A 55,724-nucleotide genomic window follows, 5' to 3' on the forward strand; every position below is an offset into this window, starting at 1 on the left:
ATCGTCGGCTTAGAGCGTGAACTTGAAGGTAAAGTTGCTGGCGATAAATTTACTGCAACAGTTGCACCTGCAGACGCATACGGTGAATACAATGATGACCTGGTTCAGCGTGTTCCGGCCGATGTTTTTCATGGTGTCGATCAACTTGAAGCGGGCATGCGTTTTCTGGCAGAGACAGATCAAGGTCAGATCCCTGTTGAAATTACAGAAGTTGATGGCGATGAAGTCGTTGTCGATGGTAACCACATGCTGGCTGGTCAAACACTGACGTTTGATGTTGAGGTGGTCTCGGTTCGCGCTGCGACAGATGAAGAAGTTGCTCATGGGCATATTCATCAAGGCGGCGATAGTTGTGGACATGATCACGGTGAAGAAGGTAGCTGTGACGGAAATGGCGGGTGTGGCTGCCATTAATTGTCCTGATTCGTTTCACTGAATCTAAATGGAAACACCTGCCGTTTTGTGCAGGTGTTTTTTTATGGTCTGAGGGATATATGAAGAAACCTTTTGCGATTGCAATCCATGGCGGTGCCGGCTCGATTTCACGTTCTCAAATGACGGATGAAATACAGCGAGCTGTAGAGCGGGCGTTAGATCAAGCTGTTTCTCAGGGACATCAATTATTAGCTCAGGGCGCAAGTGCTGTTGATGCGGTTGTCTGTGCTGTCAGAATTCTTGAGGACTCTCCTCACTTTAATGCGGGCAAAGGCTCTGTCCTGACGACAAAAGAGATGGTCGAAATGGATGCGGCAGTGATGTGTGGTGAAGCTCGACAAGCTGGCGCTGTTGCCGGAGTGCGTCATATCAAAAATCCAGTGAGACTTGCCAGAGATGTGATGCAGCAGAGTGAGCATGTGATGTTCATGGGTGAAGGGGCGGAAGAATTCGCAGCAAAGCTTGGCTATGACTACACCGAACAGGATTACTTTTTTACTGACAGACGTTATGAACAACTGTTAGCTATGAAAACTGAAGGGCGTGTCGCGCTGTCTGAGTCCAGTTATCCTGATGATCATAAATTCGGTACCGTTGGCGCGGTTGCACTGGATCAGAGTGGCAACCTTGCTGCTGCAACGAGTACCGGTGGTATCACCAATAAACGGTATGGACGCATCGGAGATTCTCCGATTATCGGTGCTGGAACTTATGCAGAAAACCACAATGTCGCCATCTCTGCGACCGGCATGGGAGAAGCCTTTATTCGTTGTTGTGTTGCCAGTGATATTGCTGCGCGAATGCGTTACTTACAGGAAGATGTACATACTGCTTGCACTGCGGTTATCCAAGGCGAGGTTAAAACGTTAGGTGGGGAAGGCGGCGTGATTGCAATTGACCAATCCGGGGAGATTCATTTCGGCATGAACTGTACGGGTATGTATCGGAGTTGTATCGATATTCATGGCAGAAAGCAGGTTAAAATATACGCAGATTAGGTGTGGGAAGGTCTTTTACGCAAACGATTTCTTTTTGATTCTAAAATCGAACAAAGAGCTTTTTTTTATGAATTTTTTATGCTTAAAAAATGACTGCATCATCCAACATTCGGTGGTAGAATCCATTTTTAACCAGCAATCAGATTTGGAAAGATGGGAAATAACGTTGTCGTACTAGGCACCCAATGGGGTGATGAAGGTAAAGGGAAAATTGTTGATCTGCTTACTGAAGATGCAAAGTATGTTGTCCGTTATCAGGGCGGCCACAATGCAGGTCATACTCTGGTCATTGATGGTGAGAAAACCGTTCTTCACTTGATTCCATCCGGTATTCTCCGCGAACACGTAAAATGCATTATCGGAAATGGTGTTGTACTTTCACCAGATGCACTTTTAAAAGAAATGGGAGAGCTTGAAGCTCGAGGCATTCCAGTTCGTCAACGTCTTTCTATTTCTGAAGCTTGTCCACTCATTTTGCCCTACCATATTGCACTGGATCAGGCTCGCGAATCAGCTCGTGGCACGAAAGCTATCGGTACAACCGGACGTGGTATCGGTCCTGCTTATGAAGATAAAGTTGCACGTCGCGGTTTACGTGTCGGAGACTTGTTCGATCGCACCACTTTTGCAGCCAAACTACAGGAAGTCATGGCGTATCATAACTTCCAGTTGGTCAACTTCTATAAAGTTGAACCCGTGAGTTACGATGAAGTTCTGGAACAGGTCATGGGTTATGCTGACGTATTAACATCAATGGTTATTGATGTGACTGATTTACTGGATACAGCGCGTAAGCGCGGTGACAAAATCATGTTTGAAGGGGCGCAGGGAACCCTTCTGGATATCGACCACGGGACTTATCCATATGTAACCTCATCCAATACGACCGCAGGCGGTGTTGCTGCCGGTTCTGGTTTCGGTCCTTGTCATCTCGGATATATTCTTGGTATTGCCAAAGCGTATTGTACACGCGTTGGTGCCGGTCCTTTTCCGACCGAGTTGAATGACGAGACGGGTGAGTATCTGGGAACCAAAGGACAGGAATTTGGTGCAACAACCGGACGTAAGCGTCGTTGTGGATGGTTTGATGTTGTTGCGATGCGCCGCGCAATTCAAATCAACTCGATTACCGGCTTCTGTATGACGAAGCTAGATGTCTTAGATGGTTTAAAAGAGATCAAAATCTGTACTGGTTACCAAATGAAAGATGGTTCGATCGCTGAAGTTTCTCCAATGGCGGCTGATGCTTACGATCACGTGACACCAATTTATGAAACAATGCCAGGTTGGTCTGAAAGTACATTCGGTGTCAAAAAGCTTGAAGATTTGCCTCAGGCTGCATTGAACTACGTTCAGCGCATCGAAGAATTAACCGGTGTACCTGTCGATCTAATTTCAACCGGCCCGGACCGGAATGAAACGATTATCAAAGTTCATCCGTTCAGTGTTGCATAATACTCAATACGACTTCATTATCAGAGCCGGTCTTTAACGACCGGCTTTTTGCTTTTTTAGAGATTGTTATGTACAGTTGCATTGTACAAAAAATCGACAGCAACTTTCTCCTAAAGTCATTTGTTCGTCTGCCGATACGGTATTTAAGCCCTAGTCAAAGTGGGTGATATTGTTAAGCGATCGTTCAAAAAAGAGTATGTATATGAGGCTACTAAGCGTAGCAGCTTCGTTGTTAATGATGATGTTGAGCGTTTCAGTCAATGCTACTGTCGCTGATGTCGGGCCACCAGTCCAAATTTATTCCGAAGCTGAGTTAATTCAACTGATCGAACAGAATAAGCATCTGGAGCGAGTGAAAGCTGATAAGTGTCAGCTGGTTGAAGATATCATTGCCCGAGCTACGCGGATCAATTTACCATCGTATGAATTCTTGTATGGTGATATGTTGGCATGGGGCGTGTGTGTCGATCAGGACGCTGAACTGGGTTTGTATTATATGGAAGCCGCAGCCAGTCAGGGATTGCCGGCAGCGCTTGAGCAACTCGGTCGCTATTACGCTGAAGGTGTACTTGTTCAGCAAAATCGTGAGCGCGCAATTGTGTATCTGAGAGAAGCCTCCGCTATGGGCAATTTGAAAGCCCGTGTGAAATTGGCTGAATTATTACTCCGGGATTATGGCAGCCCGCTTGATTATGAAGACGCTTATCGATGGCTATATCATTCCGTTACAGCTGATACGCGTATGCACAAACGTATTGCGATGTTACGTCAGGGACTTGAACAGCGTATGCCAGAGAATATTATTGCCCGGGCGAAAATGAGAGAAACGCTTTGGTAGCACTATATCGTGATGCGTTCATTTCTGTTAAAATTTATTGAAAACTTCCTTAGTTTAACCACCTGATTTTTGAAGAAATCACAACTTCCCGCTAATATATCTTCAATAAGCTATATTCATGCTTTCTGAATCGTCATTTAAAAATGGTTGATTCAGGCAGTATTTTAAGAGATTACCTTCTTCCTTAGGACGACTTATGTCTGACACTACTCAAAACGATCCGTTTGCTGATCGTGAAGCAAATAATTATGACAACCCAATTCCCAGTCGCGAATTTATTTTGGAATTTCTCGCTCAGGCGAATGTTCCGATGAATCGCAATGACCTGTTCGAAGTGTTACAACTTTCAGGAGAAGAACAATACGAAGGGTTAAGAAGACGTTTGAGAGCCATGGAAAGGGATGGACAACTGGTCTTCACGCGCCGCCAGTGCTATGCACTGCCGGAAAAACTGGAAATGATTAAAGGGTATGTCATCGGTCATAAAGATGGATATGGCTGGGTCAGACCGGAGGGCGTCCGGGGGAGAGATGAGGATATTATACTGCCACATCATCAGATGAGAACGCTGATTCATGGGGACTATGTGCTGATTCAACCGAATGGCACGGATAAAAGAGGTCGAAAAGAAGGTCGTTTGGTCAGGATATTAGAAGAAAGAAACGGCCAGATTGTGGGGCGATTCTTCTTTGAACATGGGTATTCTTACGTCGTACCGGATGACTCCCGGATCAGTCATGATATCTTGATTCCCGATGAAGCTCGCGCCAGCGCTCGAATGGGCAATGTCGTTGTTATCGAGATTACAGATCGAGGCAGCCGCTCTCGTGGCATGATGGGGAAGGTGAGTGATGTACTTGGTGAAAGTATGGCGCCCGGTATGGAGACTCAGATTGCGATTCGAACCCATCAGATTCCTCATGAGTGGCCGGAAGCGGTCGAACAACAAGTGAAGCAGTTTAGTGAAGACGTCCCAGAAGAAGCGAAACAGGGGCGGGTAGATTTGAGAACGTTGCCACTGGTTACGATTGATGGTGAAGATGCCCGAGACTTTGATGATGCTGTCTATTGTGAGGCCAAAAAAGGCGGTGGTTGGCGTCTCTGGGTTGCGATTGCCGATGTGAGTTATTATGTCAGAACCGATTCTGCCCTTGATAAAGAAGCGATCAATCGTGGTAATTCGGTCTACTTTCCATCTCAGGTTGTGCCGATGTTACCGGAGGTTTTGTCAAACGGGCTCTGCTCTCTGAATCCACAGGTTGATCGGTTATGTATGGTTTGTGAGATGACCATCTCGGCAACAGGGAAACTCTCAAGCTATAAACATTACGAAGCGGTTATGAACTCTCATGCGCGACTGACCTATAACAAAGTTGCCGCGATTTTAGCGGGTGAAGAGGAACTTCGTGAGCGTTATGAACCGTTAGTCCCTCATCTGGAAGAGTTATACCGGATGTATCAGGTTCTGAAAAGTGAGAGAGAGAACCGAGGCGCAATCGAATTTGAAACGGTAGAAACGAAGTTTATCTTTAATGCTGAGCGGAAAATTGAGCGGATTGAACCGTTAGTCCGTAATGACGCTCATAAAATCATCGAAGAGTGCATGATTCTGGCGAATATTGCATCGGCTTCTTTGGTTGAAAAAATGAAAGAACCTGCCTTATTCCGAATTCATGAAACTCCGGGAGAAGAGCGCTTGGTAGGATTTCGCGATTTTCTCGGCGAATTGGGACTGAATTTGACAGGTGGATTAGAACCTACTCCGACAGATTATGCCACTTTAATGAAACAAGTCGCGAATCGCCCCGATCATGAACTGATCCAAACCATGTTACTCCGCTCGATGAAGCAAGCCGTGTATAATGCAGACAACGGTGGTCACTTTGGGTTAGCGTTGAAACGTTACGCGCACTTTACTTCCCCGATCCGCCGTTATCCTGATTTGTTATTGCATCGTGCAATTAAATATCTTATTGCCAAAGAGAAGGGACAAAATCAGGATCGTTGGACGCCAACAGGGGGATATCATTATTCATTCGATGATATGAACTATTATGGTGAACAGTGTTCAATGACAGAGCGCCGCGCAGATGATGCAACACGAGAAGTATCCGACTGGCTGAAATGTGAATATATGCAAGATCATGTCGGTGAGGTGTTGGATGGTGTGATTGCTAATGTCACTGGGTTTGGATTTTTTGTTCGTTTGACTGAGTTACATATTGATGGTCTGGTGCATATTTCCAGCTTGGCAAATGATTACTATCAGTATGACCCGATTGGTCAACGCCTGATTGGTGAAAGTTTCGGATTGATTTACCGACTAGGCGATGCTGTCAAAGTTAAAGTTCAGGCCGTGAATCTGGATGAACGTCATATTGACTTTGAATTAGTCGAGACAAGTCGTAAGCTACGCGGTGAAGGGAAAACAGCCAAGAAACGCGAAGCAGAAGCAAAACAAGGGAAAAAAGGGGCACCCCGACGTCGAGGAAAAGCGATACCGAGTACTGAACCGGTGAAAAATCCTAATAATGAAAATGATCGGAATAAAACGGTCAAAAAGAAAAGCAAGACTGAGAACGTCCGTAAGAAAAAATCGCGTCTTCGTCAATCAAAATCAGCCAAGACTGACAAATGATAGGTAACAAATGAGTAATGAATTTATATATGGCATTCATGCTGTGAGTGCTGTGTTGGAGAAAACCCCGGATCGATTGGTCGAAGTTTTTGTGTTGAAAGATCGACAAGACCGTCGTTTGCTTCCTGTGTTGAATGAGTTGCAAAGGCTCGGTATTTCAATTCAACAGATGAGCCGTCAAGCGTTAGATAAAAAATCCCAAGGTGCGAGTCACCAAGGGATGATGGCAAAAGTGAAACCTGCCAAAACCTTGAATGAACATGATCTGGATACGCTTTTAAACGCAGTAGAACACCCGCTATTACTTGTTTTGGATGGTGTCACCGATCCACATAATCTTGGGGCGTGTCTTAGAAACGCAGATGCCGCTGGCGTGACAGCCGTGATTGTCCCCAAAGATAAATCTGCGCCATTGAATGCAACCGTGAGTAAAGTCGCCTGTGGTGCCGCTGAAAGTGTACCTTTAGTCCGAGTGACTAATCTGGCCAGAACAATGAAGGCTTTACAAGAGCAAGGGATCTGGTTTGTTGGGACTGCTGGAGAAGCAACTCAAGATATCTTCCAGTCTAAACTGACGGGTCCGTTAGCCATCGTTATGGGCGCGGAAGGCGATGGGATGCGTCGTCTGACCAGAGAAACCTGTGATGCATTGATTAAAATTCCGATGTCGGGAAGTGTTTCTAGTTTAAACGTATCCGTCGCAACTGGAGTCTGTCTTTTTGAAGCGGTGAGACAACGTTTATCACGCTAAGTCTCTTAGAATGACAATCGGGCTCTGAATGAGATAACTGAGCCCGATTTTATTTTGATTGTTTTTCCATCGAACCTTGCATGTGACCATTCTATCTGTATAATACCCGCCACTGGTTAAGCCAGTTGTGAACCAATGAGCAGCAAGGAGCTGATACATCTTTTGGGATTTATCAGGTAATGTATACTTAGCTTATGTTCGTAGTTAATATAAATTTGCTTAATAAAGTTGATCTAAATTAGCTGACAATGTTCCCAATTAGGGAGCTACGGTTTCACATGAATCAATCGACATTCTCTCACAAATAAGTGGGCATGAGTGGCGATATTGTTTGTGTAATTTTTTGAATTTGGAGCTCTGTCTCATGCAGAACCAACGTATCCGAATCCGCCTCAAAGCTTTCGATTACAAATTAATCGACGCTTCTACTGCGGAAATCGTTGAAACAGCAAAGCGTACCGGCGCACAGGTTCGTGGTCCTATCCCACTGCCTACTCGTAAAGAGCGTTTCACTGTTCTTATCTCTCCACACGTCAACAAAGATGCTCGTGATCAGTACGAAATTCGTACTCACAAACGTCTCATCGACATCGTTGAGCCAACAGACAAAACTGTTGACGCTCTGATGCGTCTCGATCTAGCTGCTGGCGTTGATGTTCAAATCAGCCTAGGTTAAGGGGAGATTAGAAGAATGATTGGTCTAGTCGGACGTAAAGTGGGTATGACCCGCGTATTTACCGAAGAAGGCGTTTCTATCCCAGTTACAGTTGTTGAGGTTGAAGCGAACCGTGTTTCTCAAGTTAAAACACTTGATAGTGACGGTTACACTGCAATCCAAGTAACTTCTGGTGCGAAAAAAGCCAACCGTGTATCTAAGCCAGAAGCTGGTCACTTCGCGAAAGCGGGTGTTGATGCTGGCCGCGGTCTTTGGGAATTCCGTTTAGAAAACGGAGAAGAGTTTTCAGTCGGTTCAGAATTGACTGTTGAACTTTTCAATGAAATAAAAAAAGTAGACGTTACTGGTACATCTAAGGGTAAAGGTTTCCAAGGTGCTGTGAAGCGCTGGAACTTCCGTACTCAAGATATGACTCACGGTAACTCATTGTCGCATCGTGCTCCTGGTTCTATCGGTCAATGTCAGACTCCAGGTCGTGTATTCAAGGGCAAGAAAATGGCTGGTCACATGGGAGCTGAGCGTGTAACGACTCAAAACCTAGAGATCGTACGTGTCGACGCTGAGCGCAACCTGCTTCTGATTAAAGGTGCAGTCCCTGGTGCTATCGGTGGTGACGTGATCGTTAAACCAGCTGTTAAAGCATAACGTCTAGGAGTAAGTAATGGAATTGATGGTTAAAGGTGCTGACGCACTAACTGTTTCCGAAACTACTTTCGGACGTGAGTTCAACGAATCTCTTGTACATCAAGTAGTTGTTGCATATGCAGCAGGTGCTCGTCAAGGTACTCGTGCTCAAAAAACACGTTCAGAAGTTTCTGGCGGCGGCGCTAAACCATGGCGTCAAAAAGGTACTGGCCGTGCTCGTGCTGGTACAATCCGTAGCCCAATCTGGCGTACAGGTGGTGTTACTTTTGCTGCGAAGCCACAAGATCACAGTCAAAAAGTAAACAAAAAAATGTACCGCGGTGCTATGAAGAGCATTCTTTCTGAGCTGGTTCGTCAAGAGCGTCTGATCGTTGTTGATGATTTCTCAGTTGAAGCTCCAAAAACTAAAGAACTGGTAGCTAAGCTTAACGAACTTGAGCTTAACGATGTACTTATCGTTACTGGTGAAGTAGACGAGAATCTGTTCTTAGCTGCTCGTAACCTTTATAAAGTTGGCGTACGTGACGCAGCGGGTGTCGATCCTGTTAGCTTGATCGCGTTTGACAAGGTTCTTATGACTGCTTCTGCGGTTAAGCAAGTTGAGGAGATGCTGGCATGATTAGCGAAGAGCGTCTACTAAAAGTTCTGCGTGCTCCGCACATCTCTGAAAAAGCAACAATGGTTGCTGAGAAAGCAAACACTGTTGTTTTCAAAGTAGCGAAAGATGCAACGAAAAAAGAGATTAAAGCAGCCGTAGAAAAGCTATTTGAAGTTGAAGTTGAATCTGTAAATACCCTGATTACTAAGGGTAAGACCAAACGTCAAGGTATGCGCCAAGGTCGTCGTAGCGACTTGAAAAAAGCGTATGTAACTTTGAAAGAAGGTCAGGATCTTGACTTTGTTGGCGGCGCGGAATAACAGGAGTAGTTGAAAAATGGCTATTGTTAAATGTAAGCCGACTTCGGCTGGTCGCCGTCACGTCGTTAAAGTTGTGAACAATGACCTGCATAAAGGTAAACCTTATGCGCCACTTTTAGAAAAAAATTCTAAAAACGGTGGTCGTAACAACAACGGTCGTATCACAGTACGTCATATCGGTGGTGGTCATAAGCAACACTATCGTTTGATTGATTTCAAACGTACTAAAGATGGCATTCCGGCAAAAGTTGAGCGTCTGGAATATGATCCAAACCGTAGTGCAAACATCGCTTTGGTTCTTTATGCAGATGGTGAACGTCGTTACATCATCGCACCAAAAGGTTTGCAAGCTGGTGATGTAATCCAGTCTGGTGTAGATGCGCCAATTAAAGCAGGTAACACTCTGCCGATGCGCAACATCCCAGTTGGTTCAACAGTTCACTGTGTTGAATTGAAACCAGGAAAAGGTGCACAACTTGCACGTTCTGCTGGCGCTTATGCACAAATCGTTGCTCGTGACGGTGCATATGCAACAATTCGTCTGCGTTCTGGCGAAATGCGTCGAGTTCCTTCTGAAGGTCGTGCAACTATCGGCGAAGTCGGTAACTCTGAACACATGCTTCGTGAACTTGGTAAAGCAGGTGCTACACGCTGGCGTGGTGTTCGTCCGACTGTTCGTGGTGTTGTGATGAACCCGGTTGATCACCCACACGGTGGTGGTGAAGGTCGCACATCTGGTGGTCGTCACCCTGTATCTCCTTGGGGTATGCCTACTAAGGGCTTCAAAACCCGTAAAAACAAACGCACCGACAAGTACATTGTACGTCGTCGTAACAAGTAATCTATTTAAGAGGATAAGCCATGCCACGTTCTCTCAAGAAAGGTCCATTTATTGACCTACACTTGCTGAAGAAGGTAGAGAAAGCGGTGGAAAGCGGAGACAAAAAGCCTATTAAGACTTGGTCCCGTCGTTCAATGATCATTCCATCAATGATTGGTTTGACCATCGCTGTCCATAATGGTCGTCAGCACGTCCCGGTTTTCGTAACTGATGAAATGATCGGTCACAAACTGGGTGAATTTGCACCAACACGTACTTATCGCGGTCATGCTGCAGATAAGAAAGCGAAGAAGAAGTAAGGAGTAGATGATGGAAGCTGTTGCTAAACATAACTTTGCTCGTATTTCTCCACAGAAAGCTCGCTTAGTTGCAGATTTGATCCGTGGTAAGTCTGTCGATCAGGCTCTGGAAATTCTGACTTTCAGCAACAAAAAAGCTGCTGACTTAGTTAAGAAGGTTCTTGAGTCAGCTATCGCAAACGCGGAGCATAACGAAGGTGCAGATATTGACGATCTAAACGTCGCCAAAATCTTCGTAGATGAGGGTCCTGTCATGAAGCGTATTATGCCTCGTGCCAAAGGCCGTGCGGACCGTATCTTGAAGCGTTCAAGCCACATTACTGTGGTTGTCGCAGATCGCTAAGAGACTAGGAGAGTAAGCAAATGGGTCAGAAAGTACATCCAAATGGTATTCGTCTAGGCATCGTTAAGCCTTGGAATGCTACATGGTTTGCTAACACCAAAGAGTTCGCTGACAACCTAGACGGCGACTTCAAGGTACGTCAATTCCTCAAGAAGGAATTGTCAAAAGCGTCTCTATCACGCATTGTTATCGAGCGTCCTGCGAAAAGTATCCGTGTGACTATCCACACGGCTCGACCAGGTGTTGTTATCGGTAAGAAAGGTGAAGACGTTGAAAAACTTCGTACTGCGGTAGCGAAAATTGCAGGTGTACCAGCGCAAATCAATATCGCTGAAGTACGTAAGCCTGAGCTAGACGGCCAATTAGTGGCTGATAGCATCGCGTCTCAACTAGAGCGTCGTGTTATGTTCCGTCGCGCGATGAAGCGTGCAGTACAAAACGCAATGCGTCTAGGTGCTAAGGGTATCAAAGTAGAAGTAAGCGGTCGTTTAGGCGGCGCTGAAATCGCACGTTCTGAGTGGTATCGTGAAGGTCGTGTACCTCTACACACTCTTCGTGCAGACATTGAGTACGCAACTTCTTCGGCTCACACTCAGTATGGTGTGATTGGCGTTAAAGTCTGGGTCTTCAAAGGAGAAATCCTAGGTGGAATGCCAGCTGCAAATGCAAATACCGCTGAGCCTAAAGGTGATAAGCCTAAGAAACAGCGTAAAGGCCGTAAGTAAGGAGTCGACAGATGCTACAACCTAAACGTACAAAGTTCCGTAAGGTTCATACTGGTCGCAACCGTGGTCTAGCTAAAGGTACTGATGTTTCTTTCGGTACATTTGGTTTGAAAGCTGTCGGCCGTGGTCGTTTGACTGCTCGTCAGATCGAAGCGGCTCGTCGTGCGATGACACGTCACGTTAAGCGTCAAGGTAAAATCTGGATTCGTGTATTCCCAGATAAGCCTATCACAGAAAAACCACTTGAAGTTCGTCAAGGTAAGGGTAAAGGTAACGTTGAGTACTGGGTAGCCCAAATCCAACCTGGTAAGGTTATGTACGAAATGGATGGTGTACCTGAAGAATTGGCACGTGAAGCTTTTGCGCTTGCAGCTGCAAAACTTCCGTTCAAGACTACTTTCGTAACTAAGCAGGTGATGTGATGAAAGCACAAGATCTACGCGAAAAGAACGCTGAAGAGCTGAATGCTGAGCTATTGAATTTGCTACGTGAACAGTTCAACTTGCGTATGCAAGCAGCGACTGGTCAACTACAGCAGACTCATACTCTGAAAGCTGTACGCCGTGATATCGCACGTGTGAAAACTGTTTTGACTGAGAAGGCAGGCGCATAATGAGCGACAAAATTCGTACTCAACTTGGTCGTGTTGTTAGCGACAAGATGGATAAGTCTATCGTTGTTGTTATCGAACGTTTCGTAAAACATCCAATTTACGGTAAGTTTGTTAAACGCACGACTAAAATTCACGCACATGACGAAAACAACGAGTGTGGCCAAGGCGATACCGTTGAAATTTGTGAGTGCCGTCCATTGTCTAAGACTAAGTCTTGGACTTTGGTGAAAGTGGTAGAAAAAGCAAAAGTTTAACTTTTGTTTTTCAATCAAGAAACGGCTCCAATTATTTTTGGAGCCGTTTGTTTTTTGACTACCCAATCTGAAAAAAGGGTGTTACAATTCGCCTCCCTTTTTAAAGGCAGCCCGACCCGAGAGGGTCTAGTTTTAATATTTAGCGGAGCACTAACATGATCCAAATGCAAAGTATGCTGGACGCAGCTGATAACTCAGGCGCTCGCAGCGTAATGTGTATTAAGGTTCTGGGTGGCTCTCACCGTCGTTACGCACATATCGGCGACATCATCAAAGTTACCGTCAAAGAAGCAATTCCACGCGGTAAAGTAAAAAAGGGTGATGTCCTGAAGGCGGTGGTAGTTCGCACCCGTAAAGGCGTACGTCGTCCAGACGGTTCTGTCATTCGCTTCGACCGTAACGCTTGTGTATTGTTGAATAACAATACTGAGCAACCAGTCGGTACACGTATCTTTGGTCCAGTGACTCGTGAGCTTCGTAATGCGAAGTTTATGAAGATTGTTTCACTGGCTCCAGAAGTATTGTAAGGGAGCACTGAGATGGCAGCTAAAATCCGTCGTAATGACGAAATCGTTGTTCTTGCCGGTAAAGACAAAGGCAAGAAAGGTAAAGTAACTAAGGTTCTTGGAACTGGTAAAGTTATTGTTGAAGGCATCAACCTTGTGAAAAAACACCAGAAGCCTGTACCGGCTATGGGTGTTCAAGGTGGAATCGTTGAACAAGAAGCAGCAATCGAAGCTTCTAACGTTGCAATCTTCAATGCAGCTACTGGTAAAGCGGACCGTGTCGGTTTCCGTTTTGAAGACGGCAAGAAAGTCCGTTTCTTCAAATCTAACGGTGAAACCATTTCTAACTAATAGACGTAATTTGGAGTTCTACTATGGCGAAACTGCATGATTACTACAAGTCGTCTGTAGTCGCTGAACTGGCCAAACAGTTCGGTTACACAAGCGTCATGCAAGTCCCTAGGATTGATAAAATCACCCTAAATATGGGCGTTGGTGAAGCTATCAACGATAAGAAACTGCTTGAGAATGCAGCATCTGACATGGCGGCCATTTCTGGTCAAAAGCCTCTTGTCACAAAAGCTCGCAAATCTGTTGCAGGTTTCAAAATCCGTGAAGGCTACCCAATTGGTTGTAAAGTAACCTTGCGTGGCGAACGTATGTGGGATTTTTTGGAGCGTTTGATTTCTATCGCTCTACCACGTGTACGTGACTTCCGTGGTGTTAGCGCGAAATCTTTTGATGGTCGCGGTAACTACAGCATGGGCGTTCGCGAGCAAATCATCTTCCCGGAAATCGACTACGATAAAGTCGACCGTGTTCGTGGTCTTGATGTAACAATCACGACTAGTGCGTCCACTGATGAGGAAGGCCGTGCTCTGCTGGCTGCCTTTAACTTCCCATTCCGCAAGTAAGGTGAAGGGTTACTGTTATGGCTAAACAATCAATGAAAGCACGTGAAGTAAAACGTGCAAAGCTTGTCGCTCAGTATGCTGAAAAGCGTGCTGCGTTAAAAGCTACTATCAGCGACGTAAACGTATCTGAAGAAGAACGTTGGGATGCTGTTCTGAAACTTCAAACACTTCCTCGTGATTCAAGTGCATCACGTCAGCGTAACCGTTGTAACCAAACTGGTCGTCCACATGGTTACCTACGTAAGTTCGGTTTAAGCCGTATTAAAGTTCGTGAAGCTTGCATGAAAGGCGAGATTCCTGGACTTCGTAAGGCTAGCTGGTAATTGCCACTTAATCATTTGGAGTAAAGTTTATGAGCATGCAAGATCCGATTTCGGATATGCTGACCCGTATTCGTAACGGTCAGGCAGCAAACAAAGTTGCTGTAAAAATGCCTTCTTCAAAGCTGAAAGTTGCAATTGCTGCACTTCTGAAAGCTGAAGGTTATGTCGAAGATTTCGCTGTTGAAGGCGATGTAAAACCTGAACTGGAAGTTACGCTGAAATATTTTCAAGCGAAACCAGTTATCGAGCAAATCAAACGTGTTTCACGTCCTGGCCTGCGCGTCTATAAAAGAAAAGACGAGCTGCCATCTGTGATGGGCGGTTTGGGTGTTGCTGTTGTATCCACTTCCAAGGGTCTGATGTCAGACCGTGCTGCCCGTAAAGCAGGTCTTGGTGGTGAAATCATTTGCTACGTAGCTTAATTATAGGAGTAGGATATGTCTCGTGTTGCTAAAGCACCTGTCGCTATTCCAGCTGGCGTAGAGGTGAAATTAAACGGCCAAGAGATCACTGTGAAAGGTGCAAAGGGTGAACTAACTCGCGTGTTGAATAACGCAGTTGTGATTGCTCAAGAAGAAAGTAACCTGACTTTCGGACCTCGTGAAGGTGTTGCGAATGCTTGGGCACAGGCAGGTACTGCTCGTGCACTAGTGAACAACATGGTTGTCGGTGTGACGGAAGGCTTTACGAAGAAGCTTGTACTAAAAGGTGTTGGTTACCGTGCCTCAATGAAAGGCAATGCTGTAGCTCTGACACTGGGCTTCTCTCACCCTGTTGAACATGAATTGCCAGCAGGAATTAAAGCGGAGTGTCCAAGCCAAACTGAAATTACTATCACCGGTTGTGATAAACAACTTGTGGGTCAAGTTACGGCTGATATTCGTGCTTACCGTGAGCCTGAACCTTACAAAGGTAAGGGTGTTCGTTACGCAGATGAAAATGTGCGTACTAAAGAAGCTAAGAAGAAGTAAGGTAACACTATGGATAAGAAAGCATCTCGCATCCGTCGTGCCACTCGTGCACGTCGTAAGATTGCAGAACTGGGTGCCACTCGCCTAGTTGTACACCGTACTCCTCGTCACGTGTACGCGCAGGTTATCGCATCTAATGGCTCTGAGGTTATCGCTGCAGCTTCTACTGTAGAAAAAGCGATCCGTGAGCAATTGAAATTCACTGGAAACATCGAAGCAGCACAAGCGGTAGGTAAAGCTATTGCTGAACGCGCTCTGGAAAAAGGCGTGTCAGAAGTTGCTTTTGATCGTTCCGGTTTCCAATACCACGGTCGAGTAGCAGCGCTAGCAGAATCTGCTCGCGAAGCTGGTCTGAAATTCTAAGGTAGGGTTGGAAGATGGCTAAAGATTTACAACAAGCGAGTGATTTGCAAGAAAAATTAATCGCTGTTAACCGTGTTTCTAAAACGGTTAAAGGTGGTCGGATCATGAGCTTTACTGCACTAACAGTTGTTGGTGATGGTAATGGTCGCGTAGGTTTCGGTTACGGCAAAGCCCGTGAAGTACCTGCTGCGATTCAAAAAGCAATGGAAAAAGCGCGTCGTAACATGATTACAATCGCGCTGAACGAAGGCACACTTTTCCACCCGGTAAAAGGTCGCCACTCGGGCTCTAAAGTTTATATGCAGCAAGCTGCTGAAGGTACGGGTGTTATCGCCGGTGGTGCGATGCGTGCTGTACTTGAAGTTGCAGGTGTACATAACGTTTTGTCAAAAGCGTATGGCTCAACAAACCCAATCAACATCGTTCGTGCAACGATTGATGCTTTGGGTAGCATGAAGTCACCAGAAATGGTTGCAGCTAAACGTGGTCTAACTGTTGAATCGATTTCGGAGTAAGCACCATGGCAACTATTAAAGTAACTCAAACTAAAAGCTCAATTGGTCGCCTACCAAAGCATAAAGCTACTTTGCGTGGTCTAGGCCTTCGTCGTATCAACCACACTGTTGAACTTGAAGATACACCATGTATACGTGGTATGATCAATAAAGTTCAATACATGGTTAAAGTTGAGGAGTAATCAGAATGCGTTTGAATACTCTATCTCCGGCTGCGGGTTCTAAGCCTTCTAAGAAGCGTTTAGGTCGTGGTATCGGATCTGGCCTGGGTAAAACAGGTGGTCGTGGCCACAAAGGTCAAAAATCACGCTCTGGCGGTAAAGTTCGTGCAGGTTTTGAAGGCGGACAAATGCCTTTGAAACAACGCTTGCCAAAATTCGGCTTCACTTCTCGTAAGAGTTTAGTGTCTGCTGAAGTTCGTCTAAGTGAATTAGCGAAAGTAACAAGCGAAGTTGTTGACCTGAACAGCCTGAAGGCAGCAAATGTTGTGACTAAAAACATTGAGAATGTAAAAATCGTTCTTTCTGGTGAGATCAACAAAGTTGTTACAGTGAAAGGTTTACGCGTAACTAAAGGCGCTAAAGCTGCAATCGAAGCTGCAGGCGGAAAAATCGAGGAATAATCTCGAAACGAGGTACAGATGGCTAAGAAACCAGGACAAGATCTTCGTAGTACTCAGAGCGGCTTAAGTGAATTGAAGTCGCGCTTGTTATTCGTATTAGGTGCGCTTCTCGTATTCCGAGCTGGCTCTTTTGTGCCGATTCCTGGTATTGACGCAGCTGTACTAGCCGATTTGTTCGAACAGCAAAAAGGGACCATCGTAGAAATGTTTAACATGTTCTCCGGTGGTGCTCTTTCGCGTGCATCTATATTAGCGCTGGGAATCATGCCATATATTTCGGCATCGATTGTTGTCCAGTTGCTAACTGTAGTTCATCCCGCGTTAGCTGAACTCAAGAAAGAGGGTGAAGCAGGGCGTCGTAAGATTAGCCAATATACGCGTTACGGCACGCTTGTACTTGCAACATTCCAAGCTCTTGGGATTGCGACAGGACTACCAAACATGGTCTCTAATCTGGTCGTTATCGATCAAACCATGTTTACGTTCATCGCAACAGTGAGTCTAGTAACCGGTACCATGTTCTTAATGTGGTTAGGTGAACAGATTACTGAGCGGGGTATTGGTAATGGTATTTCATTACTGATATTTGCAGGTATTGTTGCTGGTCTGCCTAAGGCAATCGGACAAACGATTGAGCAAGCGCGTCAAGGTGAATTGCATGTGCTTCTTCTCCTGTTGATTGCGGTAATCTCTTTTGCTGTGATTTATTTTGTTGTCTTTATGGAGCGTGGTCAGCGTCGTATCGTTGTTAACTACGCAAAACGTCAACAAGGTCGCAAAGTCTTCGCAGCACAGAGTACCCATTTGCCATTGAAAATTAATATGGCAGGGGTAATTCCAGCAATCTTTGCATCAAGTATTATTTTGTTCCCAGGGACATTAGCACAATGGTTTGGTAATAGTGGTGGTGAAGGTTCAGCGTTTAGCTGGCTGACGAAAGTGTCTCTGGCACTGAGCCCTGGTCAACCGTTGTATGTAATACTTTATGCAGTTGCAATTATCTTTTTCTGTTTCTTTTATACTGCGTTGGTATTCAACCCACGTGAAACAGCAGATAATTTGAAGAAGTCTGGTGCGTTCGTACCCGGTATCCGCCCAGGTGAGCAGACTGCCAGATATATTGATAAAGTAATGACGCGTCTAACCTTAGCTGGTGCGTTATACATTACCTTTATCTGTCTGATCCCTCAGTTCATGATGGTCGCTTGGAATGTACGTTTCTATTTTGGCGGCACCTCACTACTGATTGTAGTTGTGGTTATTATGGACTTTATGGCACAGGTACAGACTCATATGATGTCAAGTCAATATGATTCTGTGTTGAAAAAAGCAAATCTGAAAGGCTACGGCCGTTAATTCAGATTTCTCTCACGGAGTTTAGCAATGAAAGTTCGTGCTTCCGTTAAAAAGATCTGCCGTAACTGCAAAGTTATCAAGCGTAACGGTGTTGTTCGCGTGATTTGCAGTGAGCCAAAGCATAAGCAACGCCAAGGCTAATTAGCAGAATTTTTTACTTGAAAAAACAAGGTCGGTCGAGTATATTCCTCGGCCTACCTTTTGCGTGCAAAAGAAGTAGTATCCCGCAACGTATCCTCTACGGGCTCTGTTGCGGATAATTCTTTGATGAAAGTACTAGGAGTGAATAGTGGCCCGTATAGCTGGCATTAACATTCCTGATCATAAACATGCTGTTATTGCATTAACTGCAATCTACGGCATCGGTAAGACTCGTTCACAAGCTATCTTGGCTGAACTGAGCATTGCTGAAAGTGTTAAGATCAGTGAACTAACTGAAGAGCAGATCGATCAACTGCGTGATGGTGTAGCTAAGTACACTGTAGAAGGTGATCTACGTCGTGAAGTATCAATGAACATCAAGCGTCTTATGGACCTTGGTTGTTATCGTGGTCTTCGTCATCGTCGCAGTCTACCTCTACGTGGACAGCGTACTAAAACCAACGCTCGCACCCGTAAGGGTCCGCGTAAGCCGATCAAGAAATAATCGGGAAGGTAGAGTACAATGGCTAAACAACCAACTCGCGCACGTAAGCGCGTACGCAAGCAAGTCGCAGATGGCGTGGCGCATATCCATGCATCTTTTAACAACACAATCGTAACCATTACTGATCGTCAAGGTAATGCTCTAGCTTGGGCAACAGCTGGCGGTTCTGGTTTCCGTGGTTCTCGTAAGTCTACTCCGTTCGCTGCACAGGTTGCTGCCGAGCGTTGTGCTGAAATGGCTAAAGAATATGGCCTTAAGAATCTGGAAGTTATGGTGAAGGGTCCAGGTCCAGGTCGTGAATCAACAGTTCGCGCACTGAACGCTGCTGGTTTTCGTATCACAAACATTGTTGATGCGACACCAATCCCTCATAACGGTTGTCGTCCACCTAAGAAACGTCGCGTTTAACGTTTCGAGGAAGATTGGAGAAAGATCATGGCAAGATATTTGGGTCCTAAGCTGAAGCTTAGCCGCCGCGAGGGTACCGACTTATTCCTTAAGTCAGGTATTCGTGCGATAGATACCAAGTGTAAAATAGATAACGCACCAGGTGTACACGGCGCTCGTCGCGGTCGTCTATCTGATTATGGCGTTCAGCTTCGTGAGAAGCAAAAAGTACGTCGTATGTACGGCGTTCTTGAAAAACAATTCCGTAACTACTATAAAGAAGCAGCCCGTTTAAAAGGCAACACTGGTGAAAACCTACTTCAGCTTCTTGAAGGTCGTTTGGATAATGTTGTTTACCGTATGGGCTTTGGGGCAACTCGCTCAGAAGCTCGTCAGCTAGTTAGTCACAAAGCTATTCTGGTTAACGGTAAAGTAGTAAACATTCCTTCTTTCAATGTTACGGCAGACGACGTTGTTGCAGTGCGTGAGAAAGCTAAAAAGCAATCTCGTATCACGGCAGCTATAGAAGTTGCAGAACAACGCGAAAAACCAACTTGGATTGAAGTGGATGGCAGCAAAATGGAAGGTACGTTCAAGCGTTTGCCAGAACGTTCAGATCTATCAGCTGACATCAACGAACAATTGATCGTCGAGCTTTACTCTAAGTAAGGTTTAAATTAAAGAGAGGACACAATGCAGGGTTCTGTAACAGAATTTCTTAAGCCACGTCTTGTTGATATCGAACAAATCAGCACGACACACGCAAAAGTAACTCTTGAGCCGTTAGAGCGTGGTTTCGGCCATACTCTGGGTAATGCACTTCGCCGTATTCTTCTTTCGTCTATGCCAGGTTGTGCCGTGACTGAAGTTGAAATTGAAGGCGTACTACACGAGTACAGCACCAAAGAAGGTGTTCAAGAGGATATCCTAGAGATCCTTCTGAACCTGAAGGGTTTAGCTGTTCGCGTTGCCGAAGGCAAAGATGAAGTGTTCATTACACTGAACAAATCAGGCTCGGGCCCTGTTGTTGCAGGTGACATCACTCATGATGGTGATGTTGAGATCGTAAACCCTGAGCACGTTATTTGTCATCTTAATGATGACAATGCTGAGGTCGCAATGCGCATCAAGGTTCAACGTGGTCGTGGTTATGTTCCGGCTTCTGCTCGTATCCATACAGATGAAGATGATCGTCCAATTGGTCGCCTACTTGTTGATGCTACCTACAGCCCGGTGGATAAAATCGCCTATACTGTAGAAGCAGCACGTGTAGAACAGCGTACTGACTTAGACAAGCTTGTCATCGATATGGAAACAAATGGCACAATCGAACCAGAGGAAGCTATCCGCCGTGCAGCAACAATACTTGCTGAACAGTTGGATGCATTCGTAGATCTACGTGATGTACGAGTTCCTGAGGAGAAAGAAGAGAAGCCTGAATTCGATCCGATCCTATTGCGTCCTGTAGACGATCTTGAACTAACAGTTCGCTCTGCTAACTGTTTGAAAGCAGAAGCGATTCACTACATCGGTGATCTAGTACAGCGTACTGAGGTAGAATTACTTAAAACACCTAACCTCGGTAAGAAATCTTTGACAGAGATTAAAGACGTGCTTGCATCACGTGGTCTTTCTCTGGGTATGCGCCTAGAAAACTGGCCGCCAGCATCTATCGCTGAAGATTAATCGATACAAGTTAGAAGGATTTGGTCATGCGCCATCGTAAGAGTGGTCGTCAACTCAACCGCAACAGCAGTCATCGCAAAGCGATGTTTAGCAACATGGCTAGCTCTTTGGTACGTCATGAAGTTATCAAGACTACTTTGCCTAAAGCTAAAGAGCTACGTCGCGTAGTTGAGCCTTTGATTACACTAGCTAAGACTGACAGTGTTGCTAATCGTCGTCTAGCATTTGCTCGAACTCGTGATAACGAAGTCGTTGCAAAATTATTTAACGAACTAGGTCCACGTTTCGCTGCTCGTCAAGGTGGCTACACTCGTATTCTAAAGTGTGGTTTCCGTGCAGGTGACAAAGCTCCAATGGCATACATTGAGCTGGTTGATCGCCCAGAAGCTGCTGAAGCTGCTGAGTAATCAGTTCGTCATTTAGGAAAGCCGAGCATATGCTCGGCTTTTTTATTATCCTTGAATGACTGCTTAGATAGTGGGAATTCTTTTTCTAATCATTACATCTCCCCTTGAATTACTGCTGCCATAACTGAGTGAGCGAGCTCATTAATCCTTCACTTGCGCCCCGAGTATTGAGATATTTTAAGATAAGAGGGACGAATTTTGACACCATATCCGGACTCAACCCCAGCTGTTTGAAAGAGCTGATGACCGCAGTCATATCATTTATATCTGATAAGCCATTCTTTATTCCGGTTTGATTTAGACTTGATAGATTTTCCATTCCGGGAATGAGTTGATTCAATTCAGTATTATTCTGATCGGACAATCGATTTTGAGCCAGTGACAATAATGCACCAACCCCGCCGGTTGCTTGCTGACCGGAGACCGGAAGCTGTGCTGCTACCTGTGAAATCAGTGTTGAACTGCTTCCTGTCAGTCCAAGCGTTTTGCCGATTGTGCTACTAAGCTCTTCGGTATGATTGCCGAGTTTGAAAAAAGCGTAACTTGGGGATGTCAGTGTGGTACTTAACATCAGCGTCCACACCAGAGTGCGTGTTGTTGTCATGAATGGTATTTCCATTATTGTGAGCTGATGATTCAGTTTAGATAAAAAAAGCGGTGCTGAGCACCGCTTGATGTTAATTCTTTGCTAATTTATTGATAGCTGATTCGCTTACAGAATGTCGAGTAATTCGACTTCAAAGACCAACGCTGCGTATGGTGGGATCGCCGCACCAGCACCACGCTCACCATAAGCAAGATCTTGAGGAATATAAAGTTTCCACTTTGAACCGACAGGCATGATTTGTAGTGCTTCTACCCAACCTTTAATCACACCCGTTACTGGGAATTCGACTGGCTGACCACGAGTTACAGAGCTATCGAATACCGAACCATCGGTTAGTTGACCATGATAATGAACACGAACAGTCTTATCAGAAGTCGGTACTTCACCTGTACCCTCTGTCACGATTTCATACTGAAGACCTGATTCTAAAACAGTCACTTCAGGACGGAGTGCGTTATCTTTCAGGAACGCTTCGCCATCAGCGGCAGCAACTTTCGCTGCAGATTCACGCGTTTCTTGAGCTTTGGCATGAACGGCTTGCAATGCCTGATTAATATCGTCGATTTCAATTGCTGGCATGTCACCAGTTAATGCTGTCGCAATACCAGCAGCGAGCGCATCAACACTGAGTCCTTCTAAACCGCTACCAGCAAGCTGTTGGCCCATTTGCAAACCAATACCGTAGCTTGCCTTCTGTTCGTTTGTTTCAAGTTGTACGTCAGACATAAACTGTCACTCTTTTGCGTTAAAACGCTAGAGAATAACAGTTATTAGTAGATGATGAAATGAAGAACGGGGAGAATATTTCATTGCATAGTTTGATGTGACATATCTTCAAACTTAAGTGAAATTTTTTCAAGATTGTGTCAACATTTTAGTTATAGCAGTGATTCCCCTATACTCATTAAGCGCGAGTTTTTATACTAGCTGGAATAAGCATGGGAGATGTTAATTCGTGAATCGCCGACAGGAAAAAAAGGTGCAAGGTGGCTATCTTGCTGTTGTTCAGAGCAAATGGTCAGCTATGAATTTTCAGCAGTCATTTCAGTCCGTTGTCAGACCGTGTCGTGGTCTATGGTGTGAATTACCGAAATTGCATCAACGTTTACTGATGGTTTTGGTGCCAGTGGTCATGCTTCTCGTTTTGACGCCTTGGCCGAAAGAGGAGCCCGTTGCATCTGAACAGACGATTGTGGAGCAGTCAGCTGGCGAGCAGCGTGTTGCACTGGCGCTTGATCCCGATAGCCTGAAGGAACCCACTGAACCTGTCGCATCCCCGAAAGCGGCGAAACCGGCTTCAGAACCTCGTACAACGACATGGGTTAACTATACGGTAAAAAATGGTGACACGCTTTCTAAGGTGTTCCGTACCAACGATTTATCATTGGCTGATTTGAATGATCTTGTTCAGGTCGAGGGTTCTGATAAGCCACTCAGTAATATCAAGCCGGGACAATTGATTCGTTATAAGCTGACGAATAAAGGTGATCTGGATATTTTGCAAATCGAACAAAAGGATCAATCGATCATGTTCTTCCGTTTATCCAATGGTGGATTTGGTCGGAGTAAATAACGTCAGCAAGAAAATCGATTGAACGAAGCGATATGAGGGGGAATCGTAATAGGCGCCATGACCCCTCATCTATTGTAACGTTTGGTATATCCGTAAAGTGAGCATCGTGTTGATGCTTGCTTGGAAGGAGATTTACTGAGGCATTCTCTTCATATCGATATGTGAAATACCATCTTCCAGATAAGGTTCGGATGTCTGAACGAATCCATATTGGCGGTAAAATGTCTCTAATTGTGCCTGTGCACCAATTTCAATCGGTGTCTCCGGCCATAGATGATCACATCGCTCAATGGCATGAGTCAGTAATTGATGTCCGACACCTGCTCCTCGAACACAGGTATGGGTTGCTATTCGACCCATACTACTGCCCGGATAGCTAATACCAGGTGGCATTAACCGCGCACAGGCAATGATTTTTTCATCCTGATATCCCAGCAGGTGATGGACTCCGGGCATATGGTCTTTGTCGTCTAATTCAGGATAAGGACAGGTTTGTTCAACAACAAATACGTCAATCCGTAGTTTGATTAATTGGTATAGCTGTGTCGTTGTCAGCTCGGAAAAGGGAAGCAGATGCCAGATTATCATCGAAGTACCGACTGAGTGAATGAAAGTTATGTTCGACAATCTACATCAACATGATGTGATTATCATTAAAAAATATCCCCCCACGAGTCACCAAAGGCGCTGTTTTTTCTGTCAATCTCTCAAAAGCATGACCGCACAGTCGTTGCTCTCGCTACGGCTGTACGGCCATCAATTGAGGTCTATTCTTATAGCTGAATCTGATAAACCGCGAAGCCGGTCTCATCAGTCATGAGTTGCTTCATCGGGTAACGGCCATATTGCTGAATGAATTGTGCAGCCTTGTCTCCCGGTGCCGTCTCGAAGCGGATATCAAGATTTTTGGCTGCCTTAATCGGCGCTAAGCGCCAGTTGTTATCCGCTTTAGGATGAATTTCACCGTGTTGTTTACTCATCTGAGTAATGTAATTGGCCAGAATTGTCCGGTTTTTATCTGGTGCATCAAAAGCGACATGTGAAGCCCCGGTTCCGGGAAACTTGTTGCTATAGGCGCGATAGTTATTGGTGGCAATCAGGAATACTTGATTATCTGGGATCGCTTTCCCCTGATAAGACAGACTGACAATTCGTCTGCTATCGGGAGCAACCAATTGACAGTCACCATCATATCGGGCCGGTTGCGTGACATCAATCTGATACTTGATGCCATCAATTACATCAAAGTTGTAGGTTCTGAACCCATCCCAATCGATGAGATATTGAGGTGCGGTTTGAGTCGGATCGATACGATTGAACTGGCCCGCAGAGCATTCTAGCCATTCTTTCAGCTCTCGTCCGGTGATTTTGAGCGCCACTAATGTATTGGGATAAAGATACAGATCAGCGGCATTGCGGAATGTCAGCTGCCCGGATTCAACTTCGGTATAGTTCGTGGGATCATTTTTTCGGCCACCGGCTTTAAACGGTGCAGCAGCGGAAAGGACTGGCAGTCCATCTAAGTCCGGATCGCCCTGAATCATTTTTTCAACGTAGGCTTTCTGTGCCAGATTGACGATCTGAATGGTCGGATCATCCTGAACGAGTGCCAGATAACTATACATTTTGTCATTGGCTCGGCCGATAGGTTGATTGACGAATTGTCGCGTTGCCTGGTGATCCGATTGGACGGCTTGACGAAGCTGAGCATCAGCGGAGACTAAGGCATGATGTGCGATATTGTCATAAATCGGACGCGCTTCCGATTGGCTGTCAGTTACTTGCCAATGGTGATTTTTCTTCTCCACGGTCAGATCAATAATACCGACATGGCTGCCCCAGCGCCCGGGCATTACCGCTGCGACGCCGTGAATCGTCCCCTTTTGGTTATTCACATCTGGCAGATGACTAAAGTCTTTGCCGGGGAACACCGCATGAGCGTGACCAAAAGCGATGGCATCAATACCGGGGATTTCTGCGAGATAGTAAACCGAGTTTTCAGCACCGACGTGATAAGGTGTGGTAGAGATTCCCGAATGGGGAATGGCAACAATGATATCTGCACCTTGTTGTTTCATTTGAGGAATCAGGGCTTTCGCTGTGGCTTTGATATCTTTGGTATAAACATTGCCAGCTAAGTTTTTCTTATCCCACACCATGATCTGAGGCGGAGCGAAGCCAATATAGCCAACCTTCAACTGCTGAGGTTTTCCATCAGTATCGGTCAATGTGTATGATTTGATCAGGTAAGGACGGAAATAATGCTGATCCGTTTTTGCGTCAAATATATTGGCATTGATGTAAGGGAAATTAGCATCGTTAAGCGTTTCTTTAAGGTATCCGAGTCCGTAATTGAATTCGTGGTTACCAATATTTCCGACCTCGTAACCGAGGAGGTTCATCGCTTTATAAACCGGATGAACTTCTCCCGCCTTGATGCCTTTGGCTGCCATGTAGTCACCCATCGGACTGCCCTGAATCAGATCGCCGTTATCAATCAAAAGTGAGTTCGGATTCTCTTCACGCGCCTTTTTGATAAGACTCGCAGCCCGGAGTAAACCAATTTTGTCTGAAGATTTGTCTTTGTAATAGTCATAGTCCATGACATTGGCATGGATATCCGTCGTTTCTATGACACGAAGATGGATGGTTTCTGCATTGACTGAGAATGAGAGAGCTGATGAAGCAAGTATCAGCAATTCACTAAGTAATGACAGTGCGAGAATTTTTTTTGGCTGTTTCATACGCTGTCTGATCCATAACAAGTAAATAATCTGGTTAATGTAGCAAATATGGATGAAACCTATATTTCAATGAGTTAGAAACTGTGATGTATATCATCCAACATATTGTTGGGCTTTTTTGTTGAAAAAAATGGTCCCTTATCAGCTTTTCGAATAAAAAATGAAATTTTAGAATTTCATGTCATATGTAGAGGTCGCCATAATGCACTTATTCATTTTAGATAGAGTGTGTCATGGCAAAGGATCAGGTAGTGACTCGTTTACCCGTCAAACAAGTGCGTTCGTCTGTGAAGGTCGATGCGTCAGCACTCAGCTACCACTTCACAAAATCTCAGTTACAGGCCGGAGAGGTGGCATTGGTCGGTGCCGGCCCGGGTGACCCAGAATTACTCACCGTCAAAGCGGTTAGCTTTCTTCAGCAAGCTGATGTTGTTTTATATGACTATTTGGTCTCAGAGGAGATCATGTCACTGGTACCGGACAGTACGATTCTGGTGTGTGTCGGCAAACGAGCCGGACATCATAGTGTGCCACAGGATAAGACCAATCAGCTATTGGTCGATTTTGCCAGACAGGGACACCGGGTTGTGCGGATTAAAGGCGGCGACCCATTTATTTTTGGACGAGGCGGTGAAGAACTGGAAAGTTTGTTCGATGCCGGCATTCGCTTTCAAGTGGTTCCCGGTATTACCGCAGCCGCTGGGGCAACCGCCTATGCCGGGATTCCCCTGACGCACCGGGATTATGCTCAGTCTGCCATTTTCGTCACGGGTCATGTCCGTGCTGAGCAAGATGAAATGGATTGGTCAACGCTGGCTCGGGGACGGCAGACGCTGGTGATCTATATGGGATTGATGAAATCCGGATATATCAAAGAGCAGTTACTTGAGCATGGTCGGGATGCCGAGACGCCTGTTGCCGTGATTGAACGAGGAACACAAGCTGCGCAGAAGCTGTTTCGTGGCACATTGGATCATTTGCCGCAGTTAGCTGCTCAGGCCGATTCTCCCGCTTTAATTGTGATTGGTGAAGTGGTTTCACTGTCCGAAAAGCTCAATTGGTTCAGCCGCACACAGGAAGCAACTTCCCGTTCTTTGTATGCATAAATAAATGGGTATGTATCAATCAATATGTATCCAGTCGTCCAGATTCAGTCAGGATGATTTATTCACTCAGAAACCGAATTGCATAACACACTCATCTTGTGAGTCAAAAAGGAAGCAAGAGATGGATCAACAACGCTTAACACATTTAAAACAACTAGAAGCTGAAAGTATTCACATTATTCGTGAAGTTGCGGCTGAATTCGGAAACCCGGTGATGATGTATTCCATCGGAAAAGATTCATCGGTGATGCTACATCTGGCGCGTAAGGCTTTCTCTCCGGGCAAAATTCCGTTTCCGCTTCTGCATGTCGATACGAACTGGAAGTTTCGTGAAATGATCGAATTCCGTGATAAAACCGCACAAAAGTACGGCTTTGAGCTACTGGTACATAAAAATCCAGAAGGACTCGAAATGGGGATTAATCCCTTTGTTCACGGGAGTTCCAAACATACCGATATTATGAAAACTCAGGGCCTGAAGCAGGCATTGAACCAATATGGATTTGATGCTGCATTCGGGGGCGCCCGTCGGGATGAAGAAAAGTCCCGTGCCAAAGAGCGAGTTTATTCATTCCGGGATAAGAATCATACTTGGGATCCCAAAAACCAGCGTCCGGAGATCTGGCATACCTATAACGGGCAGATTAACAAAGGTGAGAGTATTCGAGTATTCCCTTTATCAAACTGGACTGAACTGGACATATGGCAATATATCTATCTGGAAGGCATTGATATTGTGCCGCTTTACTTCGCTGAAAAGCGTCCTGTCGTTGAACGTGATGGGATGTTAATCATGGTTGACGATGACCGGATGGATATTTTACCGGGTGAAGTGATCGAGAATAAATCAGTCCGTTTCCGGACACTCGGGTGTTATCCGCTGACCGGAGCCATTGAATCGACGGCAAGCACATTGCCTGAAATTATTGAAGAGATGCTGGTGGCAACGTCCAGTGAGCGGCAAGGACGAGCGATCGACCATGATCAGTCTGGATCCATGGAATTGAAAAAACGTCAGGGCTACTTCTAAGGGGCGAGGGAAAGTTTATGAATAGTGCAGTTCAAGCTCAGTTAGCTGAGTTAGGTATTGAAGGTTATTTGAATCAACACCAACACAAATCGTTACTTAGATTTCTGACATGTGGTTCTGTCGATGACGGTAAGAGTACGTTGATCGGTCGTTTGCTTCACGATTCAAAGCAGATCTATGAAGATCAACTGGCGGCTGTCCACTCGGATAGTCAGCGCGTCGGTACAACCGGTGAACGTCCGGATCTGGCACTACTGGTTGATGGTTTGCAGGCCGAACGCGAACAAGGCATTACCATTGATGTCGCATATCGCTATTTTTCAACGCAAAAACGCAAGTTCATTATCGCAGATACGCCGGGACATGAGCAGTACACGCGCAATATGGCGACCGGCGCTTCGACATGTGATTTAGCGATTATTCTGATTGATGCACGTAAAGGCGTATTGGATCAGACTCGTCGTCACTCATTCATTTCCAATCTGTTGGGTTTGAGACACTTTGTGGTGGCGGTCAACAAGATGGATTTAGTCGATTATTCTCAGGATCGTTTTGAAGCCATTCGCCAAGAATATCTTGAATTCTCTCGACATCTACAGGGAGATACGAATATTCAGATCATCCCGATTTCAGCGTTGGAAGGGGATAATGTCGTTGATAAAAGTCGGCATATGGATTGGTATCAAGGCCCTTCTCTACTGGATTTATTAGAAACTGTCGATGTCGATCAGCTCAAAGGAACGGGGGCATTTCGTTTTCCTGTGCAATATGTTAATCGACCGAATCTCGATTTTCGTGGATTTGCCGGTACTGTCGCATCGGGTGTTGTCCGGATTGGCGATCAAGTCAAGGTGCTACCGTCTGGTAAATCTTCTACTGTTGCCCGTATCGTGACTTTTGATGGTGACTTGGAACAGGCACATGCCGGTCAGGCCGTGACGCTAACGCTGAATGATGAGATTGATATCAGCCGTGGTGATTTGATTGTTCTTGAGGATGCCCAGCTCGATACAACCAACCATTTATTGGCAGACGTGGTTTGGATGACAGAGCAACCATTGCAGGCTGGCCGGGATTACGACATCAAAATTGCAGGTCATAAAACGATTGGTCAGGTGACCTCGATCCGTCACCAGTACGATATCAATAACCTCTCGACTTATCCGGCCGAATCTTTGCCACTTAATGGGATTGGTTTATGTGAATGGCGATTCAACCAGGCGATCGCACTCGATAAATATCTCGACTGTGCTGATACGGGGGGCTTTATTATTATTGACCGCCTGACCAATGTAACCGTTGGCGCAGGACTGGTTCGTGACAGCCTACAAACGGTGACTCAGACGCAGAGTGATTTCTCTGAATTTGAGCTGGAACTGAATACACTGATTCGTAAGCACTTCCCACACTGGGGTGCACAAGATATCAGTCAATTACTGAAGTAGGCTGTTTGAAAGGGTTAATTTCACCTTTTCTGAGGGATGAGTGATGTGGGAACAAGGCGTGATAATTGCAATTCTGTGCGGTGTGGTTGCCTGTTTGCTGCTTACGCGAGTCAAACCGAGTTTGATCTTTGCTGGTGCTGCGTTTATCACTTTTATTGCAGGTTTGATTGATATCAATGACTTAGCCGCAAATTTCACCAACTCATCCCTACTGACGCTGATTTTGTTGGTTCTGGCTTCTGCCGGACTGGAAAAGACGCGACTCATCAGTTGGATCAGTAGCAATATTTCTGAGGGGCGGCTCGGTACCGTGATTGCGAAGCTGGGTTTATCGACCGCCTTTCTCTCTTCTTTCACCAATAACACCGCAGTCGTTATTTCTTTGATTGGCGCGATTAAACGCAATCAGCAACATGCACCGTCAAAGTTATTAATTCCGCTGTCTTATACGGCTATCTTTGGTGGTACGCTGACTTTGATTGGTACATCAACCAATCTGATCATCAATAGTTTTGTTGAAGATGCGGGGTTGCCTAGTCTCGACTTTTTCGCCCCGACGATGATCGGTCTGGCTGTACTTCTCGGGGGCGTATTGATTCTGATTCCGTTGAGCTATCTGTTACCGAATAATGATGAATCTGGGCAGGATGAATTACCTTATTTTCTGGAAGCGACTGTCGGTGATCAGTCACCGCTCGTCGGACGCAGCATTACAGAAAATAACCTGCGGGCGTTACGCAAGCTATTCTTAGCAGAGGTCATTCGCAACGGTGAGAGTGTCCCTTCGGTCGGACCTGATTTTGTCTTACAGGCACAGGACCGGCTGCTCTTTTGTGGTGATATCGAAAGTGTTTCGACACTTCAGGAAATCAAAGGGTTAACCTTGTTTGGTCAGCATCATCTGAATGGTCAGAATTTTGTTGAAGTCGTTGTGAGTTCCTCGGCCAGTTTTTGTCATAAGACCCTGAAATCCAGTCATTTTCGCGAGCGTTTTGATGCTGTCGTCGTGGCCATTCGTCGGGGGCATGAACGTCTGGAAGGTGGTCTGGGGAATATTACATTGACGGCTGGCGATACGTTGGTACTTGTGCCGGGAAAAGAGTTCGAAGCACAACGCCAAGCGCTGCATCGAGAATTCCTATTCATTAATGATTTGGATTCGAGTGCCCGCTTAGACAGCCATAAATCGAGTCTGGTATTACTTGGTTTTACCGCGGTGATTGGTGCGGCATTGCTCCATTGGCTACCGATTATCAAAGGACTCGCGATCTATCTGATTCTGTTAGTTATCTTTGGTATCGTGCAAATTGGTGAATTACGCCGTCGTTTCCCTATCGATATTGTCGTGATTGTCGGTTCAGCATTATCGATTGCCCAGTTGATGATTTCATCGGGACTGTCGCAACGCATGGGGGATCTTTTTATTCACACCATGAACGGTTGGGGCGTATTTGGTGGCTTGGTTGCAACCTATCTGATTACCTTGGTTCTGACTGAGCTGATCACCAACAATGCTGCCGCCGCGCTGGCTTTTCCATTGGGATACAGTCTGGCTGTCGGCTATGGTGTCGATCCGATGCCATTTATTATGGCGGTGTTATTTGGTGCCAGCGCAAGCTTTATTTCTCCCTATGGTTATCAGACCAATCTGCTGGTCTATAGTATCGGTAACTACAAAATGAGTGATTATGTCAGAATCGGTATTCCAATTTCTTTGGTTTACTCTTTACTTGTTCTGACCTTAATTCCGGTATTTTTTCCGTTTTAATCCGTATTGTTTTTAAACAATATATTGATAAGTTTACGTATAAAGGAAGAGTGTTATGAGTATTGCGTCAAATGAAAAAGATGAACATATCGTCTGGCACCAGCACCCGATCGATAAAACATTTCGTGCGACGCTGAAAAAACAGAAACCTGCCGTGTTATGGTTTACCGGACTATCTGGGGCTGGTAAATCAACGGTCGCCGGTGCACTGGAGAATCGTCTCGCGCAATTGGGTTATCACACCTACTTGCTCGATGGTGATAATGTCCGGCACGGGTTATGTCGCGACCTTGGTTTTTCCGCTCAGGATCGTCGGGAAAATATCCGTCGGATCGGTGAGCTGGCAAAGCTGATGGCAGATGCCGGACTGATCGTGCTCACCGCATTTATCTCACCACATCGGACCGAACGGAAGATGGTGCGGGAGTTACTGCCGGAAGGGGAGTTTCTGGAAGTCTTCGTCAATACCACTCTGGACGTTTGCGAGCTGCGTGATCCGAAAGGTTTGTACAAAAAAGCCCGTGCGGGTGAGATTACCAACTTTACGGGCATTGACGCTGAATATGAAGTGCCGTTACAGCCTGAAATCGATTTGCCTGCCGGAGACATGGGAATTGATGCATTGGTTGAACAATGTCTGACAGAACTGAGTCAACGCGGCATTATTGATGTCTCATCGCATTAATCGGTTTTTCTCGGTAGCAACTTGCTGAGGTCGTTTGCTCAGACGGTATGGTGAATGCTGCCGGTTGCATCGGTATGGATCATGAATTTTTGCCCTAACAGGGCAATCATTTGATCATAGTATTGTTGGTTGAGCTTATTACCCAGTAGTTTACACAACTCATTACCGGTAGGACTAAAACGATAATAGAGCAAATGTACCCCCTTGCTCATCGTCTGCAGAGACAGGTTCTTTCCCTGATAATGAAAGGGGAGTGCTGATTCTTGTTCGATTTCACCTGAGGCGAGCTCGGTTGCATGTAGTAAGCCGAGTTCGATCATCACCAGCAAACTCGAATAGGGCAGTTGGAAACTACCCAGACTCAGCGTAATCGTGGTATCACGCTTACCAAAGGTAAAAATCCCATTGTGTGCCCGTATCCCAACGAATAGTTTACGACTGCCATCTTGTCCGAAACTACAAGCCAGTGCGGCTGATTTCTGGAGGATCTGAGCCTCTTTAGGCGTCATATCCTTCAACACCTGCAAAGCTTTCATGGATGTCGAGCCCGGATTGGTGACTTCCCGTTTGAGCACTTGCGCCCACAGTCGCTGCATTGAAGAGTTATGGATATCCTGAGCCATATCGAAAAAGCGGTAGAGCCAGTCTTGATCGGGATCGCCAGCGGTTTCATTTTTACAGGATTTATGGGCAAGTTTGACAATACTCTCGAGGTTTTTTTGCCGCTGCTCTTTGCGTTTACGCTCCCGCTTTAAGGCTCTATCCAGTGGCGAAATGTCGGTCTTTTCTTCACTGATCAGCGCATCGAGACCATGATCTTTGGCAATGTTTTGGATTCGGTGACCACTATCTTTGATGTAGCGTCCTCTTGAATGAGACTTTGTTGTCTCATCATCCTGATGTTCAATGACCGTGGGTGTGCGTTGTTCCATGAATAATTTGATACCGACTGACAATTGAGAGCAATAGTAACAATTTAACGCGGAATGCGAGAGACATCTAGCCGAATTGATCAAATTTCGCTACTCAAAATGATAATATTTTGTTAAAATTGTTACTACTTATAATTTTGAATATTGATGATTCTAGTGAAAAAGGCTCTGTCTATCACCGTAGTATTTATTCTTTACTTTGCTTTACTCGGCTATCTCTCAAGCTTCCTTGTCGTATAACGTCCTTACTGATCATCGTAAGGCTCAATACGACTCCCCTCGATCATATATCCGGCATCAGCTACGTCACTGCTGACAGGCTCCGCTTTGAGTTTACCTACGACATAAATGACATCCCACAACTCCTGAACGGGGGCACCTTGAGGGAACTTAACATAAATAATTTGGTTGGGTGGCGGCGGTGGCACATGGATACATGCTCCGAAATAAGGCACCAGTAAGAACTCAGTGATCGTCTGATCGTCTCCTTCCAAGGGGATGACAAACCCAGGAATTTTGACATACTTCCCGTCGAGTTCTGGTCTGACAGCACCGATATGGCTCTGCTTGGCCGGTGCATTACCGTTATGATTCACGGTCGGCATTCCTTGTTGATCAAACAGTTGACGTTCTTGCTTTGGGATCAGATCCATCCAATCAAGCGTCTGCGGTTTTTGCGCCCCCCAGACTGAAACGGAGCATAGGGTCATGCACAGGAGCATGACCGATGAAAAAGTGTTTCTCATTCAATATCCTATATTCTTATTGTCATACCATCACTGAGTGATTGTCGGTAGGCTCGTAATGCGGGGACAACCCCAATCAGAATCCCGGCGAGTTGTACGTAACCTAGCAATTGCCATTCATGATAACTCAAACGGTTAAGTGTGATCATGATACCGTATTGTGCATGAATCAATGGTGCCACTATCGACATTAAGCCATATAAACCCGCCACGCCAACGAGAATGCCGGCAAAGGTTAATGTACTGGCTTCACTGATCAATAAAGCAAAGACATGCTTGGGCTGTGCACCCATGGCCCGGAGAATCGCCATCTCACGTCGCCTTTCTTGCAAGCTGGTTAACAGACTGCTGAGCATTCCCATCAGGCCGGCAATGACCACAAAGATCGATACGGCCATTAACGCTTGTTCTGCTACCGACATCATGCCCCATAATTCCTGTAAGGCAACCCCCGGGAGAATTGCACTCAAAGGTTCTTTACGATATTCATTGATTTCTCGTTGTAATGCAAATGTTTGAATACGGGATTTCAAGCCCAGATACATCGCTGTAATTTGAGTGGGTTGAAAATGTCGTTTTTCCAGAACGGTGGCATCCGGTGTTTTGCCAATATGAGCCCCTGACTCCCAACCGACATGAATCGCTTCAATGGCTCCCAGAGACACATGAACCGTTCGATCAACCGGTGTTCCTGTCGGGGCCAGGATGCCGGTGACGGTAAAGGGAAGGTGATCATGGCGGCTGAATCCGACATCACTAATCCCATGAGCAATGATAATTTTGCTGCCGATATGATAGTTGAGTTTTTTGGCGACATCGGCTCCGATGACGGTGTCGAACAGTCCGTGGAACGGCTGACCAGCCTGAAAACTCAGATGCTGTTTATGCCCGTATTGATAGAATTTAAAATAATCCAGATTCGTCCCCATGACCCGAAAGCCTTTATGGGAATCGCCCAGCGAAATCGGGACAGCCCACTTCACCGCGCGATGATGGCTGAATTCCTGAAAACTTTTCCAGTCAATATTGTTCGTGGCATTGCCGATCCGAAAGACGGAATAAAGAAGCAAATTGACTTGACCGGAGCGTCCGCCGACGATCAGATCGGTACCGGAAATCGTATTGGCAAAACTGCTTTTTGCCTGCGTTCGGATCCGTTCTACGCCCATGAGCAGAATGACCGAAATGGCCACGGTTAAAATCGTTAAGAGTGCCGTTGTTTTACGATTGAGGACGCTTTTCCACGCCAGATTCATAATGATTTTCATGTTTAGTTTCCTACCCGATTCAATTGCGGCAGACTGAGACTGCGGTTAAACATGGACTCCAGTGTGGGATCGTGGCTGACAAAGACCAAGGTTGCATTGACCTGATCGGCCTCTTCCATCAGGAGTTGAATAAAGGCACTGCGGTTATCGTAATCCAGTGCTGAAGTCGGTTCGTCAGCAATGATTAGCTTCGGTGAACCAATCAACGCCCGTGCTGCAGCAACACGTTGTTGTTGTCCGATACTGAGTTCAACCACCGGCTGATTGAGCAATTGTTCCGACATTTTTAATCCAGTCAGCAATTGATGGGCTTTGTCTTGCAAAGTACCGGCGATGTGCTCACGACGCCGTGCTGAAAAGTGACAGGGAAGCACAACATTGTCGATAACCGATAAATACGGTAGTAGGTTAAATTGTTGAAATATATAACCAATATGATCTGCACGAAAGCGGTCGCGTTGCCTGGATGGTAAATCAGATAACTCATGACCTAAGACGGAGAGTGAACCAGACTGACAGGTATTGATCCCTGTCAGGAGAGCAAGCAGCGTCGATTTGCCGCAGCCACTTGGTCCCTTGATGAATAGATGCTCACCAGCACTGACGGTCAGATGCTCAATGTCAATCGTGAGTGGCGCATCCGCAGCCCACCGAAATTGCACATTGCGGAGCTCGATGACATATTCTGATCCAGATGGTTGTGAATCCTTCATTACTCGAAATCCTCTGAGAAGGCAGGACATGTGAATGCCCTGCCGATGCGTGAAGTTTGATGCTACAAAGAGACCTCAGTCTGGTCTGGGTTCAGCTTAATGGCCGTTTGCTGACGATCCGTAAAGACATTGGTATGAATTTCATGTGAGCGTGGGAAATGGCTAAACCACTGGGTAGAGAGATGATCCAACTTTCCGCTATCCCGGCAGGTATATGTGTATTGAATTGAGAAGGCGGTATGTGTGCCATGCTCATGCTCATCACCGTCATGATGATGTTCTTCATGATGGTCTGCATCTTCATCGTGATCATGATGATGTCCGCTTTCATGGGCGCCGGCATCATGGTCATGATGTTCATGTTCATGTTCATGTTCATGTTCATGTTCGTGATCATGATGGTGAGCCGTTTGACGGACATTGCTATGTTCCAGTGTACAGCCAGCCGCTGAGTTGATGGTGATGAGGTCATCGGCTTGTTCCAGCAGTGCCATCGCTTGATCGAGCGCTTGATGCTCCTGATCCGTTTGTGGCGGATGCTCAAAACCGACGACATCCATTCCCGGTGCCGTGATTTCAACTAATAATGCATCAGCATCCTGAGCAATATTCATTTCGACAACGCCGTGAACATGTGCTTCGTGCTGACGAAAACCTTCTTCAGCTTGTGCGGATACTGCTGTTATGAGCCCTGCAAGTAGTGCAAGGTTATGTATTTTTAACATGAAAAAAACTCCGTCGTTGAGATGATTTAAATACAATTCATGATAAAACCTCGGTCTGGGGCGGTGTCCGATTGAATGCAGTGATCACTTTATTTTTGATCGTGGCCGATTTGAGAGCCGTTCCGTCTATCGTGAAAGCGGAACGGGTCTAAAAATCATGAGCCGTCTGCAAATCGTGACACAGCAAAACCTGCCTGATATATCACACAGGGTGAGGATGTCCCGAATTGAGGTTTACTGAACGACTAGCGGAGGTGAGCGCGCAAAATAAGCTAAAAACGGCAGGCTTATTCTGATGATTTCAGACGTCGGCTCGCTATATCCGTGAGACGCGATAACCGGCAGAATCAGCGCAGAAGATTGAATGGCATGGTGAATCCCGGCAAATAGCTGACAGTCATGGTGCTGATGATGCACGGCCAATGTGTCAGCTTGATGAATAATGTAAGCCGCGCTGAGCCAAAGCATCAAAAAGATGGCCGCAAGGGCAACCATCTTTCTGGGGAGACGAGTCATTGGGGGACGAATCGTTTTACTGGCAGCCAACATGGGACATCCGCAATGAATGGGAAAATGTTATAATATAACATTTTCCCACGGGTGCAAGTCTTATTCGTATCGCGGTCAGCAATCGCTCACAGTGGCATGAAGCAAACGCCTGTCCCTGCGAGTCCGCAATAACCTTCCGGATTTTTTGCCAGATATTGCTGGTGGTCACTTTCCGCAAAGTAATAAGGCCCGGCAGAGAGGATCTCCGTGGTGATTTGCCCTTTGCCCTCACTATTCAATGATTTTTGGTAGGTTTGTCGCGAATGTTCGGCGATCAAGCGCTGTTTATCATGATAAACATAGATGACTGAACGGTACTGTGTGCCGAGATCATTGCCCTGACGCATGCCTTGCGTTGGGGTGTGATTTTCCCAAAAGTAACCCAACAGTGTTTCCAGCGAAATTTGTTGCGGTTGATAAATCACCCGCACGACTTCGGCATGGCCGGTTTGACCGGTACATACTTCTTCATAGATTGGATTCGGTGTATATCCGCCCGAGTAACCGACCGACGTCGAAATGACACCGGGAAGTTGCCAGAACAGTCTTTCCGCACCCCAGAAACAGCCCATTCCGAGCAATATTTTTTGTTGACCTTTTTCTGGCTCAGCCGTAAGACGGGAGTGATTCACGAAATGACTGTCTTCTATTTCAAGGGGGGTGAAACGGCCTTTCAGAGCGGTTGCTTCTGTAACCATCTGTTGTTTGTCTGACATGAGTTTACCTTTCTCTTCTTCAGGTGAAATATGAATGCTGAACCTTGAGAGCTCCGAGTGTATAAATGTAGTGCATTTTGGGTAAGGCGCGAATCCGGTTATTGTTTTCTTACGGTTAAAATTGAGCAGAACATGATGCTGTTGTACTCAATTGAGTGGAAACTGTTAACTGTCATTCCAAATGACAAGAGATAGCGCCCCCATTTCTGCGGGGGAAAATTCTAGCGGATATCTCCGTATTTTAAGGTGATTGATTCCGCATATCTACTGGATAACGGTGAACAGTCTGCATTGTCGAAGTATTGAATTGCAACAAACGATGTCTGAAATGATCAGTGAATGAAAACACGAAGTGAGTGAAACGACAAAATTTACGCAGCGCATACAGACGAATGACTTATCTACGGTTAAGATATTGTTTTGACGCTTTATCCGGTGACGTTACATAACGGTTGTATGAGACAATATTTTTCATTTTTTGGGTTACTGTTTGGGCTGTGTTTCTCAGCTGTATCTGCGGAACGTCAGATATCCCTTTCCATCGATGGGCTGGACGGCGATTTGTATGACAATGTCGAGGCCTATCTATCGTCTATTTCTCCCAATGACTATGCCCCGAGTTTACGGTTTCAGGCCCGTCTCGAAGACGATGTATCACAGGCGTTACAGGCGCTTGGCTACTACCATCCGGTGATTCGTTTTGCATTCAATCAGGAAGATGCCGAAATCACGATTCATGTCGATCCCGGTCCGCCGACACGAATCGATGCTGTCGATATTCAGCTTTTGGGAGATGCCCAGCAAGATGAGTATTTTCAGCGTGTCGTACAAGCCAGTCCGCTGAAAAAAGGTGAGATTCTCAATCACGCTGATTATGAACAGCTGAAATCCCGGCTCCAAAGTCTGGCGCTAGAGCGCGGCTACTTTAACGCGAAGTTTGCCAAAAATCGTTTAGAAATTTTGCAAGCTGACAATCTGGCCCGGGTGGTATTGCATTTTGATAGTGGGCACCGCTATCGTTTCGGCAGGACCATTATGGTGGGGAGTCAGATTGAATCGGAGCGAGTCGCGTCGTTACAGACCTACCGACCCGGAGACCCATATCTGGTGTCTAAAGTCGGAGAGTTTAATCAGCGTCTCGCAAGTACCGATTGGTTTTCTTCGGTGTTGGTCGAACCGGATTTGAGTCAGTTGGATACACAGCAAGATTTACCGATGCATGTGACCTTGACACCGGCCAGTCAAAATCAGATTGAAACGGGGGCCGGGTATTCAACAGACGTCGGGCCGACGGTGTTACTGAAGTGGAATAAGCCTTGGATGAATAATAAGGGGCATAGTTTCAGTAGTCGTTTCTCATTATCAAATCCGGAACAGCTCGTGACAGCGAGTTATAAAATCCCCTTGGAAGATGTGTTGAATCAGTATTATGAGCTTCAGTACGGTCTGAAACGGGTCGATAAGTTGGATACGAAAAGCATTGAATCGAACCTCTCGATTGAACGGCATTGGCGCTTGTCGAATGGTTGGCACCGGACGCTATTTACACGTTATCTGATTGAGAATTATGAATTGGGAACACTGGATGACGTTGGACAATTTGTTTTGCCGGGGATTACATTTTCTCGGACTCGGGTTCGTGGTAAGCGCTTGCTTACTTGGGGTGATAAAGAAACTCTGACGTTAGAATACGGGAATAAAAATTTGCACTCAGAAACCGATATTTTGAGAATTCGAGCGGGGACGTCGTGGATTCGGACTTATGAGGAACGCCACCGCGGATTATTCCGCTTGAGAGGCGGCGCCAATTTGGTCGATGATTTTAATCAGGTTTCGCCATCGCTGAGATTCTTTGCCGGGGGCGATAACAGTATTCGCGGTTATTCGTATGAATCGATCTCACCGAGAGATGCAAAGGGAGCGCTGAGCGGTGCAAAATATCTTGCGACGGCATCGCTGGAGTATCAATACAATCTCTATGATAATTGGTGGGCGGCACTGTTTTACGATTATGGGGATGCATTCAACTCGACACCGAACTGGAAAAGAGGCACTGGCGTTGGTGTGCGGTGGGTTTCCCCGATAGGGCCGGTTCGTCTTGATTTAGCCTGGGGGCTGGATTCAACCCCGGGCGATGAATTCCATATTCACTTCACACTGGGACCGGATTTATGATTCGGTTTGCGTTGCGTACCAGTCAATGGTTGATCATTGCCATCGTATTGCTGCTTGCACTGCTGATTACATTGACGGGGGTTCTGCTGTACACGCCTGCGGGGTTACATCTGGCGGTCTCCGGAGCTGAGCGGTTTGTCCCCGGTTTGCAGATCAGCCGGGCAGAAGGGATCTTAGCCGGGAAACTGAATTTATATGATGTGGTATACCAAGATTCGCAGACTCAGATGAAACTGCAACTGGAACACGTCGGATTGTCGGTCCGCAGTCGTTGTTTGTTTCAGCCGGCTCTGTGTCTTGATTCTTTGACGGTCCGCCATGTACAGGTTTCAATCCCGGAAAATGGCGCATCTTCTGAGCCGAATAAGGATACGTCGTCGCCCAAACTGCGCCTTAGTTTGCCGATTCCCCTCTCTGTCACTCATTTTTCTCTCGAAGATGTCACGTTGGTCTTACCGCAAACACGGCTTCAGTGGCAGACGTTAAAGGGTGGGTTGTCGTGGTATCGAAGCCGTCTGACACTGGATAAAGTGGCCTTACAACAGACGACGATTGATGTCGAATCGGCACCGGAAGCACAACCGACGGCAACGACGTCATTGGCGAATTTTACCTACCCGGCGATGACATTGCCCGACATATGGATTCCGCTGGATATCCGTGTGAATCAGTTCCGGCTCAATGACATGCAGATTCGCAGTGAAAGTGATAGTGGAAGTGCTCGTGAAAGCAAAAGCAAACATGAGATTGAGAAACTGCACTTATCCGCACAGGCATATCGTCACCGGATTCGAATCGAACATTTCGATGTGACAACGCCGGAAATTGCAGCAGATGGTCATGGCAATATCACGTTATCTTCAGATTATCCACTGGATATCCACCTCAATTCGGTACTGCATTTGCCGGAAATTCAGGGGCAGCGTGTGACTGCTGCAGTCGGTGGCAGTCTGGCAAAAATGCAGCTCTCCGCCACATTGGCTGAACGGGTTCAGGGAAGCATTTCTGCGCAGCTTGAACCGCTTTCTGCCGGGTTGCCGTTCAATATTGAGATTGACGATCTGGCCGGGCAGTGGCCTTTGTCGGGGGATGCACAATACCAGCTTGATCTTGGACATCTGAATCTTGAAGGACAACTCAACCAATATCGACTCGCCATACAAGGGTTGGTGCACGGCAAAGCGATCCCCTCGACTCAGATTGATGTTTCGGGTCAGGGAACACTGACTCAGTTTGACCTTTCAGCATTACAAGTCAAAACGCTCAACGGGGTGATTACAGGGCAAAGTCAGTTGGCGTGGCAAAAAGCATTCACGTTGGGTTCACAGTTATCATTCCGGCAGATTGAACCTCAGGCACAGTGGCCTGAGGTGTCGGGGAAATTGGATGGGCAGATCGATCTTAGGGCATCGGTGTCCGGGCCGAAATGGCAGCTCGATGTGACTCACCTTGAACTGAATGGGGAATTGCAACAATACCCACTGCATGTGTCCGGTCCATTGACGGTTTCCGGTGAGACAGAGGGAAACCAGATCCAAGCCATGACCCCGGCACTGGTTGTTGCTCATGGTAAAAATCAGCTTCAGGTCGAAGGGACTTTAGACCAACGCTGGGATATGAACGTGCATATCTCTGTCCCTGATTTGTCGAAAAGCCTCCCGGAGGGGAAAGGCAATATCCAAGGGGATATCCGTTTACGAGGCAACTTGCGTCATCCCGAAGCCGAGGTGTCACTGACCGGTACACAACTTCAGTGGCAAGATTTAATCCAAGCCAACGATTTCTCTCTGCATGGCAAAATCAGTGATTTGAATCAGGGACATGGCGATGTCGTCCTGAATTTGCAGCAGGGGCGCTATCAGCAATATATCTTGAAAACCGTTACCTTAAGCGGGCGTGGAGACTTATCTCAACACAAGTTGACTCTTGATGCAGATACATCGGAAGGGCGTGTGCAGCTTGAGGTTTCCGGCTCGACTGACCGTGCATTTCAGCGCTGGCAAGGGACGCTGGCGCGTGCCACGTTCTCGCGAGAAAAACATCAACTGACGCTCCAGTCTCCAGTGCAAATTGATTTGCTGCTATCAGAGCAACAATTGAGCATTCAGGCGCATTGTTGGCAGGATCAATCTTCTTCTCTGTGTCTTGATAAAGACATCACGATTAAGCCATCGTCAGGTCAGCTTCATGTGTCATTGCATCAGCTTGATTTAGCTCGCTTAGCCTATTTGTTGCCAGAAGAAACAACACTGAAAGGACGTGTCGATGCCGAGGCGTTTCTGAAATGGGCTCAAGGAGAGGACCAACAGTTATCTCCTAAAGCTGAACTAACCGTGCTTGTCGAACAAGGTCAGTTACAGCAGCAGATTGCCATGAAACCTTTGGTGGTGGCATGGCAGCAGATGACATTGCAAATGGATCTCAAAGACAATCATCTTTCTGCTACCGGTCAGATCGATCTGGCCGAACATGGTGCGCTTGACTTGGCGGTGAAGATTCCCGATATCAAGCAGCAACAAAAACAAGTGACGGCAAATATCGATATCAATCGGTTGGATCTGAGTCTGATGCAATCCCTGTTAGGGGATTATAGTGAGTTTCATTCTATCGCTGACGGGCACCTGAAAGTTCATGGTGATCTGTTACATCCTCAGGTCACGGGAAAACTGGCTGTCAGTCAAATTCAGTTGCAGGGGGAAGTGACCCCGGTCGATATTCAGCAAGGGAATATCGAGGTTCAGTTTAAGGGATATCAGGCTCAGCTTGCGGCTTTGGTGAAGACTCCTGAAGGCGAATTACATCTTTCAGGGGATGCTGACTGGACGAGACTCGACGACTGGGCGGTTCATTCCCGGCTATATGCTGATGGGGTTGATATCGATTTTCCTCCCTACGTGAAGTTGACGGCGATCCCGGATATGACGCTGACACTGACCCCGGAAATCGCAAGCGTTGCAGGCTCGATCGAGTTACCTGAAGGTGAGATTACCGTTGATAAACTACCGGACAGCGCGGTTAAGGTCTCTCCCGATCAGGTCATTATCCAAGATGCTCAAACGGTCAAGCAGACGCAATCGCTGCCGTTTAATCTGGAAAGTAAAGTGACGGTGAAGATCGGTTCAGGTGTTCGGCTGTCAGCCTTCGGACTGAATGGGAAGCTGCAAGGCGAACTGAGAATTTCACAGCGAGACAATACGCCATTCATGACCGGAGAAGTCAATATTCTGAACGGGACATATCGTTCGCTGGGTCAAGATTTGGTCATTCAACAAGGCAAAGTCATTCTGAATGGGCCGATCAGTCAGCCTTATGTGTCGATTACCGCCATCCGTAACCCGGATAATATTGCCGATAATGTCACGGCTGGGATCAAAGTAAACGGACCGGCAGACAATCCGTCCGTGTCGGTCTTTTCGGAGCCGGCGATGGCGCAGGCGAATGCACTCTCTTACTTAATTCGCGGACAAAACCTCGATGCAGAGTCGAATAATGGCGCATTGACGACGAGCCTGATTGGTTTGAGTCTTGCCCAGAGCGGGAAATTGGTCGGAGAGATCGGTCAGGCATTTGGTGTACAGGAGCTCCAGTTAGATACATCCGGCTCGGGAGAACAGTCTCAGGTCACGGTTAGTGGTTATATTTTACCGGGATTACAAGTGAAATATGGCGTTGGTATTTTTAACTCTGTTGGTGAGTTTACGGTGCGTTATCGCCTGATGAGTGATTTGTATATTGAAGCGATCTCCGGACTGACGAGTACCATGAATGTCTTGTATCAGTTTGAGTTTAATTAAAGACAGCGTGATGACTGAATGTCATCCATCAGTTTTCATCGTGAAAGATAGAGCCATGTTGCATGATTTCTGTGGCGAGAGCGTCTATGGTTAAATATGTCGCAGTGAAAGTATGAAGTCAGACTCAGATAAACGTGATGAGAGAATAAACAAGGAGTGTTTATGCAGCAGCATTTAGTGTTTGTCTACGGGACGTTGCGAGATGGAGAAGATAATCACTGGTATCTGGGAGAGAGCCCGATGCTGGGATATTACGAAACGCCACCGGAATTTTCCCTGTATGACCTCGGACCTTATCCGGGGTTAATTGAAGGACATCAGTCGGTTATGGGTGAGATCTATGTCGTGGATGATCAAACCTTATCCGATTTGGATGAATTGGAAGATGTGCCTGTTGAATACCGCCGTGAGCAGATTGAAACGCCCTTTGGGATGGCTTGGATCTATTTTTATCAGGATATATCTAAGTTAAGTCAGGCAATCGCATGCGGAGATTGGTGTCAGCGGATCTGAGCTTATGGCTCAATTGGCTTCTGTCTTCATATAAAGAAAAGGAGAGATGCTCATCTCTCCTTTTGCTTCAGTCAACAGACGAATTATTTATTTTGTGCGCGATCATAAGAGGATAGGATCTCTGCGCGAGCTGATGCGGCATCTTCCCAGCCATCAACTTTTACCCATTTGCCTGACTCAAGCTCTTTGTAGCGTTCGAAGAAATGCTTGATTTGTGCTTTCAGCAGCTCAGGCAGATCATTGACATCCTGAATATGGTCATATTCTTTGGTTAGTTTTGAGTGAGGTACGGCAACAACTTTTGCATCTTCACCGGATTCATCCGTCATTTTCAGCACACCGACAGGACGGCAGCGAATGACTGCACCGGGAACCAGCGGATGAGGTGTCGGAACCAGCACGTCAACCGGGTCACCATCTAAAGAAAGCGTATTGTTTACATAACCGTAGTTACATGGGTAGAACATCGGTGTAGACATGAAGCGGTCTACAAATACAGCACCAGACTCTTTGTCTACTTCATATTTGATTGGATCAGCATTTGCCGGGATTTCAATGACGACATAGATATCATCAGGCAGAGACTTACCTGCTGGTACGTTATTCAAACTCATGAATGTATTCCTTACTATTTAGCGGACGTTTTTGAAGAGTCTATTATTATTCACTTCACCGTTGAACGCAAAAAGTGTTGATCACTGAACCGTGACGGGACAAGAAAAAGCGCCCGAAGGCGCTTTATAGAGAGACTTAGTTGTCTTGATGGGCTTCTAGAAATTCCTGAAGCTTGGTGACCATGTTCTTTGAACCGACAAAAAATGGGACACGCTGGTGTAATTCTTGTGGATCAAGGTCAAGCACCCGCTTCATGCCATCTGTCGCAATACCGCCGGCTTGCTCCATCAGGAATGCCATGGGATTACATTCGTAGAGCAGGCGGAGTTTACCTTGTGGGTGACTGAGAGTGCTTGGATACAGGTAAATACCACCTTTGAGTAGGTTACGGTGAAAGTCTGCAACCAGCGAACCGATATAGCGTGAGGTATAAGGACGATTATCTTCCGGCACGTTTTCCTGACAGTGTTTAATGTATTTTTTTACCCCGGTCGGGAAACGAATGTAGTTACCTTCGTTAATCGAATAGATTCTGCCGTCTTCCGGGATCATCATATTCTCATGGGAGAGACAGAACGTGCCTAAGGACGGGTCGTAAGTAAATCCGTTGACGCCATTTCCTGTGGTGTAGACCAGCATCGTGGAAGAGCCATAAATCACGTATCCGGCGGCGACCTGTTTATTGCCCGGTTGCAGAAAGTCTTCTGCTGTCGGTGTGGTACCAATCGGAGAGACACGGTGGTAAATCGAGAAAATTGTCCCGACCGATACATTTACGTCAATATTGGTTGAGCCGTCAAGCGGGTCCATCAACACGACATACTTAGCATTCTTATTCAATTCTTTATTGAATATGATCGCTTCGTCTTCTTCTTCACTGGCGACACCGCAGACTTGGTCTCTGGCTTCAAGCGCAGCTTTAAACTTCTCGTTGGCGTAAACATCGAGTTTTTGTTGATCTTCGCCCTGAATATTTTCTGTCCCGACCGCTCCGGTAATATCGACGAGTCCCGCTTTGTTGATTTCTCGGTTGACGATTTTTGCTGCCAACCGTATAGAAGCAAGAAGGGAAGAGAGCTCTCCGCTTGCGTGAGGAAAATCGGTTTGTTTCTCAACAATGAATTCTCCTAAGGTTCTCATCTCTGACATGTTATTTCCTTGAAAAGCGATCATGAATACTTGCCATTACTCTGAAAGACAGCAAATTGGCATTATGCGACTGGGCGAACCCCTCTAAATAAGATTCTATGATCCAGATCTTATTTAAGGTAATAAAGTAACTGACTCAGATCTCATTTTTCATACAAGATGCCGACAACCGTGAATTCTGCCAGACTGAGGGTAAAATCTCTGTCGGATTATTGATTTCCGGCTCGCTTTTATGATGTGAATCATGATAATGAAGGGCAGTAAGATGAGCGAAAATCAGAGCAGAGGATTGAGGGATTCATGCACATACATATACTCGGAATTTGTGGCACATTTATGGGGGGCGTCGCGACGCTGGCCCGCCAGATGGGACATCGGGTCACCGGTTCCGATGCCAATGTTTATCCACCAATGAGCACGTTGCTGGAATCTCAAGGCATTGAAATTATAGAGGGTTTTGATGTTGGACAATTGAATCCTCGTCCGGACTTAGTCGTGATCGGGAATGCACTGAGTCGGGGTAATCCCTGTGTCGAGTACGTCCTCAATCATCGTCTGCCATATACATCCGGCCCCCAGTGGTTGAGTGAATTTTTGTTGCGGGAACGCTGGGTACTGGCAGTGGCCGGAACACATGGTAAAACCACCACGGCCAGTATGTTGAGCTGGATACTGGAATACTGCGGCTATCAGCCCGGTTTTCTGGTCGGTGGTGTGCTCGGTAACTTCGGTATTTCTGCCAGACTGGGTGAAAGTGACTTTTTTGTCGTCGAAGCCGATGAATATGACAGTGCTTTTTTCGATAAGCGATCTAAGTTTGTTCACTACCATCCGAATACGCTGATCCTGAACAATTTAGAGTTCGATCATGCTGATATCTTTGACGATCTTGAGGCGATTAAGAAACAATTTCATCATTTGGTCCGGACGGTTCCCGGCATTGGTCGTATCCTTTCTCCTCTGGATGATCCCGCTTTAAATGATGTTTTGGAACAAGGATGCTGGAGCGAGCAAGAACTTTGCGGCGAGAATGCAAACTGGAATGCAACGAAATTGGAAAAAGATGGATCTTCATTCCAAATTTCATTCGATGGGGAAACGGTTGGTACTGTGTCATGGGATTTGATCGGCGATCATAATATGCATAACGCCATCATGGCTGTTGCGGCTGCCCGCCATGTCGGTGTTGTTCCGGTGATGGCTTGTGAAGCGTTGGGGCAGTTTATTAACACGAAACGTCGTCTGGAACGGCGTGGTGAGGTGCATGGCGTGACGGTTTATGATGATTTTGCCCATCACCCGACAGCTATCCAACAAACCTTAGCGGGGCTGCGTGCGAAAGTTGGCTCGCAACGTATCCTTGCGATACTGGAACCTCGCTCGGCAACTATGAAAATGGGCGTGCATAAGCAGGTACTAGCTGATGCACTGGCTCAGGCTGACATGGTATTCGTTTACCAGCCAGAAGAACTGACATGGCCGGTTGCTGATGTGGTTGCACAATGTCACCAGCCGGGCTACGTGGCCGATGAGATTGACGCTTTAGTGCAACAAGTGGTTCAGGTTGCGAACGCCGGGGATTCGATTCTGGTGATGAGTAATGGTGGTTTCGGCGGTATTCATGACAAACTGCTGTTGCAGTTGGAAAGGGGCGATCATGCGTGATCTTCAGCGAGAAAAAGCCATTACGTTAGCTTGGACGGGTGCTTCCGGTGCACCTTACGGATTACGCTTGCTCCAGTATTTGTTAGCAGCGGATTATCAGGTTTATCTGTTAATCTCGTCAGCAGCGAGAGTGGTACTGGCGACGGAGCATGGTTTGAAGCTTTCCGCTGCACCGGACAAAGCCCATCAGACCTTGGTTGATCATCTTCACTGTCGCAGTGAGCAGTTGGTTGTGTGTGGCAAAGAAGACTGGTTTTCTCCGGTTGCTTCCGGTTCGTCTGCGCCAAAACAGATGGTGGTTTGTCCTTGTTCTGCCGGTAGTGTGGCTTCGATTGCTTATGGCATGTCAGATAATTTGATTGAGCGCGCGGCTGATGTGGTGATCAAAGAGAAAGGACAACTGTTGCTGGTGGTGCGGGAAACACCGTTTTCAACCATACACTTAGAAAATATGTTGAAGCTGTCTCAGGCCGGTGTGACGATTATGCCGGCTGCGCCCGGATTCTATCATCAGCCAGCGTCGATCGATGATCTTGTCGATTTTATGGTCGCGCGGATTCTTGACCATCTGGGGATCGCGCAGACCGTGGTACCGCGCTGGGGGTATCAGCATTGAATCATCAGTAGCACATTGATTCAATCCACAGTAAACTTATCCGCACTCATCGGGGAGCTTCCGTGACGAATAACCGATTCGGTCTTTTGTCATGGTGCTGAGATTGGGCGATTGCCCGGAACCCGCAATGACCTGAACCAGATAATGCTGGCGTAGGAATTGAGTTTGGTCTGCCCTTTGAGGACAACCTCAACCCTGTGCCGCTCGTATCAAGGAGAGCGAGCCGTGACAATGAACAATTCTAAAGCCTCGATTTATGCAGGCATCTTCATCTTGAGTTTAACGACTGGATTCGTACAGGCTCAGTCCCCTGAACTGACCGTGTATACCTATGATTCTTTTACCTCGGAATGGGGCCCCGGCCCTGCGATTAAGCAAGCATTTGAGGCGCGCTGCGACTGCAAGCTGAATTATGTGGCACTCGATGATGGCGTATCGATTCTCAACCGTTTGCGGCTTGAGGGAAGTCATAGTCAGGCGGATATTGTTTTGGGGCTGGATGACAGTCTGATGGCAGAGGCGAAAAAGACCGGTCTGTTAGCCAAGCATCATGTCGATACTGCGGCATTAACGTTACCCAATGGCTGGCATGATGATGTCTTTGTTCCTTACGATTATGGTTATTTTGCCTTTGTTTATCGTCAGGATTTACTGCCCAACCCACCCAAGAGTCTCAAAGCACTGGTTGAGCAATCCCCTGATTTGAAAATTATCTATCAGGATCCCCGGACATCAACCCCCGGTCAGGGGCTTTTGCTGTGGATGAAATCCGTCTACGGTGATCAGGCCGCTCAGGCTTGGCAACAACTGGCGAAGAAAACGGTCACGGTGACCAAAGGTTGGTCTGAAGCCTATTCGATGTTTCTGAAAGGCGAGTCGGATATGGTTTTGTCGTACACCACCTCACCGGCGTATCATCAGGTTGCAGAACAGGATGATCGATATGCTGCGGCTGAATTTTCGGAAGGACATTACATGCAGGTCGAAGTGGCCGCAAAATTAGCAGGGAGTCCGCATCAGGCGCTTGCCGATCAATTTATGCAGTTTATGTTGAGTGATGAGTTCCAGTCGGTTATCCCGACGACGAACTGGATGTATCCGGTGACATCAGTCACTCTGCCGGACGCTTTCCGTCACCTCTCTGTACCGGAAAAAACATTGCAGTTTTCTGCAACGCAGGTTGCAAAAAACCGTAGACATTGGATTCGTGAATGGCAAACAGCGCTGACTCAGGCACGGTAGCAGAGACGGTGATTGTTCAACGGGCTCCCCGCATCGGGATTTGGATCGCCGCTGGGGTAGTGGCCTTTATTCTGAGTGCCTTCGGGGCATTACTGGTGCATGCCTCCGGGCTTGAACTGACCGCGGTACTGAGTGACCCTTATTATCTCCATGTCACGCGGTTTAGTTTTTATCAGGCATTGCTATCCACATTGCTGAGTGTGATTCCGGCGATTCCGGTTGCCTTGGCGTTGCATCGTCGTGCTTTTCCCGGCCGCAATTTTTTGATCAAATTATTTTCGACCACGCTGGTGATACCGGTGTTAGTCGGGGTCTTTGGGTTGCTGGCTATTTATGGGCGTAGCGGTTTTTTAGCCAGTGTACTGCATACATTGCATCTGGATTTCAGTTTTTCAGTCTACGGTCTGAATGGCATCTTGCTGGCGCATGTGTTTTTTAATCTGCCATATGCCAGCCGGCTGTTTTTACATTCGCTGGAAATGATTCCGCGAGAGCAGACTTTATTAGCCTGTCATCTGGGAATGACCCCATGGCAAATATTTCGTTATGTTCACTGGCCGCGAATTCGTCAGCAGATGCCTCATGTGGCCGGATTGGTCTTCATGCTGTGCTTTACCAGCTTTGCCACCGTGATGGCCTTGGGCGGCGGGCCGCAGTCTACAACGATCGAACTGGCTATCTATCAGGCGATTAAGTTTGATTTTGATCTGCGTGCCGGTGCCATACTGGCTTTATGGCAAATGTTACTGTGTGGCTTGTTGGCTTTTATGCTGCAAAGCATCACGAAAACTATCAAGGTGGGGAGTCAGGGCGACTCTCCCCGGCAGCCTTTATTCCGCGATAGTGGTCTGGCGCGTTACTGGGATTGTGGCTGGATTGTCGGTTGTGGTGTGTTGGTGCTGCCGCCGCTGGTGATGGTGCTCATTTCCGGAATCAATTCACATCTGTGGCCCGTGCTGAGTGGTACGGGTTTTTGGCAGGCATTCGCCAGCTCTTTACGCGTTGCCGGCGTTGCCGGCTCACTCGCGCTGGTCGCTGGCATTGGCGTCTTGCTGACAAGCCGGCGTTGGCGACTGAATCGGCAACAGCGACGTGCCGATATGCTGGAAACAGTCGGCATGATGGTGTTAGTCACACCGGGTCTGGTGATCAGTACCGGACTCTTTCTGCTGTTACGTGCTTTTACCAATGCGTTTGATTTTGCCTATGGGGTCGTGGTAGCAGTCAATGCCATGATGGCTTTACCTTATGTGATTAAAACCTTACAACAACCGTTGTGGATGTTGGCGCAACAGTATCAGTCTCTGTGTGACAGTCTGGGAATGCGGGGATGGCGTCGTCTTTGGCTGGTGGAGTGGCGAGCCGTGAGAAAACCGATTATTCATGCGTGGGTGATCAGCTTTTTGGTGGCGATGGGGGATTTGAGTGCTATTGCATTATTCGGCAGTCAGGATTTCAGAACCTTGCCTCTTTATCTTTATCAGTTACTGGGAAGCTATCAGATGGAATCGGCCGCGGTAGTGGCAAGTTGTCTGTTGCTCATCAGTCTCGGATGTTTTTTTATCGAGGAACGTCTGTTCCGGTACGGGGAGTCTAGCAATGCTGACACTTGATCAGGTGCGTTATGAATATCAGCAAGAGTGGTTTGATTTCTCGCTCTCAGTGCCTCAGGGCAGTATTTGGGCCTTGATGGGGCCGAGCGGTGCCGGGAAATCGACGTTGTTAAGTCTGGTCGCCGGGTTTATTGCCCCGAAGTCCGGTGATATTCGGGTCAATGATCAGTCTGTGCTGTCGTTGCCACCGTATGAGCGACCATTCTCGATGTTATTTCAGGAACATAATCTTTTTTCGCACTTGTCTGTGCGTGACAATATCGGGCTGGGGTTGCATCCCGGCTTAAAACTGACGCGTCAAGACTGGGACAAAGTCGTTCATGCGGCGCATCAGGTGGGCATCGAAACGTTGTTAGACCGACGACCGGAGCAGTTGTCCGGCGGGCAAAGGCAGCGCGTCGCATTGGCACGTTGTTTTGTGCAGGAACGTTCACACTGGTTGCTGGATGAGCCTTTCTCAGCGTTAGATCCGATTTTACGGGCAGATATGCTGGCTTTGGTCAGACGTTTGGCCAACGAGCGGCATATCTCGGTTTTAATGGTCACCCATCATGTCAGTGATGCTAAAAATATGGCCAGCCATTTTGCTTATATCGATGACAATCATGTGCAGGTGACAGGGGATATTGAGTCGTTGGGTGAATCACATTCAAGTGAGTCGCTGAATGCATTTATCCGCGCGGGAAATGGCTAGGGGCTGTTGACCCTAATGATAACGTCATGCCTTCATCAGGACATGACGCTTCGAATTGAAATTATTGGTCGTCTTCTTCCAACGTTTTCAGCAGTTGAAAGATCTCTCTGGCAGATTTTGATGATTTGCCGCTCTGCTGTTCTTTTTTCGCCTGACGAACCAGATGACGCAATTGTTGACGGTCTACTTCAGGATATTTTTCAATGACGGCATTGATGGCCGTGTCCCCTTCCTCAATCAATTGATCCCGCTGTTGTTCCAGACGGTGGAACGCGGCGGTTGCCTGCGCATGTTTGTTGCGGTATTTATCCAATGCAGCCTGAATCGGTTCCACATCGATATGACGCATCAAACGACCAATATACTGAAGTTGTCGTCTTCTCGCTTCATTCTTAAAGCGTTGCGCATCTTTGATTGCCTCGGCAAGCTCCGTTGGTAACGGGAACTTTTCCAAAGAGGCCGGCTTGAGTTCAACCAGCGCTTCCCCGAGTTGTTGCAACTCAATCATGTCATTCTTCATTTCGGTTTTACTCACCCAAATGATCTCTTCTTCTTCTTCCCAGGGAGCTTTTTGATTTTTGCGCGCCATAGTCTCTAACTTATCTGCTTATCAATGTCCGTTATTTTAGCAAGAATCGTGGGGAGAACGAGCATTTCTTGTTATGCTATCGAAATAGTTTCAAGAAGAGACATCAGTTATGAATGTAAAACAGCAAGTTGCACAACAGCGTAGTGAACTTGAAGCTGCGGTCGCGAAAGCTTTAGAGCTTGCATCGTCACAAGCGGACGCCGCAGAAGTGGCGATTACCAAGAGTACGGGGCTCAGTGTTTCAACCCGTTTTTGTGAAGTCGAGAATGTCGAGTTCAACAGTGATGGTGCCTTGGGGATTACAGTGTATCGGGGACAACGCAAAGGCAGTGCTTCGACATCAGATCTGAGTGAATCAGCGATTCAGCAGACTGTACTGGCTGCATTGGATATTGCTCATTATACCTCTGAAGACCCGTTTGCCGGCCCGGCGCCCAAAGAATTGATGGTGACAGATATTCCGGATCTGGACTTGTTTCACCCTGATGAACCGAATCCGGATGAGGCTGCCAGCATTGCGATTGCCGCAGAAAGGGCGGCACTGGACTACAGCACCAAGATAAAACAGAGTGATGGCGCGAGTTATGACAGTCACTACGGTGTGAGAGTTTACGGAAACAGTCATGGTCTGCTCGCCAGCTATGCCTCCAGCCGTCACAGTATCAGTTGTTGTGTGATTGGGCAGGGTGAACAGGAGCGGATGGAGCGAGATTATAGCTATACCATTGCACGGCATAAAGATGATCTGTGGACTCCTCAGCAAGTCGGTCAGCTTGCGGCCGAACGAACTGTGAGTCGGTTGGATCCGCAAAAACTGAAAACCGGTCATTATCCGGTGATGTTTGCACCAGAAGTTGCCACAGGTTTGATTGGTCATTTCGTGATGGCGATCTCCGGCGGCAATTTGTATCGTAAATCGTCATTCTTGTTGGATCATTTAGGCGAGAAAATTTTCCCGGACTGGTTCTCAATTGCAGAGCGGCCTCATATTCTGCGTGGGTTGGCTTCCAGCCCGTTTGACAGTGAAGGGCTGGCAACACGGGATCAGGACATCGTGACTGATGGCGTATTAGGAACTTACTTGCTCTCCAGCTATGCGGCAAGAAAGCTCAATATGACCCCGACCGGTCATGCCGGCGGTATTCACAACTGGTTTGTGAAATCTTCCGGTGAACAGAACTTCAAGCAGATGCTGCAAGCAATGGGCACCGGCTTTTTAGTCACAGAAGTGATGGGGCAGGGCGTCAATATCGTTACCGGCGATTACTCCCGTGGCGCTGCCGGATTCTGGGTTGAAAATGGCGAAATTCAGTTCCCAGTCTCTGAAATTACCATTGCTGGTGGGTTGAAGGATATGTTCAGCCAGATTGTCGCTGTCGGGAATGATGTGGATGTCCGTTCTCAGGTTCAGATCGGTTCTATTCTGATTGAATCGATGAAAGTCGCCGGAGAATAGCCATTGCTCTTGGCCAAACCTCACGTTGACAGAGAAGCGAGCTGAATAGCTCGCTTTTTAATTACTGCCATAACTATCAATGCCTGATAGTTATTTTGAGTAAAATATCACGAGTCATAACAATGGGACGTAACGTTTTGAATTGTTGTGTTAATTTATAGCAAATTTTTTCCGGTTCTCCTTTATGGTTTTCAGCGCAGTCCCGTGTATGCCGCTGAACGAATCATCGACGTTGTCGATAAGGAATAAAGTGATGCTATCCCCTCAAGAACGCGCAGCAATCAAACAAGATATTCAATCCAACCAGCATGAAATCTACGTCATCTCTTTTGAAGAGATGGATAATATTGTGAAATCTTCACCTCATGCTTATTCGAAGACCGTGAAAGATACCTGGAAGAAACTCAGAGTCAGAGCTGGAGACGGGGTAAACTGGTATGCTACGGCTGATGATAGCCTAACCCTTGTCAAACTGATTAGTGATTTGGGCGGTATTGGTACCAAAGCTTATATAAAGACCTATGGTGGTAAACCACATATTATTTTAAAGGGTAATCCTCGTCTGAGAACTGTGCTGACTGGGACAAAATATGGGGTGAACAATGCCAAGGTCGTAACAATGGGTTTAGGAAAGGCGGCAGCAATCAGCGGTGCGAAAGCTGGTGGTGTACTTTCTGTTATTTTAATGAGTGCCTATCGAATTGCCGATTATGTTTTAACCGATGAAATCACTTTATCTCGATTAATTGGCTCTTTGGCAACCGATGTGGTGAAGATTGGGATTGTTACTGGGGCTTCTATTGCTTTTGCTTGTGCTGCCGGGGGACTTACTTTTGCGATAGGACCTCTTGCCGTTGTTGTTGCTGTCGGTATCTTTGGTAACCTAGCTCTAGGTTATTTGGATGATTACTATGGTATTACAGATAAAGTGGTTGCTGCTTTAGATGAGATAAGTAATGGGATTAATTCATATACCTATAGAGCGAAACATCAATTTGAAGATAAAATGGTTCAAACAATGGGAACGGTGATTGATTATATATTAGATTCGGCTGAACAAATGGCCATCGATTTTGCTAAACATTCAATTGTTCGGTTTTTATCTCCACGGCCGAGAGCTTATTGATAATGAAAGGGAAAACCAATATTCTTAATTTAATTTTTGTTTCATTGCTCTCTACTGCTTTAGCTATATTTGGTTTTGTTTATTTTTATTCAGCCTCAAATGATTTGTTTCACAGTATCAATAACTTGTCTCCGGTTATTCAGTATCAGCGTGGTGCTATGTATGGTTTGGGTGGTGGTATTTCATTTTCTTGCCTGGTGATTACTTTTTCTATTCTTATTTTTTATAAAAAAATTCCATTTAAAATAGAAAAGAAACTCATGAAAATATTTTTTACTGGGCTCGTGTTAATGTTAGTTGTTCCTGTTTTAACCGGGATTATAATACCTCATATTATTGAAGGGAAGGGCTATCAACGCTGTGAAAAAGCAGAACGCCGAGCATCGTGGCCAATATTTCGTATTCATATCTATACCGATAATCGACAAGTCTGTGAACAATTAATCGAAGAAAAGCAACAATCCGGCAGATATTAACGAAAGGACTGAATCAATGCTGTATTCAGTCTGTTTTTTAACAGCGATTATGTTCTCTATAACAATAGATCGATTTGATGAAAAAGAGACATAATCATTTTCATGATAAAAAGGTTGGTTTTTATGGCGCACATCGCATACATGACAATTAATGGGGAAAAACAGGGCTTAATTTCCAGCGGATGCAACACCAAAGATTCAATGGGAAATAAGTATCAGGAATCTCATGCCGATGAAATCACAATTCTTTCTTGTGATCATCATATGGC

The 55,724-nt window shown here is 46.4% G+C and carries 66 protein-coding genes and 1 riboswitch (2 of these 67 running past the window's edge); of the genes, 52 read left to right on the forward strand and 14 right to left on the reverse strand.

Translation table 11 applies throughout. The annotated features are described in order from the left end of the window. The 34 genes from slyD to rplQ form a co-directional block, all read left to right on the forward strand. Positions 1–414 carry the 3' portion of a peptidylprolyl isomerase gene (slyD, locus tag OCU60_RS01725; RefSeq protein WP_074372144.1) on the forward strand. Its footprint begins 123 nt before the window's first position, so 414 of the gene's 537 nt are visible here — the last part of the coding sequence; its start codon lies beyond the left edge, outside the window; its stop codon occupies positions 412–414. An 80-nt stretch (positions 415–494) separates the two neighbouring features. Then, positions 495–1,433: an isoaspartyl peptidase/L-asparaginase family protein gene (locus OCU60_RS01730; RefSeq protein ID WP_074372365.1), complete on the forward strand. Its 939-nt coding sequence runs from the start codon at positions 495–497 to the stop codon at positions 1,431–1,433. 153 nt (positions 1,434–1,586) lie between these two features. Next, entirely contained in the window at positions 1,587–2,888 is a 1,302-nt protein-coding gene (locus tag OCU60_RS01735) for an adenylosuccinate synthase (protein ID WP_074372143.1), read from the forward strand. Between the two features lie 202 nt (positions 2,889–3,090). Beyond that, positions 3,091–3,726 (forward strand): flagellar protein MotX, encoded by a 636-nt coding sequence (gene motX / locus OCU60_RS01740; RefSeq protein ID WP_074372142.1) that lies wholly within the window; start codon positions 3,091–3,093, stop codon positions 3,724–3,726. 196 nt (positions 3,727–3,922) lie between these two features. Continuing rightward, positions 3,923–6,364 (forward strand): ribonuclease R, encoded by a 2,442-nt coding sequence (gene rnr, locus OCU60_RS01745; protein ID WP_074372141.1) that lies wholly within the window; start codon positions 3,923–3,925, stop codon positions 6,362–6,364. Between the two features lie 10 nt (positions 6,365–6,374). Beyond that, positions 6,375–7,115 (forward strand): 23S rRNA (guanosine(2251)-2'-O)-methyltransferase RlmB, encoded by a 741-nt coding sequence (rlmB, locus tag OCU60_RS01750; protein WP_074372140.1) that lies wholly within the window; start codon positions 6,375–6,377, stop codon positions 7,113–7,115. Positions 7,116–7,479: 364 nt separating this feature from the next. Further along, positions 7,480–7,791, forward strand: coding sequence for a 30S ribosomal protein S10 (gene rpsJ, locus OCU60_RS01755; protein WP_001181007.1), 312 nt, complete (start codon positions 7,480–7,482; stop codon positions 7,789–7,791). Between the two features lie 15 nt (positions 7,792–7,806). Continuing rightward, the gene (rplC, locus tag OCU60_RS01760) at positions 7,807–8,436 is read left to right on the forward strand and encodes a 50S ribosomal protein L3 (protein ID WP_074372139.1); all 630 of its coding nucleotides are present in this window, start codon (positions 7,807–7,809) and stop codon (positions 8,434–8,436) included. A gap of 16 nt (positions 8,437–8,452) precedes the next feature. Continuing rightward, the gene (gene rplD, locus OCU60_RS01765; RefSeq protein ID WP_074372138.1) at positions 8,453–9,055 is read left to right on the forward strand and encodes a 50S ribosomal protein L4; all 603 of its coding nucleotides are present in this window, start codon (positions 8,453–8,455) and stop codon (positions 9,053–9,055) included. Next, positions 9,052–9,354, forward strand: a complete 303-nt coding sequence (rplW, locus tag OCU60_RS01770) for a 50S ribosomal protein L23 (protein ID WP_074372137.1) — start codon at positions 9,052–9,054, stop codon at positions 9,352–9,354. Before rplD ends, rplW begins: the two co-directional genes overlap by 4 nt. Before the next feature lie 16 nt (positions 9,355–9,370). Beyond that, positions 9,371–10,195 carry a 50S ribosomal protein L2 gene (rplB, locus tag OCU60_RS01775; RefSeq protein ID WP_072959075.1) on the forward strand — a complete coding sequence of 275 codons (825 nt, stop codon included), beginning with the start codon at positions 9,371–9,373 and terminating at the stop codon, positions 10,193–10,195. 20 nt (positions 10,196–10,215) lie between these two features. Then, the gene (gene rpsS / locus OCU60_RS01780; RefSeq protein ID WP_004398469.1) at positions 10,216–10,494 is read left to right on the forward strand and encodes a 30S ribosomal protein S19; all 279 of its coding nucleotides are present in this window, start codon (positions 10,216–10,218) and stop codon (positions 10,492–10,494) included. A 10-nt stretch (positions 10,495–10,504) separates the two neighbouring features. After that, positions 10,505–10,837: a 50S ribosomal protein L22 gene (gene rplV, locus OCU60_RS01785; protein WP_027694083.1), complete on the forward strand. Its 333-nt coding sequence runs from the start codon at positions 10,505–10,507 to the stop codon at positions 10,835–10,837. 20 nt (positions 10,838–10,857) lie between these two features. Next, complete coding sequence (gene rpsC / locus OCU60_RS01790) at positions 10,858–11,562, forward strand: 30S ribosomal protein S3 (RefSeq protein ID WP_074372136.1); 705 nt, start codon at positions 10,858–10,860, stop codon at positions 11,560–11,562. A gap of 11 nt (positions 11,563–11,573) precedes the next feature. Next, complete coding sequence (gene rplP, locus OCU60_RS01795) at positions 11,574–11,984, forward strand: 50S ribosomal protein L16 (RefSeq protein WP_021019649.1); 411 nt, start codon at positions 11,574–11,576, stop codon at positions 11,982–11,984. Beyond that, a complete protein-coding gene (gene rpmC / locus OCU60_RS01800) occupies positions 11,984–12,175 on the forward strand; it encodes a 50S ribosomal protein L29 (protein WP_074372135.1) in 192 nt (63 codons plus the stop codon). The genes rplP and rpmC overlap by 1 nt, the downstream gene beginning before the upstream one ends. Beyond that, on the forward strand, positions 12,175–12,429 hold the full coding sequence (rpsQ, locus tag OCU60_RS01805; RefSeq protein WP_074372134.1) for a 30S ribosomal protein S17: 255 nt from the start codon (positions 12,175–12,177) through the stop codon (positions 12,427–12,429). The genes rpmC and rpsQ overlap by 1 nt, the downstream gene beginning before the upstream one ends. Before the next feature lie 155 nt (positions 12,430–12,584). Then, entirely contained in the window at positions 12,585–12,956 is a 372-nt protein-coding gene (rplN, locus tag OCU60_RS01810) for a 50S ribosomal protein L14 (RefSeq protein ID WP_021019652.1), read from the forward strand. A gap of 12 nt (positions 12,957–12,968) precedes the next feature. Further along, positions 12,969–13,286 carry a 50S ribosomal protein L24 gene (gene rplX, locus OCU60_RS01815; RefSeq protein WP_074372133.1) on the forward strand — a complete coding sequence of 106 codons (318 nt, stop codon included), beginning with the start codon at positions 12,969–12,971 and terminating at the stop codon, positions 13,284–13,286. 23 nt (positions 13,287–13,309) lie between these two features. Then, positions 13,310–13,849, forward strand: coding sequence for a 50S ribosomal protein L5 (rplE, locus tag OCU60_RS01820; protein ID WP_074372132.1), 540 nt, complete (start codon positions 13,310–13,312; stop codon positions 13,847–13,849). 17 nt (positions 13,850–13,866) lie between these two features. Continuing rightward, positions 13,867–14,172, forward strand: a complete 306-nt coding sequence (gene rpsN / locus OCU60_RS01825; RefSeq protein WP_038179113.1) for a 30S ribosomal protein S14 — start codon at positions 13,867–13,869, stop codon at positions 14,170–14,172. Between the two features lie 29 nt (positions 14,173–14,201). Continuing rightward, complete coding sequence (gene rpsH / locus OCU60_RS01830) at positions 14,202–14,594, forward strand: 30S ribosomal protein S8 (protein ID WP_074372131.1); 393 nt, start codon at positions 14,202–14,204, stop codon at positions 14,592–14,594. 15 nt (positions 14,595–14,609) lie between these two features. Further along, a complete protein-coding gene (rplF, locus tag OCU60_RS01835) occupies positions 14,610–15,143 on the forward strand; it encodes a 50S ribosomal protein L6 (RefSeq protein WP_074372130.1) in 534 nt (177 codons plus the stop codon). 9 nt (positions 15,144–15,152) lie between these two features. After that, a complete protein-coding gene (gene rplR, locus OCU60_RS01840) occupies positions 15,153–15,506 on the forward strand; it encodes a 50S ribosomal protein L18 (protein WP_021019658.1) in 354 nt (117 codons plus the stop codon). A 14-nt stretch (positions 15,507–15,520) separates the two neighbouring features. Then, positions 15,521–16,021, forward strand: a complete 501-nt coding sequence (gene rpsE / locus OCU60_RS01845; RefSeq protein WP_074372129.1) for a 30S ribosomal protein S5 — start codon at positions 15,521–15,523, stop codon at positions 16,019–16,021. A 5-nt stretch (positions 16,022–16,026) separates the two neighbouring features. Continuing rightward, positions 16,027–16,203, forward strand: coding sequence for a 50S ribosomal protein L30 (rpmD, locus tag OCU60_RS01850; RefSeq protein ID WP_074372128.1), 177 nt, complete (start codon positions 16,027–16,029; stop codon positions 16,201–16,203). Between the two features lie 5 nt (positions 16,204–16,208). Next, positions 16,209–16,643 (forward strand): 50S ribosomal protein L15, encoded by a 435-nt coding sequence (gene rplO, locus OCU60_RS01855; RefSeq protein ID WP_074372127.1) that lies wholly within the window; start codon positions 16,209–16,211, stop codon positions 16,641–16,643. An 18-nt stretch (positions 16,644–16,661) separates the two neighbouring features. Continuing rightward, the gene (secY, locus tag OCU60_RS01860; protein WP_074372126.1) at positions 16,662–17,999 is read left to right on the forward strand and encodes a preprotein translocase subunit SecY; all 1,338 of its coding nucleotides are present in this window, start codon (positions 16,662–16,664) and stop codon (positions 17,997–17,999) included. 27 nt (positions 18,000–18,026) lie between these two features. Beyond that, a complete protein-coding gene (gene rpmJ / locus OCU60_RS01865; protein ID WP_000868186.1) occupies positions 18,027–18,140 on the forward strand; it encodes a 50S ribosomal protein L36 in 114 nt (37 codons plus the stop codon). Between the two features lie 148 nt (positions 18,141–18,288). After that, on the forward strand, positions 18,289–18,645 hold the full coding sequence (gene rpsM, locus OCU60_RS01870; protein WP_021019663.1) for a 30S ribosomal protein S13: 357 nt from the start codon (positions 18,289–18,291) through the stop codon (positions 18,643–18,645). 18 nt (positions 18,646–18,663) lie between these two features. Continuing rightward, positions 18,664–19,053 (forward strand): 30S ribosomal protein S11, encoded by a 390-nt coding sequence (rpsK, locus tag OCU60_RS01875; RefSeq protein WP_001118870.1) that lies wholly within the window; start codon positions 18,664–18,666, stop codon positions 19,051–19,053. 27 nt (positions 19,054–19,080) lie between these two features. Next, entirely contained in the window at positions 19,081–19,701 is a 621-nt protein-coding gene (gene rpsD / locus OCU60_RS01880) for a 30S ribosomal protein S4 (protein ID WP_074372125.1), read from the forward strand. A 24-nt stretch (positions 19,702–19,725) separates the two neighbouring features. Next, positions 19,726–20,718 (forward strand): DNA-directed RNA polymerase subunit alpha, encoded by a 993-nt coding sequence (locus OCU60_RS01885; protein WP_038179109.1) that lies wholly within the window; start codon positions 19,726–19,728, stop codon positions 20,716–20,718. A 26-nt stretch (positions 20,719–20,744) separates the two neighbouring features. After that, positions 20,745–21,125, forward strand: a complete 381-nt coding sequence (gene rplQ / locus OCU60_RS01890; RefSeq protein ID WP_021019666.1) for a 50S ribosomal protein L17 — start codon at positions 20,745–20,747, stop codon at positions 21,123–21,125. A 109-nt stretch (positions 21,126–21,234) separates the two neighbouring features. Here the strand turns inward: rplQ and OCU60_RS01895 are convergent, their stop codons facing one another. Both OCU60_RS01895 and OCU60_RS01900 read right to left on the reverse strand, forming a co-directional pair. After that, entirely contained in the window at positions 21,235–21,729 is a 495-nt protein-coding gene (locus OCU60_RS01895; protein WP_074372124.1) for a DUF2780 domain-containing protein, read from the reverse strand. A 108-nt stretch (positions 21,730–21,837) separates the two neighbouring features. Next, the gene (locus OCU60_RS01900; protein ID WP_074372123.1) at positions 21,838–22,458 is read right to left on the reverse strand and encodes an FKBP-type peptidyl-prolyl cis-trans isomerase; all 621 of its coding nucleotides are present in this window, start codon (positions 22,456–22,458) and stop codon (positions 21,838–21,840) included. A gap of 229 nt (positions 22,459–22,687) precedes the next feature. Here OCU60_RS01900 and OCU60_RS01905 point away from each other — a divergent pair, with 229 nt between their 5' ends. Further along, a complete protein-coding gene (locus tag OCU60_RS01905) occupies positions 22,688–23,305 on the forward strand; it encodes a LysM-like peptidoglycan-binding domain-containing protein (protein WP_074372122.1) in 618 nt (205 codons plus the stop codon). A gap of 132 nt (positions 23,306–23,437) precedes the next feature. On the opposite strand, the gene OCU60_RS01910 is transcribed toward OCU60_RS01905, so the two are convergent. Beyond that, positions 23,438–23,893 (reverse strand): GNAT family N-acetyltransferase, encoded by a 456-nt coding sequence (locus OCU60_RS01910; protein WP_074372121.1) that lies wholly within the window; start codon positions 23,891–23,893, stop codon positions 23,438–23,440. A gap of 185 nt (positions 23,894–24,078) precedes the next feature. After that, complete coding sequence (locus OCU60_RS01915; protein ID WP_074372120.1) at positions 24,079–26,049, reverse strand: bifunctional 2',3'-cyclic-nucleotide 2'-phosphodiesterase/3'-nucleotidase; 1,971 nt, start codon at positions 26,047–26,049, stop codon at positions 24,079–24,081. 233 nt (positions 26,050–26,282) lie between these two features. Between OCU60_RS01915 and cobA the strand changes: the two genes are divergently transcribed. The 5 genes from cobA (at position 26,283) to cysC (ending at position 32,083) form a co-directional block, all read left to right on the forward strand. Beyond that, positions 26,283–27,155 (forward strand): uroporphyrinogen-III C-methyltransferase, encoded by an 873-nt coding sequence (gene cobA / locus OCU60_RS01920; protein ID WP_074372119.1) that lies wholly within the window; start codon positions 26,283–26,285, stop codon positions 27,153–27,155. An 82-nt stretch (positions 27,156–27,237) separates the two neighbouring features. Further along, the gene (gene cysD, locus OCU60_RS01925; protein ID WP_228449019.1) at positions 27,238–28,185 is read left to right on the forward strand and encodes a sulfate adenylyltransferase subunit CysD; all 948 of its coding nucleotides are present in this window, start codon (positions 27,238–27,240) and stop codon (positions 28,183–28,185) included. 17 nt (positions 28,186–28,202) lie between these two features. Continuing rightward, a complete protein-coding gene (cysN, locus tag OCU60_RS01930; RefSeq protein WP_074372117.1) occupies positions 28,203–29,630 on the forward strand; it encodes a sulfate adenylyltransferase subunit CysN in 1,428 nt (475 codons plus the stop codon). 43 nt (positions 29,631–29,673) lie between these two features. Continuing rightward, complete coding sequence (locus tag OCU60_RS01935; protein ID WP_074372116.1) at positions 29,674–31,398, forward strand: SLC13 family permease; 1,725 nt, start codon at positions 29,674–29,676, stop codon at positions 31,396–31,398. A gap of 55 nt (positions 31,399–31,453) precedes the next feature. Next, complete coding sequence (gene cysC / locus OCU60_RS01940) at positions 31,454–32,083, forward strand: adenylyl-sulfate kinase (protein WP_074372115.1); 630 nt, start codon at positions 31,454–31,456, stop codon at positions 32,081–32,083. 38 nt (positions 32,084–32,121) lie between these two features. Here cysC and OCU60_RS01945 read toward each other — a convergent pair whose 3' ends face one another. From OCU60_RS01945 to msrA, 7 genes are all read right to left on the reverse strand, one after another. After that, the gene (locus tag OCU60_RS01945) at positions 32,122–33,015 is read right to left on the reverse strand and encodes a TIGR03899 family protein (protein ID WP_074372114.1); all 894 of its coding nucleotides are present in this window, start codon (positions 33,013–33,015) and stop codon (positions 32,122–32,124) included. Positions 33,016–33,260: 245 nt separating this feature from the next. Beyond that, on the reverse strand, positions 33,261–33,737 hold the full coding sequence (locus OCU60_RS01950) for a DUF3299 domain-containing protein (RefSeq protein ID WP_074372364.1): 477 nt from the start codon (positions 33,735–33,737) through the stop codon (positions 33,261–33,263). 32 nt (positions 33,738–33,769) lie between these two features. Beyond that, positions 33,770–35,029: an ABC transporter permease gene (locus tag OCU60_RS01955; protein ID WP_074372113.1), complete on the reverse strand. Its 1,260-nt coding sequence runs from the start codon at positions 35,027–35,029 to the stop codon at positions 33,770–33,772. A gap of 2 nt (positions 35,030–35,031) precedes the next feature. After that, complete coding sequence (locus OCU60_RS01960; RefSeq protein WP_074372112.1) at positions 35,032–35,742, reverse strand: ABC transporter ATP-binding protein; 711 nt, start codon at positions 35,740–35,742, stop codon at positions 35,032–35,034. 62 nt (positions 35,743–35,804) lie between these two features. Then, on the reverse strand, positions 35,805–36,467 hold the full coding sequence (gene zrgA, locus OCU60_RS01965; protein ID WP_074372111.1) for a zinc uptake protein ZrgA: 663 nt from the start codon (positions 36,465–36,467) through the stop codon (positions 35,805–35,807). Positions 36,468–36,701: 234 nt separating this feature from the next. Then, positions 36,702–37,016, reverse strand: a complete 315-nt coding sequence (locus OCU60_RS01970) for a DUF2607 family protein (protein ID WP_083602590.1) — start codon at positions 37,014–37,016, stop codon at positions 36,702–36,704. Positions 37,017–37,102: 86 nt separating this feature from the next. After that, positions 37,103–37,732, reverse strand: coding sequence for a peptide-methionine (S)-S-oxide reductase MsrA (gene msrA / locus OCU60_RS01975; protein ID WP_074372110.1), 630 nt, complete (start codon positions 37,730–37,732; stop codon positions 37,103–37,105). A 456-nt stretch (positions 37,733–38,188) separates the two neighbouring features. Between msrA and tamA the strand changes: the two genes are divergently transcribed. The 3 genes from tamA (at position 38,189) to OCU60_RS01990 (ending at position 44,214) form a co-directional block, all read left to right on the forward strand. After that, positions 38,189–39,907, forward strand: a complete 1,719-nt coding sequence (gene tamA, locus OCU60_RS01980; RefSeq protein ID WP_074372109.1) for an autotransporter assembly complex protein TamA — start codon at positions 38,189–38,191, stop codon at positions 39,905–39,907. Then, positions 39,904–43,701, forward strand: coding sequence for an autotransporter assembly complex protein TamB (gene tamB / locus OCU60_RS01985; RefSeq protein ID WP_074372108.1), 3,798 nt, complete (start codon positions 39,904–39,906; stop codon positions 43,699–43,701). Before tamA ends, tamB begins: the two co-directional genes overlap by 4 nt. Before the next feature lie 162 nt (positions 43,702–43,863). Continuing rightward, on the forward strand, positions 43,864–44,214 hold the full coding sequence (locus tag OCU60_RS01990) for a gamma-glutamylcyclotransferase family protein (protein WP_074372107.1): 351 nt from the start codon (positions 43,864–43,866) through the stop codon (positions 44,212–44,214). Positions 44,215–44,297: 83 nt separating this feature from the next. Here the strand turns inward: OCU60_RS01990 and ppa are convergent, their stop codons facing one another. Further along, positions 44,298–44,828: an inorganic diphosphatase gene (gene ppa, locus OCU60_RS01995; protein ID WP_074372106.1), complete on the reverse strand. Its 531-nt coding sequence runs from the start codon at positions 44,826–44,828 to the stop codon at positions 44,298–44,300. A 136-nt stretch (positions 44,829–44,964) separates the two neighbouring features. Further along, positions 44,965–45,978 (reverse strand): class 1 fructose-bisphosphatase, encoded by a 1,014-nt coding sequence (gene fbp / locus OCU60_RS02000; protein WP_074372105.1) that lies wholly within the window; start codon positions 45,976–45,978, stop codon positions 44,965–44,967. A gap of 300 nt (positions 45,979–46,278) precedes the next feature. On the opposite strand from fbp, the gene mpl reads away from it, so the two are divergent. From mpl to thiQ, 5 genes are all read left to right on the forward strand, one after another. Next, complete coding sequence (mpl, locus tag OCU60_RS02005; RefSeq protein ID WP_074372104.1) at positions 46,279–47,643, forward strand: UDP-N-acetylmuramate:L-alanyl-gamma-D-glutamyl-meso-diaminopimelate ligase; 1,365 nt, start codon at positions 46,279–46,281, stop codon at positions 47,641–47,643. Then, a complete protein-coding gene (locus tag OCU60_RS02010) occupies positions 47,636–48,259 on the forward strand; it encodes a flavin prenyltransferase UbiX (RefSeq protein WP_074372103.1) in 624 nt (207 codons plus the stop codon). The genes mpl and OCU60_RS02010 overlap by 8 nt, the downstream gene beginning before the upstream one ends. Before the next feature lie 40 nt (positions 48,260–48,299). Beyond that, a riboswitch (TPP riboswitch) is annotated at positions 48,300–48,435 on the forward strand. A gap of 55 nt (positions 48,436–48,490) precedes the next feature. After that, on the forward strand, positions 48,491–49,501 hold the full coding sequence (thiB, locus tag OCU60_RS02015; RefSeq protein ID WP_074372102.1) for a thiamine ABC transporter substrate binding subunit: 1,011 nt from the start codon (positions 48,491–48,493) through the stop codon (positions 49,499–49,501). Next, on the forward strand, positions 49,471–51,114 hold the full coding sequence (gene thiP / locus OCU60_RS02020; protein ID WP_074372101.1) for a thiamine/thiamine pyrophosphate ABC transporter permease ThiP: 1,644 nt from the start codon (positions 49,471–49,473) through the stop codon (positions 51,112–51,114). Before thiB ends, thiP begins: the two co-directional genes overlap by 31 nt. Further along, on the forward strand, positions 51,101–51,808 hold the full coding sequence (thiQ, locus tag OCU60_RS02025; RefSeq protein ID WP_074372100.1) for a thiamine ABC transporter ATP-binding protein: 708 nt from the start codon (positions 51,101–51,103) through the stop codon (positions 51,806–51,808). Before thiP ends, thiQ begins: the two co-directional genes overlap by 14 nt. A gap of 61 nt (positions 51,809–51,869) precedes the next feature. On the opposite strand, the gene yjgA is transcribed toward thiQ, so the two are convergent. Then, the gene (yjgA, locus tag OCU60_RS02030) at positions 51,870–52,397 is read right to left on the reverse strand and encodes a ribosome biogenesis factor YjgA (protein WP_074372099.1); all 528 of its coding nucleotides are present in this window, start codon (positions 52,395–52,397) and stop codon (positions 51,870–51,872) included. A 109-nt stretch (positions 52,398–52,506) separates the two neighbouring features. Here yjgA and pmbA point away from each other — a divergent pair, with 109 nt between their 5' ends. From pmbA to OCU60_RS02050, 4 genes are all read left to right on the forward strand, one after another. Beyond that, entirely contained in the window at positions 52,507–53,853 is a 1,347-nt protein-coding gene (pmbA, locus tag OCU60_RS02035; protein ID WP_074372098.1) for a metalloprotease PmbA, read from the forward strand. A 253-nt stretch (positions 53,854–54,106) separates the two neighbouring features. Next, positions 54,107–54,979: a hypothetical protein gene (locus OCU60_RS02040; RefSeq protein ID WP_074372097.1), complete on the forward strand. Its 873-nt coding sequence runs from the start codon at positions 54,107–54,109 to the stop codon at positions 54,977–54,979. A 2-nt stretch (positions 54,980–54,981) separates the two neighbouring features. Further along, positions 54,982–55,455 (forward strand): hypothetical protein, encoded by a 474-nt coding sequence (locus OCU60_RS02045; protein WP_074372096.1) that lies wholly within the window; start codon positions 54,982–54,984, stop codon positions 55,453–55,455. Positions 55,456–55,578: 123 nt separating this feature from the next. After that, positions 55,579–55,724: the 5' end (the start) of an Hcp family type VI secretion system effector gene (locus OCU60_RS02050; protein ID WP_021019046.1), read on the forward strand. It continues 349 nt past the right edge of the window; 146 of the gene's 495 nt are visible here — the first part of the coding sequence; the start codon lies at positions 55,579–55,581; its stop codon lies off the right edge, out of view.

Origin of the sequence: Vibrio spartinae (genome assembly GCF_024347135.1) — a bacterium.
In the GTDB taxonomy this organism is placed as follows: Bacteria; Pseudomonadota; Gammaproteobacteria; order Enterobacterales; family Vibrionaceae; genus Vibrio; species Vibrio spartinae.

Coding starts and splice junctions, on each gene's coding strand:
- OCU60_RS01730 (WP_074372365.1), top strand. CDS start 495: ATGAAGAAACCTTTTGCGATTGCAATCCATGGCGGTGCCGGCTCGATT.
- OCU60_RS01735 (WP_074372143.1), top strand. CDS start 1,587: ATGGGAAATAACGTTGTCGTACTAGGCACCCAATGGGGTGATGAAGGT.
- motX (WP_074372142.1), top strand. CDS start 3,091: ATGAGGCTACTAAGCGTAGCAGCTTCGTTGTTAATGATGATGTTGAGC.
- rnr (WP_074372141.1), top strand. CDS start 3,923: ATGTCTGACACTACTCAAAACGATCCGTTTGCTGATCGTGAAGCAAAT.
- rlmB (WP_074372140.1), top strand. CDS start 6,375: ATGAGTAATGAATTTATATATGGCATTCATGCTGTGAGTGCTGTGTTG.
- rpsJ (WP_001181007.1), top strand. CDS start 7,480: ATGCAGAACCAACGTATCCGAATCCGCCTCAAAGCTTTCGATTACAAA.
- rplC (WP_074372139.1), top strand. CDS start 7,807: ATGATTGGTCTAGTCGGACGTAAAGTGGGTATGACCCGCGTATTTACC.
- rplD (WP_074372138.1), top strand. CDS start 8,453: ATGGAATTGATGGTTAAAGGTGCTGACGCACTAACTGTTTCCGAAACT.
- rplW (WP_074372137.1), top strand. CDS start 9,052: ATGATTAGCGAAGAGCGTCTACTAAAAGTTCTGCGTGCTCCGCACATC.
- rplB (WP_072959075.1), top strand. CDS start 9,371: ATGGCTATTGTTAAATGTAAGCCGACTTCGGCTGGTCGCCGTCACGTC.
- rpsS (WP_004398469.1), top strand. CDS start 10,216: ATGCCACGTTCTCTCAAGAAAGGTCCATTTATTGACCTACACTTGCTG.
- rplV (WP_027694083.1), top strand. CDS start 10,505: ATGGAAGCTGTTGCTAAACATAACTTTGCTCGTATTTCTCCACAGAAA.
- rpsC (WP_074372136.1), top strand. CDS start 10,858: ATGGGTCAGAAAGTACATCCAAATGGTATTCGTCTAGGCATCGTTAAG.
- rplP (WP_021019649.1), top strand. CDS start 11,574: ATGCTACAACCTAAACGTACAAAGTTCCGTAAGGTTCATACTGGTCGC.
- rpmC (WP_074372135.1), top strand. CDS start 11,984: ATGAAAGCACAAGATCTACGCGAAAAGAACGCTGAAGAGCTGAATGCT.
- rpsQ (WP_074372134.1), top strand. CDS start 12,175: ATGAGCGACAAAATTCGTACTCAACTTGGTCGTGTTGTTAGCGACAAG.
- rplN (WP_021019652.1), top strand. CDS start 12,585: ATGATCCAAATGCAAAGTATGCTGGACGCAGCTGATAACTCAGGCGCT.
- rplX (WP_074372133.1), top strand. CDS start 12,969: ATGGCAGCTAAAATCCGTCGTAATGACGAAATCGTTGTTCTTGCCGGT.
- rplE (WP_074372132.1), top strand. CDS start 13,310: ATGGCGAAACTGCATGATTACTACAAGTCGTCTGTAGTCGCTGAACTG.
- rpsN (WP_038179113.1), top strand. CDS start 13,867: ATGGCTAAACAATCAATGAAAGCACGTGAAGTAAAACGTGCAAAGCTT.
- rpsH (WP_074372131.1), top strand. CDS start 14,202: ATGAGCATGCAAGATCCGATTTCGGATATGCTGACCCGTATTCGTAAC.
- rplF (WP_074372130.1), top strand. CDS start 14,610: ATGTCTCGTGTTGCTAAAGCACCTGTCGCTATTCCAGCTGGCGTAGAG.
- rplR (WP_021019658.1), top strand. CDS start 15,153: ATGGATAAGAAAGCATCTCGCATCCGTCGTGCCACTCGTGCACGTCGT.
- rpsE (WP_074372129.1), top strand. CDS start 15,521: ATGGCTAAAGATTTACAACAAGCGAGTGATTTGCAAGAAAAATTAATC.
- rpmD (WP_074372128.1), top strand. CDS start 16,027: ATGGCAACTATTAAAGTAACTCAAACTAAAAGCTCAATTGGTCGCCTA.
- rplO (WP_074372127.1), top strand. CDS start 16,209: ATGCGTTTGAATACTCTATCTCCGGCTGCGGGTTCTAAGCCTTCTAAG.
- secY (WP_074372126.1), top strand. CDS start 16,662: ATGGCTAAGAAACCAGGACAAGATCTTCGTAGTACTCAGAGCGGCTTA.
- rpmJ (WP_000868186.1), top strand. CDS start 18,027: ATGAAAGTTCGTGCTTCCGTTAAAAAGATCTGCCGTAACTGCAAAGTT.
- rpsK (WP_001118870.1), top strand. CDS start 18,664: ATGGCTAAACAACCAACTCGCGCACGTAAGCGCGTACGCAAGCAAGTC.
- rpsD (WP_074372125.1), top strand. CDS start 19,081: ATGGCAAGATATTTGGGTCCTAAGCTGAAGCTTAGCCGCCGCGAGGGT.
- OCU60_RS01885 (WP_038179109.1), top strand. CDS start 19,726: ATGCAGGGTTCTGTAACAGAATTTCTTAAGCCACGTCTTGTTGATATC.
- rplQ (WP_021019666.1), top strand. CDS start 20,745: ATGCGCCATCGTAAGAGTGGTCGTCAACTCAACCGCAACAGCAGTCAT.
- OCU60_RS01895 (WP_074372124.1), bottom strand. CDS start 21,729: ATGACAACAACACGCACTCTGGTGTGGACGCTGATGTTAAGTACCACA.
- OCU60_RS01900 (WP_074372123.1), bottom strand. CDS start 22,458: ATGTCTGACGTACAACTTGAAACAAACGAACAGAAGGCAAGCTACGGT.
- OCU60_RS01910 (WP_074372121.1), bottom strand. CDS start 23,893: ATGATAATCTGGCATCTGCTTCCCTTTTCCGAGCTGACAACGACACAG.
- OCU60_RS01915 (WP_074372120.1), bottom strand. CDS start 26,049: ATGAAACAGCCAAAAAAAATTCTCGCACTGTCATTACTTAGTGAATTG.
- cobA (WP_074372119.1), top strand. CDS start 26,283: ATGGCAAAGGATCAGGTAGTGACTCGTTTACCCGTCAAACAAGTGCGT.
- cysN (WP_074372117.1), top strand. CDS start 28,203: ATGAATAGTGCAGTTCAAGCTCAGTTAGCTGAGTTAGGTATTGAAGGT.
- OCU60_RS01935 (WP_074372116.1), top strand. CDS start 29,674: ATGTGGGAACAAGGCGTGATAATTGCAATTCTGTGCGGTGTGGTTGCC.
- cysC (WP_074372115.1), top strand. CDS start 31,454: ATGAGTATTGCGTCAAATGAAAAAGATGAACATATCGTCTGGCACCAG.
- OCU60_RS01945 (WP_074372114.1), bottom strand. CDS start 33,015: ATGGAACAACGCACACCCACGGTCATTGAACATCAGGATGATGAGACA.
- OCU60_RS01950 (WP_074372364.1), bottom strand. CDS start 33,737: ATGCTCCTGTGCATGACCCTATGCTCCGTTTCAGTCTGGGGGGCGCAA.
- OCU60_RS01955 (WP_074372113.1), bottom strand. CDS start 35,029: ATGAAAATCATTATGAATCTGGCGTGGAAAAGCGTCCTCAATCGTAAA.
- OCU60_RS01960 (WP_074372112.1), bottom strand. CDS start 35,742: ATGAAGGATTCACAACCATCTGGATCAGAATATGTCATCGAGCTCCGC.
- zrgA (WP_074372111.1), bottom strand. CDS start 36,467: ATGTTAAAAATACATAACCTTGCACTACTTGCAGGGCTCATAACAGCA.
- OCU60_RS01970 (WP_083602590.1), bottom strand. CDS start 37,016: ATGTTGGCTGCCAGTAAAACGATTCGTCCCCCAATGACTCGTCTCCCC.
- msrA (WP_074372110.1), bottom strand. CDS start 37,732: ATGTCAGACAAACAACAGATGGTTACAGAAGCAACCGCTCTGAAAGGC.
- tamA (WP_074372109.1), top strand. CDS start 38,189: ATGAGACAATATTTTTCATTTTTTGGGTTACTGTTTGGGCTGTGTTTC.
- tamB (WP_074372108.1), top strand. CDS start 39,904: ATGATTCGGTTTGCGTTGCGTACCAGTCAATGGTTGATCATTGCCATC.
- OCU60_RS01990 (WP_074372107.1), top strand. CDS start 43,864: ATGCAGCAGCATTTAGTGTTTGTCTACGGGACGTTGCGAGATGGAGAA.
- ppa (WP_074372106.1), bottom strand. CDS start 44,828: ATGAGTTTGAATAACGTACCAGCAGGTAAGTCTCTGCCTGATGATATC.
- fbp (WP_074372105.1), bottom strand. CDS start 45,978: ATGTCAGAGATGAGAACCTTAGGAGAATTCATTGTTGAGAAACAAACC.
- mpl (WP_074372104.1), top strand. CDS start 46,279: ATGCACATACATATACTCGGAATTTGTGGCACATTTATGGGGGGCGTC.
- OCU60_RS02010 (WP_074372103.1), top strand. CDS start 47,636: ATGCGTGATCTTCAGCGAGAAAAAGCCATTACGTTAGCTTGGACGGGT.
- thiB (WP_074372102.1), top strand. CDS start 48,491: ATGAACAATTCTAAAGCCTCGATTTATGCAGGCATCTTCATCTTGAGT.
- thiP (WP_074372101.1), top strand. CDS start 49,471: ATGGCAAACAGCGCTGACTCAGGCACGGTAGCAGAGACGGTGATTGTT.
- thiQ (WP_074372100.1), top strand. CDS start 51,101: ATGCTGACACTTGATCAGGTGCGTTATGAATATCAGCAAGAGTGGTTT.
- yjgA (WP_074372099.1), bottom strand. CDS start 52,397: ATGGCGCGCAAAAATCAAAAAGCTCCCTGGGAAGAAGAAGAAGAGATC.
- pmbA (WP_074372098.1), top strand. CDS start 52,507: ATGAATGTAAAACAGCAAGTTGCACAACAGCGTAGTGAACTTGAAGCT.
- OCU60_RS02040 (WP_074372097.1), top strand. CDS start 54,107: ATGCTATCCCCTCAAGAACGCGCAGCAATCAAACAAGATATTCAATCC.
- OCU60_RS02045 (WP_074372096.1), top strand. CDS start 54,982: ATGAAAGGGAAAACCAATATTCTTAATTTAATTTTTGTTTCATTGCTC.